The sequence below is a fragment of the Vibrio sp. R12-SG2-ISO1 genome (assembly GCF_059834045.1).
The window spans coordinates 173,015-228,944 of sequence record NZ_JCBDGO010000019.1; the positions used below are offsets into that span (position 1 = coordinate 173,015).

60 protein-coding genes and 1 riboswitch (2 of these 61 cut by a window edge) are annotated in these 55,930 nt (G+C 50.0%); of the genes, 27 read left to right on the top strand and 33 right to left on the bottom strand.

The window, feature by feature from the left end:
• Both araG and AC6R10_RS14040 read right to left on the bottom strand, forming a co-directional pair.
• Positions 1-472 carry the 5' end (the start) of an L-arabinose ABC transporter ATP-binding protein AraG gene (gene araG / locus AC6R10_RS14035; protein WP_500672612.1) on the bottom strand. The gene continues 1,043 nt to the left of window position 1, outside the view, so only the first 472 of its 1,515 coding nucleotides appear in the window; the start codon lies at positions 470-472; its stop codon lies off the left edge, out of view.
• 55 nt (positions 473-527) lie between these two features.
• Positions 528-1,529 carry an arabinose ABC transporter substrate-binding protein gene (locus AC6R10_RS14040; RefSeq protein ID WP_500672613.1) on the bottom strand — a complete coding sequence of 334 codons (1,002 nt, stop codon included), beginning with the start codon at positions 1,527-1,529 and terminating at the stop codon, positions 528-530.
• A 371-nt stretch (positions 1,530-1,900) separates the two neighbouring features.
• Here AC6R10_RS14040 and AC6R10_RS14045 point away from each other — a divergent pair, with 371 nt between their 5' ends.
• The 6 genes from AC6R10_RS14045 to AC6R10_RS14070 all read left to right on the top strand — a co-directional run bounded on the left by AC6R10_RS14045 (position 1,901) and on the right by AC6R10_RS14070 (position 7,707).
• Positions 1,901-3,601, top strand: a complete 1,701-nt coding sequence (locus AC6R10_RS14045; RefSeq protein ID WP_500672614.1) for a ribulokinase — start codon at positions 1,901-1,903, stop codon at positions 3,599-3,601.
• A complete protein-coding gene (locus tag AC6R10_RS14050; protein ID WP_500672615.1) occupies positions 3,594-4,334 on the top strand; it encodes an L-ribulose-5-phosphate 4-epimerase in 741 nt (246 codons plus the stop codon). The genes AC6R10_RS14045 and AC6R10_RS14050 overlap by 8 nt, the downstream gene beginning before the upstream one ends.
• Before the next feature lie 9 nt (positions 4,335-4,343).
• Positions 4,344-5,837 carry an L-arabinose isomerase gene (gene araA / locus AC6R10_RS14055; RefSeq protein ID WP_500672616.1) on the top strand — a complete coding sequence of 498 codons (1,494 nt, stop codon included), beginning with the start codon at positions 4,344-4,346 and terminating at the stop codon, positions 5,835-5,837.
• 45 nt (positions 5,838-5,882) lie between these two features.
• A complete protein-coding gene (locus tag AC6R10_RS14060) occupies positions 5,883-6,401 on the top strand; it encodes a hypothetical protein (RefSeq protein WP_500672617.1) in 519 nt (172 codons plus the stop codon).
• 52 nt (positions 6,402-6,453) lie between these two features.
• Entirely contained in the window at positions 6,454-7,293 is an 840-nt protein-coding gene (gene araC, locus AC6R10_RS14065) for an arabinose operon transcriptional regulator AraC (RefSeq protein ID WP_500672618.1), read from the top strand.
• Positions 7,294-7,377: 84 nt separating this feature from the next.
• Positions 7,378-7,707 (top strand): DMT family transporter, encoded by a 330-nt coding sequence (locus AC6R10_RS14070; protein WP_334553205.1) that lies wholly within the window; start codon positions 7,378-7,380, stop codon positions 7,705-7,707.
• Positions 7,708-7,827: 120 nt separating this feature from the next.
• On the opposite strand, the gene ribB is transcribed toward AC6R10_RS14070, so the two are convergent.
• Entirely contained in the window at positions 7,828-8,484 is a 657-nt protein-coding gene (gene ribB / locus AC6R10_RS14075) for a 3,4-dihydroxy-2-butanone-4-phosphate synthase (RefSeq protein WP_500672619.1), read from the bottom strand.
• 95 nt (positions 8,485-8,579) lie between these two features.
• Positions 8,580-8,720, bottom strand: a riboswitch (FMN riboswitch).
• 110 nt (positions 8,721-8,830) lie between these two features.
• Here ribB and AC6R10_RS14080 point away from each other — a divergent pair.
• Positions 8,831-9,187, top strand: a complete 357-nt coding sequence (locus AC6R10_RS14080; protein ID WP_500628183.1) for a VOC family protein — start codon at positions 8,831-8,833, stop codon at positions 9,185-9,187.
• A 49-nt stretch (positions 9,188-9,236) separates the two neighbouring features.
• Here the strand turns inward: AC6R10_RS14080 and AC6R10_RS14085 are convergent, their stop codons facing one another.
• Complete coding sequence (locus AC6R10_RS14085) at positions 9,237-10,406, bottom strand: OmpP1/FadL family transporter (RefSeq protein ID WP_500672690.1); 1,170 nt, start codon at positions 10,404-10,406, stop codon at positions 9,237-9,239.
• Between the two features lie 214 nt (positions 10,407-10,620).
• Here AC6R10_RS14085 and AC6R10_RS14090 point away from each other — a divergent pair, with 214 nt between their 5' ends.
• Positions 10,621-11,325, top strand: coding sequence for a DUF445 domain-containing protein (locus tag AC6R10_RS14090; RefSeq protein ID WP_500672691.1), 705 nt, complete (start codon positions 10,621-10,623; stop codon positions 11,323-11,325).
• Between the two features lie 105 nt (positions 11,326-11,430).
• Here the strand turns inward: AC6R10_RS14090 and AC6R10_RS14095 are convergent, their stop codons facing one another.
• Positions 11,431-12,345: a DMT family transporter gene (locus tag AC6R10_RS14095; RefSeq protein WP_500672620.1), complete on the bottom strand. Its 915-nt coding sequence runs from the start codon at positions 12,343-12,345 to the stop codon at positions 11,431-11,433.
• An 85-nt stretch (positions 12,346-12,430) separates the two neighbouring features.
• On the opposite strand from AC6R10_RS14095, the gene AC6R10_RS14100 reads away from it, so the two are divergent.
• From AC6R10_RS14100 to AC6R10_RS14110, 3 genes are all read left to right on the top strand, one after another.
• Positions 12,431-13,354 carry a LysR family transcriptional regulator gene (locus AC6R10_RS14100; protein WP_500672621.1) on the top strand — a complete coding sequence of 308 codons (924 nt, stop codon included), beginning with the start codon at positions 12,431-12,433 and terminating at the stop codon, positions 13,352-13,354.
• A 167-nt stretch (positions 13,355-13,521) separates the two neighbouring features.
• Positions 13,522-15,477 (top strand): alkyl/aryl-sulfatase, encoded by a 1,956-nt coding sequence (locus AC6R10_RS14105; RefSeq protein WP_500672622.1) that lies wholly within the window; start codon positions 13,522-13,524, stop codon positions 15,475-15,477.
• A gap of 9 nt (positions 15,478-15,486) precedes the next feature.
• Complete coding sequence (locus AC6R10_RS14110) at positions 15,487-15,942, top strand: hypothetical protein (protein ID WP_487903001.1); 456 nt, start codon at positions 15,487-15,489, stop codon at positions 15,940-15,942.
• Positions 15,943-16,133: 191 nt separating this feature from the next.
• Here AC6R10_RS14110 and AC6R10_RS14115 read toward each other — a convergent pair whose 3' ends face one another.
• Positions 16,134-16,982 carry a pirin family protein gene (locus tag AC6R10_RS14115; protein WP_500672623.1) on the bottom strand — a complete coding sequence of 283 codons (849 nt, stop codon included), beginning with the start codon at positions 16,980-16,982 and terminating at the stop codon, positions 16,134-16,136.
• Between the two features lie 169 nt (positions 16,983-17,151).
• Here AC6R10_RS14115 and AC6R10_RS14120 point away from each other — a divergent pair, with 169 nt between their 5' ends.
• Entirely contained in the window at positions 17,152-17,391 is a 240-nt protein-coding gene (locus AC6R10_RS14120) for a hypothetical protein (RefSeq protein WP_500625439.1), read from the top strand.
• A 38-nt stretch (positions 17,392-17,429) separates the two neighbouring features.
• Positions 17,430-17,843 carry an alternative ribosome rescue aminoacyl-tRNA hydrolase ArfB gene (gene arfB / locus AC6R10_RS14125; RefSeq protein WP_500625438.1) on the top strand — a complete coding sequence of 138 codons (414 nt, stop codon included), beginning with the start codon at positions 17,430-17,432 and terminating at the stop codon, positions 17,841-17,843.
• Positions 17,844-17,992: 149 nt separating this feature from the next.
• Here the strand turns inward: arfB and AC6R10_RS14130 are convergent, their stop codons facing one another.
• Entirely contained in the window at positions 17,993-18,229 is a 237-nt protein-coding gene (locus AC6R10_RS14130) for an HP1242/YdcH family protein (protein WP_334553188.1), read from the bottom strand.
• A 142-nt stretch (positions 18,230-18,371) separates the two neighbouring features.
• Positions 18,372-18,677, bottom strand: coding sequence for a DUF6482 family protein (locus AC6R10_RS14135; protein ID WP_487902996.1), 306 nt, complete (start codon positions 18,675-18,677; stop codon positions 18,372-18,374).
• A gap of 179 nt (positions 18,678-18,856) precedes the next feature.
• On the opposite strand from AC6R10_RS14135, the gene AC6R10_RS14140 reads away from it, so the two are divergent.
• Together AC6R10_RS14140 and AC6R10_RS14145 are read left to right on the top strand one after the other, a co-directional pair.
• Positions 18,857-19,336, top strand: coding sequence for a fasciclin domain-containing protein (locus AC6R10_RS14140; RefSeq protein ID WP_500672692.1), 480 nt, complete (start codon positions 18,857-18,859; stop codon positions 19,334-19,336).
• Between the two features lie 202 nt (positions 19,337-19,538).
• A complete protein-coding gene (locus tag AC6R10_RS14145) occupies positions 19,539-20,348 on the top strand; it encodes an SDR family NAD(P)-dependent oxidoreductase (RefSeq protein ID WP_500672624.1) in 810 nt (269 codons plus the stop codon).
• A 3-nt stretch (positions 20,349-20,351) separates the two neighbouring features.
• Here AC6R10_RS14145 and AC6R10_RS14150 read toward each other — a convergent pair whose 3' ends face one another.
• The 4 genes from AC6R10_RS14150 to AC6R10_RS14165 are packed head-to-tail and all read right to left on the bottom strand — an operon-like array spanning position 20,352 to position 23,144.
• Complete coding sequence (locus AC6R10_RS14150; protein WP_500672625.1) at positions 20,352-21,308, bottom strand: LysR family transcriptional regulator; 957 nt, start codon at positions 21,306-21,308, stop codon at positions 20,352-20,354.
• A gap of 48 nt (positions 21,309-21,356) precedes the next feature.
• Complete coding sequence (locus AC6R10_RS14155) at positions 21,357-21,830, bottom strand: YaiI/YqxD family protein (RefSeq protein ID WP_500625434.1); 474 nt, start codon at positions 21,828-21,830, stop codon at positions 21,357-21,359.
• 53 nt (positions 21,831-21,883) lie between these two features.
• Entirely contained in the window at positions 21,884-22,207 is a 324-nt protein-coding gene (locus tag AC6R10_RS14160; RefSeq protein ID WP_334553164.1) for a heavy metal-binding domain-containing protein, read from the bottom strand.
• Between the two features lie 55 nt (positions 22,208-22,262).
• Positions 22,263-23,144, bottom strand: coding sequence for a LysR family transcriptional regulator (locus AC6R10_RS14165; protein ID WP_500672626.1), 882 nt, complete (start codon positions 23,142-23,144; stop codon positions 22,263-22,265).
• 114 nt (positions 23,145-23,258) lie between these two features.
• Here AC6R10_RS14165 and AC6R10_RS14170 point away from each other — a divergent pair, with 114 nt between their 5' ends.
• Positions 23,259-24,260, top strand: a complete 1,002-nt coding sequence (locus tag AC6R10_RS14170) for a Solitary outer membrane autotransporter beta-barrel domain (RefSeq protein ID WP_500672627.1) — start codon at positions 23,259-23,261, stop codon at positions 24,258-24,260.
• A gap of 36 nt (positions 24,261-24,296) precedes the next feature.
• Here the strand turns inward: AC6R10_RS14170 and AC6R10_RS14175 are convergent, their stop codons facing one another.
• Positions 24,297-26,429 (bottom strand): alpha-galactosidase, encoded by a 2,133-nt coding sequence (locus AC6R10_RS14175; protein WP_500672628.1) that lies wholly within the window; start codon positions 26,427-26,429, stop codon positions 24,297-24,299.
• A 124-nt stretch (positions 26,430-26,553) separates the two neighbouring features.
• A complete protein-coding gene (yegS, locus tag AC6R10_RS14180; RefSeq protein ID WP_500672629.1) occupies positions 26,554-27,462 on the bottom strand; it encodes a lipid kinase YegS in 909 nt (302 codons plus the stop codon).
• A gap of 218 nt (positions 27,463-27,680) precedes the next feature.
• On the opposite strand from yegS, the gene AC6R10_RS14185 reads away from it, so the two are divergent.
• The gene (locus tag AC6R10_RS14185) at positions 27,681-28,856 is read left to right on the top strand and encodes an MFS transporter (RefSeq protein WP_500672630.1); all 1,176 of its coding nucleotides are present in this window, start codon (positions 27,681-27,683) and stop codon (positions 28,854-28,856) included.
• Between the two features lie 94 nt (positions 28,857-28,950).
• Here the strand turns inward: AC6R10_RS14185 and AC6R10_RS14190 are convergent, their stop codons facing one another.
• Together AC6R10_RS14190 and AC6R10_RS14195 are read right to left on the bottom strand one after the other, a co-directional pair.
• Entirely contained in the window at positions 28,951-29,229 is a 279-nt protein-coding gene (locus tag AC6R10_RS14190; RefSeq protein WP_334553157.1) for a hypothetical protein, read from the bottom strand.
• Between the two features lie 14 nt (positions 29,230-29,243).
• A complete protein-coding gene (locus tag AC6R10_RS14195) occupies positions 29,244-29,867 on the bottom strand; it encodes a LysE family translocator (protein ID WP_500672693.1) in 624 nt (207 codons plus the stop codon).
• Between the two features lie 433 nt (positions 29,868-30,300).
• Between AC6R10_RS14195 and AC6R10_RS14200 the strand changes: the two genes are divergently transcribed.
• A complete protein-coding gene (locus AC6R10_RS14200) occupies positions 30,301-31,605 on the top strand; it encodes a dicarboxylate/amino acid:cation symporter (protein WP_334553155.1) in 1,305 nt (434 codons plus the stop codon).
• Between the two features lie 225 nt (positions 31,606-31,830).
• Complete coding sequence (gene nhaD / locus AC6R10_RS14205; protein WP_500672631.1) at positions 31,831-33,261, top strand: sodium:proton antiporter NhaD; 1,431 nt, start codon at positions 31,831-31,833, stop codon at positions 33,259-33,261.
• Between the two features lie 43 nt (positions 33,262-33,304).
• Here the strand turns inward: nhaD and AC6R10_RS14210 are convergent, their stop codons facing one another.
• The 3 genes from AC6R10_RS14210 to AC6R10_RS14220 are packed head-to-tail and all read right to left on the bottom strand — an operon-like array spanning position 33,305 to position 35,599.
• The gene (locus tag AC6R10_RS14210; protein ID WP_500672632.1) at positions 33,305-33,700 is read right to left on the bottom strand and encodes a hypothetical protein; all 396 of its coding nucleotides are present in this window, start codon (positions 33,698-33,700) and stop codon (positions 33,305-33,307) included.
• A gap of 4 nt (positions 33,701-33,704) precedes the next feature.
• Positions 33,705-34,202, bottom strand: a complete 498-nt coding sequence (locus tag AC6R10_RS14215; RefSeq protein WP_500672633.1) for a methylated-DNA--[protein]-cysteine S-methyltransferase — start codon at positions 34,200-34,202, stop codon at positions 33,705-33,707.
• Positions 34,199-35,599 carry an AlkA N-terminal domain-containing protein gene (locus AC6R10_RS14220; RefSeq protein WP_500672634.1) on the bottom strand — a complete coding sequence of 467 codons (1,401 nt, stop codon included), beginning with the start codon at positions 35,597-35,599 and terminating at the stop codon, positions 34,199-34,201. The genes AC6R10_RS14215 and AC6R10_RS14220 overlap by 4 nt, the downstream gene beginning before the upstream one ends.
• A gap of 184 nt (positions 35,600-35,783) precedes the next feature.
• On the opposite strand from AC6R10_RS14220, the gene AC6R10_RS14225 reads away from it, so the two are divergent.
• Positions 35,784-35,987: a hypothetical protein gene (locus tag AC6R10_RS14225; RefSeq protein WP_334553147.1), complete on the top strand. Its 204-nt coding sequence runs from the start codon at positions 35,784-35,786 to the stop codon at positions 35,985-35,987.
• A gap of 182 nt (positions 35,988-36,169) precedes the next feature.
• Positions 36,170-36,751, top strand: a complete 582-nt coding sequence (locus tag AC6R10_RS14230) for an FMN-dependent NADH-azoreductase (RefSeq protein ID WP_500672635.1) — start codon at positions 36,170-36,172, stop codon at positions 36,749-36,751.
• Between the two features lie 147 nt (positions 36,752-36,898).
• On the opposite strand, the gene AC6R10_RS14235 is transcribed toward AC6R10_RS14230, so the two are convergent.
• Positions 36,899-37,792, bottom strand: coding sequence for a LysR family transcriptional regulator (locus AC6R10_RS14235; protein ID WP_334553144.1), 894 nt, complete (start codon positions 37,790-37,792; stop codon positions 36,899-36,901).
• Between the two features lie 207 nt (positions 37,793-37,999).
• Between AC6R10_RS14235 and AC6R10_RS14240 the strand changes: the two genes are divergently transcribed.
• Positions 38,000-38,359, top strand: coding sequence for a MaoP family protein (locus AC6R10_RS14240; protein WP_334553142.1), 360 nt, complete (start codon positions 38,000-38,002; stop codon positions 38,357-38,359).
• Positions 38,360-38,432: 73 nt separating this feature from the next.
• Here the strand turns inward: AC6R10_RS14240 and AC6R10_RS14245 are convergent, their stop codons facing one another.
• Positions 38,433-38,684 carry a DUF3081 domain-containing protein gene (locus tag AC6R10_RS14245; protein WP_487902985.1) on the bottom strand — a complete coding sequence of 84 codons (252 nt, stop codon included), beginning with the start codon at positions 38,682-38,684 and terminating at the stop codon, positions 38,433-38,435.
• Between the two features lie 107 nt (positions 38,685-38,791).
• Complete coding sequence (locus tag AC6R10_RS14250) at positions 38,792-39,487, bottom strand: pirin family protein (protein WP_500672636.1); 696 nt, start codon at positions 39,485-39,487, stop codon at positions 38,792-38,794.
• Between the two features lie 257 nt (positions 39,488-39,744).
• Here AC6R10_RS14250 and speA point away from each other — a divergent pair, with 257 nt between their 5' ends.
• Complete coding sequence (gene speA, locus AC6R10_RS14255) at positions 39,745-41,667, top strand: biosynthetic arginine decarboxylase (RefSeq protein ID WP_500672637.1); 1,923 nt, start codon at positions 39,745-39,747, stop codon at positions 41,665-41,667.
• The gene (gene speB / locus AC6R10_RS14260) at positions 41,668-42,594 is read left to right on the top strand and encodes an agmatinase (RefSeq protein WP_500672638.1); all 927 of its coding nucleotides are present in this window, start codon (positions 41,668-41,670) and stop codon (positions 42,592-42,594) included. It abuts the gene before it with no gap.
• Between the two features lie 68 nt (positions 42,595-42,662).
• Here the strand turns inward: speB and AC6R10_RS14265 are convergent, their stop codons facing one another.
• Genes AC6R10_RS14265 through AC6R10_RS14275 form a run of 3 tightly spaced genes read right to left on the bottom strand, consistent with a single transcriptional unit; the run spans position 42,663 to position 44,387 of the window.
• Positions 42,663-42,980, bottom strand: a complete 318-nt coding sequence (locus tag AC6R10_RS14265; protein WP_500672639.1) for a DUF4144 family protein — start codon at positions 42,978-42,980, stop codon at positions 42,663-42,665.
• 27 nt (positions 42,981-43,007) lie between these two features.
• The gene (locus AC6R10_RS14270) at positions 43,008-43,958 is read right to left on the bottom strand and encodes an endonuclease/exonuclease/phosphatase family protein (protein WP_500672640.1); all 951 of its coding nucleotides are present in this window, start codon (positions 43,956-43,958) and stop codon (positions 43,008-43,010) included.
• A gap of 60 nt (positions 43,959-44,018) precedes the next feature.
• The gene (locus AC6R10_RS14275) at positions 44,019-44,387 is read right to left on the bottom strand and encodes an MmcQ/YjbR family DNA-binding protein (RefSeq protein ID WP_500672641.1); all 369 of its coding nucleotides are present in this window, start codon (positions 44,385-44,387) and stop codon (positions 44,019-44,021) included.
• A 131-nt stretch (positions 44,388-44,518) separates the two neighbouring features.
• Here AC6R10_RS14275 and AC6R10_RS14280 point away from each other — a divergent pair, with 131 nt between their 5' ends.
• Positions 44,519-44,890 (top strand): hypothetical protein, encoded by a 372-nt coding sequence (locus tag AC6R10_RS14280; RefSeq protein WP_500672642.1) that lies wholly within the window; start codon positions 44,519-44,521, stop codon positions 44,888-44,890.
• Positions 44,891-44,904: 14 nt separating this feature from the next.
• Here AC6R10_RS14280 and AC6R10_RS14285 read toward each other — a convergent pair whose 3' ends face one another.
• From AC6R10_RS14285 to AC6R10_RS14295, 3 genes are all read right to left on the bottom strand, one after another.
• Positions 44,905-46,293, bottom strand: a complete 1,389-nt coding sequence (locus AC6R10_RS14285) for an SLC13 family permease (RefSeq protein ID WP_500672643.1) — start codon at positions 46,291-46,293, stop codon at positions 44,905-44,907.
• A gap of 149 nt (positions 46,294-46,442) precedes the next feature.
• A complete protein-coding gene (locus AC6R10_RS14290; protein ID WP_500672644.1) occupies positions 46,443-47,291 on the bottom strand; it encodes an alpha/beta fold hydrolase in 849 nt (282 codons plus the stop codon).
• A 96-nt stretch (positions 47,292-47,387) separates the two neighbouring features.
• Positions 47,388-47,984: a TetR/AcrR family transcriptional regulator gene (locus AC6R10_RS14295; protein ID WP_500630943.1), complete on the bottom strand. Its 597-nt coding sequence runs from the start codon at positions 47,982-47,984 to the stop codon at positions 47,388-47,390.
• A 224-nt stretch (positions 47,985-48,208) separates the two neighbouring features.
• On the opposite strand from AC6R10_RS14295, the gene AC6R10_RS14300 reads away from it, so the two are divergent.
• Positions 48,209-49,585, top strand: coding sequence for an HD-GYP domain-containing protein (locus AC6R10_RS14300; RefSeq protein WP_500672645.1), 1,377 nt, complete (start codon positions 48,209-48,211; stop codon positions 49,583-49,585).
• A 253-nt stretch (positions 49,586-49,838) separates the two neighbouring features.
• On the opposite strand, the gene AC6R10_RS14305 is transcribed toward AC6R10_RS14300, so the two are convergent.
• Complete coding sequence (locus AC6R10_RS14305) at positions 49,839-50,636, bottom strand: AraC family ligand binding domain-containing protein (protein ID WP_500672646.1); 798 nt, start codon at positions 50,634-50,636, stop codon at positions 49,839-49,841.
• Between the two features lie 125 nt (positions 50,637-50,761).
• Here AC6R10_RS14305 and AC6R10_RS14310 point away from each other — a divergent pair, with 125 nt between their 5' ends.
• Positions 50,762-52,159 carry an SLC13 family permease gene (locus tag AC6R10_RS14310; RefSeq protein WP_500672647.1) on the top strand — a complete coding sequence of 466 codons (1,398 nt, stop codon included), beginning with the start codon at positions 50,762-50,764 and terminating at the stop codon, positions 52,157-52,159.
• Positions 52,160-52,240: 81 nt separating this feature from the next.
• Here AC6R10_RS14310 and AC6R10_RS14315 read toward each other — a convergent pair whose 3' ends face one another.
• From AC6R10_RS14315 to AC6R10_RS14330, 4 genes are all read right to left on the bottom strand, one after another.
• Positions 52,241-52,447, bottom strand: coding sequence for a rhodanese-like domain-containing protein (locus AC6R10_RS14315; RefSeq protein ID WP_500672648.1), 207 nt, complete (start codon positions 52,445-52,447; stop codon positions 52,241-52,243).
• 175 nt (positions 52,448-52,622) lie between these two features.
• Positions 52,623-53,939: an NAD(P)/FAD-dependent oxidoreductase gene (locus AC6R10_RS14320; protein ID WP_500672649.1), complete on the bottom strand. Its 1,317-nt coding sequence runs from the start codon at positions 53,937-53,939 to the stop codon at positions 52,623-52,625.
• An 83-nt stretch (positions 53,940-54,022) separates the two neighbouring features.
• Positions 54,023-55,750: a SulP family inorganic anion transporter gene (locus AC6R10_RS14325; protein ID WP_500672650.1), complete on the bottom strand. Its 1,728-nt coding sequence runs from the start codon at positions 55,748-55,750 to the stop codon at positions 54,023-54,025.
• A 35-nt stretch (positions 55,751-55,785) separates the two neighbouring features.
• Positions 55,786-55,930, bottom strand: the 3' portion of a protein-coding gene (locus tag AC6R10_RS14330; protein WP_500630949.1) for a protein tyrosine phosphatase family protein. 266 nt of this gene lie beyond the right edge of the window; only the last 145 of its 411 coding nucleotides appear in the window; the start codon falls outside the window, past its right edge — the gene reads right to left on this strand; its stop codon occupies positions 55,786-55,788.

Here is a 55,930-nt window from a genome sequence, read left to right on the forward strand (position 1 = left end):
AGGCTTTGGCTATCTCAACCATTTGCCATTGACCAATCGAGAACTCTTTTAGTGGCCGCGAAGGATCAAAATCTTCACCAAGACGTTGCAGTTGTTCTTTGGCTCGTGCGTTGAGTGTCTCCACATCCACTTTGCCGCCTTTGGTCGGCAACTGACCAAGGTAAATATTCTCGGCAACGCTCAGCTCTGGCACCAAATTGAGCTCTTGATAAATAATCGCAATCCCTTGGTTCAGCGCATCGGTGGCGCTACTGAACGACAAAGTTTGACCATCCACCTTCAATTCACCTTCGGTGGCGTCATGAAGACCACTTAATATTTTTAATAACGTCGACTTACCCGCACCGTTTTCTCCCATCAGGGCATGCACGCTGCCTTTGTCCACGCGAAAGCTAATGTTGCTAAGGGCTTTAACTCCCGTGAAATGCTTGGAAATATTGCAAAACTCAAGGTAGTTGGGGGAATTCGCCATGATCATTCTCTCCGGTTATCACGCATTGCGGCGGCAAACGCCGCCGCGAATGAAATTACAGACCTTTTTTCTCAAGCTCTGCACGGAAGTTATCGCGAGTGATCAGAACCACATCGGTGACTTCAACAAATTTCTTCGGTTGAACATCTTCTTTCACCCATTTGTACAACGACTCAATACTCTTGAACCCATGCACATCAGGGCTTGGGAGCAGTGAACCGTGGAAGCCAGTCGCACTGGATTTCGCCAGTTCGTTCACCGCATCCACACCGTTAATACCAATACCGATCACTTGCTGCGCAGAGAAGCCTTGGCCTTCCGTCGCACGCACGCCGCCAAGAACGGTGTTGTCGTTCATGCCCACCACAATCCACTGTTTCACGTTCGGGTACTGCACCAACAGTGAGTTTGCTGCATCCAATGCTCCGGGGATGTCGTTACTTTTGGTTGGTACGCGATAGATTTGATTTTCAGGGAATCCGACTTCTTTCAGCGCTTTGATAGAACCATCGACGCGGCGGCGAGCGGTGTCGAGCTCATCAGCCGTAATCGCCATCACGCCAGTGACGGACGCATCCCAACCGCGATTAGTCATCTCTTTGTACAGTTCGCTACCTTGGCGGTAACCAATTTCACTTGCCGCCATCATCACTAGCGGAACTTCTGTCATCGGCTCGCCTTTGGCATTGAGGAATTGGTCATCGACGGTCACGACTTTGAGGTCATAACTTTTCGCTTTTGCCATGATGGCAGGGCCCAATTTTGGATCCGGCGTGCAGATGACAAAACCTTTGGCACCGCTTGCCGCCAAGGTATCAATGGCGTTGAGTGTTTTTTCTCCGTCGGGTACCGCCATCTTAATCACTTCAAATCCATACTCTTGGCCTGCTTTTTCTGCAAACGACCATTCGGTTTGGAACCAAGGTTCTTCGGGTTGTTTTACTAGGTAACCAAGCTTGACAGCATCATCGTTCGAGCCAAAAAACGCGCTCGCGGTTGAACTAAGCAGTGTAGCGCCAGATAAGGTCGCTATGGTAAGTAGGGTTTTTAGTTTCATTGTTATCCATCCACTGGTAGAGGTGAGTGTTCGCAATACATATTTGAGTATCCCGCCCACTTTGTTAGTGACCCGAATCACAGCACAAAAATGTAGCGTTTTTATCCATTCATTTAGCAATGAAGGCTATGATGAAGATCGCAACAATGCTTACCAGATGACAATCCGTACAATAACAGGGCTAAAAATTGCGTTTCTCTCGACAAATTGCGTGTATTTCATCCAACAATGAAAATTCCAGCGCAACACTCAAAACAACTGCAATGGCGTTTTTGTCCATGAATATAGCGACGTGATTCATGGGATAAAGGGGCAGCTCTCGCTATAACAACAAGTAGATTTCGTTTGCTGACCTACACGTTGGAGCTGTCATGGATAACACGAACAAACAACGGCACGTGATTGGATTGGATTTTGGTTCAGACTCCGTGCGCGCACTTATTGTCAATGCAGAGACCGGGCAAGAGGTGACCGCCTCTGTGGTCTATTACCCACGCTGGATGGCGGGAGAGTACTGCCTGCCTACCCAATCCCAGTTTCGCCACCACCCTAAAGATTATGTCGAGTCGATGACACTGGCTATTCAAGAAGCCTTGGCCAATGTGCCTCCGGCGTTGGCGCAAAGCGTCGTCGGTATCGGTGTCGACACCACAGGCTCAACACCCGCACCCATTGACAGTGACGGCACTGTACTGGCTCTTAAGCCCGAGTTTGAACACAACCCGAACGCCATGTTTGTACTGTGGAAAGATCACACCTCGGTTTCTAAAGCGGATCGCATCAATGAGCTTGCCCACTCTGGCCAGTTTGACGATTACACACGTTATATCGGCGGTGTGTACTCATCCGAATGGTTTTGGGCCAAAGCCGCTTGGGTCAGCGAACAAGATGACGCCGTAGCCAAAGCGGCGCACAGCTGGGTCGAGCTGTGTGACTGGATCCCGGCGCTTCTATCAGGCAATCAGCACCCCACTCAGATCCACCGTGGTGTCTGCGCAGCAGGCCACAAAGCGATGTGGCATGACAGTTGGGGCGGACTACCTAGCCAAGCGTTTCTCTCTGCGGTGTCGAGTACCCTTGATGGTATTCGTGAGCGCATGTTCACCCACGTCTATACCGCCGACCAGCCCGCAGGCGTTTTGACCAAAGAGTGGGCACGTAAATTGGGCTTACCCGAAGGCATTGCCATCGCTGTCGGCGAGTTTGATTGCCACATGGGCGCGGTGGGTGCGGGCGCAGGTGCGCACGATTTAGTCAAAGTCATCGGCACCTCCACTTGCGATATTTTAATGGTCGACAAAGCGGAGGTCGGCACTCGCACTATTCACGGTATCTGCGGCCAAGTTGAGGGCAGCGCCCTGCCTGATTTGCTCGCGCTCGAAGCCGGTCAGTCTGCGTTTGGTGATATGTACGCTTGGTTTAAGAACGTATTGATGTGGCCTCTAAGCGCTTATGCGCAGCAAAATCCCGACTTCTCACTCACCGCCGATGAGATTGCGGGGCAATTGCTGCCACTACTCTCAGACGCAGCTCAAGCACAAGGGATGGATAGCCAAGCCCCCGTCGCCCTCGATTGGCTCAATGGTCGCCGCACGCCTTATGCTAACCAGCGGCTTAAAGGAGCGATATGCGATCTCAATCTCGCCAGCAGTGCGCCAGCGATCTTCGCTTCTTTGGTCGAATCCACCGCGCACGGCGCAAAAGCGATCGTCGACTGTTTCGTTGACCAAGACGTGCACGTTGAGCGCGTGATTGCCATCGGTGGCATCGCGCAAAAATCGCCCTATGTGATGCAAATGTGCGCCGACGTCATTGGCCGCGAGATCATTGTGGTGGAATCGGATCAATGTTGCGCCCTTGGCGCCGCGATCTTCGCCGCCGTGGCGGCTGGGGTCTACCCCAATACCAGCGCCGCGCAGCAAGTGATGGCAAGCCCAGTTCGCCAAAGCTATCAACCCAACAAAGCCGTCGCAGCGCTGCACGCAGAGCGCTACGCCTGCTATCGCCAACTTGCTCAGTCGATGGAGCAAATGGCAGAGTTTCATCTCACCAAGGAGAACGCCCATGTCTGATCAGACCGTATGGAACGAGATCCAAGCCACAGCGCAGCGCCTCACTGTATTGCGTGAACAAGTGTGGCAGGCGAACTTGGACCTGCAACGCCATCAGTTGGTCACGTTTACTTGGGGTAATGTCTCGGGCATCGATCGTCAATCCGGCTTGGTGGTGATTAAACCCAGCGGCGTGGAATACCAAGACCTCAGCGCCGAGAATATGGTGGTGCTGGATCTAAAAGGGAATGTCGTTGAGGGCACACTTAAGCCCTCTTCAGATACCGCAACCCACCTTGAGCTGTATCGCACGTATCCAGAGATTGGCGGCATCGTGCATACTCACTCGCCACAAGCCACCGCGTGGGCTCAAGCCGGTAAAGCCATACCAGCACTAGGCACAACGCACGCCGATTACTTCTATGGCGACATTGCTTGCACACGCGCACTGAGTGATGAAGAGATCAGCCAAGATTACGAACTCAATACAGGTAAGGTCATCGTCGAAACCATCGCCGATGGCGACGTCATGGCCATCCCCGGTATCTTAGTCAAAGAGCACGCCCCATTTACCTGGGGACACGATCCTGCGGCCGCAGTACACAATGCCGTCGTGGTGGAAGTGGTCGCGGGAATGGCGCTGCAAACACTGCAAATTAACGCCCAGATTGATGCGATTAACCCCGCTCTACTCGATAAACACTATCTGCGTAAGCACGGTGCCAACGCTTACTACGGTCAAAACAAGAAATAAGGAAGTCAGATGAAAACATTCAACGATAAGCAAGTCTGGTTTGTCACCGGATCACAGCATCTTTACGGGCCCAAAGTGCTGCAAAGCGTGGCAGAGAACAGTGAAGAGATCGTCGCGGGTCTGAATGCGGCACAAGGCATCTCCGTTCCACTTGCGTACAAAGGCACAGTAAAAACACCCGATGAAATTCTCGCCGTTTGTCAGGCGGCCAATAATGATCCAAACTGCATCGGCTTGATGCTGTGGATGCATACCTTCTCGCCCGCCAAGATGTGGATCGCAGGTTTAACACAACTCAACAAGCCCTTCTTACATCTGCATACCCAATTCAATGCCGCGCTCCCTTGGGACGAGATTGACATGGATTTCATGAACCTCAACCAAAGTGCTCATGGCTGTCGTGAGTTTGGGTTTATTGGTACACGCCTTGAGATTGAGCGCAAAGTGGTGGTCGGTCATTGGCAAAACCCAACCGTCCATCAAGAGATTGATGATTGGTGCCGCGCGGCCATTGGCGTGCAAGCGGGTCAACAGCTTAAAGTGGCCCGCTTTGGTGACAACATGCGCCAAGTAGCGGTGACAGAAGGCAACAAAGTCTCCGCGCAGATTCAGTTTGGCTATGAAGTGCATGGCTACGGATTGGGCGAGCTAAGTGAAGCGGTCAATGACGTCAGTGACAGCGACGTCAATGCCTTGCTCGATGAATACGCCAGCACTTACCAGATGTCTCCGATGTTATTTGATGATGCCAACCTCAAACAGCTGATGGTTCAGGAAGCCAAACTAGAGCTGGGTATGGAGCGTTTTCTCAGCGCGGTGGGCGCTCACGCCTTTACCAATACGTTTGAGAACTTATCTGGCCTCACCAATCTGCCCGGTCTTGCCACCCAGCGTTTGATGTCGAAGGGTTATGGTTACGGCGGCGAAGGGGATTGGAAAACGGCAGCGATGACACACATCATGAAAATGATGGGTAAGGGGCGCCAAGGCGGTACCTCCTTTATGGAAGATTATACCTACAACTTCGGCGAAAAAGACCAAGTGCTCGGCGCGCATATGCTGGAAGTCTGCCCCTCTATCGCAGCCAGCCAGCCGCGACTTGAGATCCATCGTCACACCATCGGCTGTCGTTGTGACATCCCAAGGCTGATTTTCAGTGGACAACAAGGCCAAGCGCTGAATGTGTCTGTGATTGATCTCGGCGAGCGTTTTCGCATGATCGTCAATGTTGTCGACACCGTTGTCCCACCTAAATCGCTGCCACACCTGCCGGTCGCACATGCACTTTGGGAGCCTCAGCCTAGCCTGCAAGTGGCGGCGGCCGCTTGGATCCACGCCGGCGGTGCGCACCATACCGTCTACAGCCAAGCGGTCTCGCTTGAGATGCTGAGTGACTACGCAGAGATGCTGGGTGTGGAGATGGTGGTGATCGACAATCGCACCCAACTTCGAGAGTTCAAACAAACGCTACGTAGTAACAACACCTACTATCGCCATCGTTAAACCCAGCCGTGTGCTCCCGTCATGGGAGCACTTTGGAGACTGTCAGTGAACGAACCCCATGTGTGCGCTCAGGATTCGCTATTGCTCGAACAAGCGGGCTGGACACTCACGCTCGCGGCGGATGATCCGCAGCGTTTTACTCTGCGTGAACAAGGAGAGGTGCGCTTTAGTGGCGTACTGGAAGTGATGGCCAACGGGCAAGTGATCGACCTCTCCCAGACCAAGTGGCGATTTCGCGCTAAACCCAATCGACTCGAACAGTGGTGCCAAATAGAGCACTCGCAAACCTTATCACTCAATATGAACTACACCTTTGTGGGCGATGCCTTGGTGATCGAATATCTGGGCCGAAACTCCTTACCTACGCGCTTGGACGTTCGCCATTCCATCACCTACTTGGCCAAGCGTAATGCCGAGGAGCGCCGTCAGCCCGAGCCCTTCTCTCCCCATCACCAACGGCAGGGTTTGCCGAGTGAGTTCTTATCCAAAACCGCAAAAACCGACTATTTCCGCGAGGCCTTCGCCGCCAAGCAATGGATCATTCTGGAAAACTGTGAGGCGTAACGACGCAACTTGCCTTTGAGCCAAATACACTGAAAACAAAAAATGATGCCCTATGCAAAACGACGACCCGCTAAAACCCGATTACAACTTTGATGCCCACTTAGTGGCAGGCCTGACGCCAATTATCGAAGGGGATGAACTCGACTATGTGATCGACAGACCCAACGGCATGAAAGGCTATATCATCAACATCACCAGCCAAGGCGAAGGAACCATATTTAGCGGTGATGAGGCCTTTCATGTCAAAGAGGGCGATTTGTTGCTCTTTCCGCCTAGCGCCACACACTTGTATCAGCGCAAGCGTGACAACGCCTCTTGGTTTCATCGTTGGGTCTATTTTCGCCCGCGAGCGTTTTGGAACGATTGGCTCTATTGGCAAGAGCAGAGAAACGGCGTCTACGTCACTCAAGAGCTAGACAGCAGCACCACAGAACAGATCGAACGACTGTTCATCGACATCGAATACATCTCTAAATCCGACATGCCCTATCGCGACGATCTCGCGATCAATTTACTTGAGCAACTATTGATTCGATGCAAAACCATACAGCCCGATGTGGTCTCTAAGCCGCTTGATCCTCGGGTTATCGACGCCATGAACTACATGACGCAAAACCTCAACCAAAACTTCGCCCTCGAAGACATCGCTGATTGCACCTGTTTATCGGCCTCAAGGCTTGGCCACCTATTTAGAGAAGAGATGGGCATGACCATCACTCAATGGCGAGACGACCAACGCATCAGCCGAGCCAAGCAGCTGTTAGTCACCACCAACTACTCGGTCAATCACATCGGTCGCATCGTCGGCTATACCGATCCTCTCTATTTCTCGCGTGTCTTCAAACGTAAAGCGGGCGTGAGTCCCAAACTGTTCCGCGAACAAATTAGCTGAGCACGTCCTCAGACTTGCCGCCATCGATAGGAAATGGCACCATCCCTTGCGGTTTACAGGCGTTCGTAAAGTAGAGGAATGAGTATGGGTTATTGGTATCTAACCATTGCGATTGTGGCAGAAGTGATCGCGACGGGCGCGCTGAAAGCCTCAGACGGGTTTTCCAAGCTCACGCCCAGTCTCTTGGTCGTGGTGGGGTATGGCGTGGCGTTCTATTTTCTCGCCATGGTATTGAAGACCATTCCCGTTGGCATTGCGTATGCGATTTGGTCGGGGCTCGGCATTGTGTTGATCACCGCTGTCGGTGCGGTGGCATTCGGTCAAAAGCTCGATTGGGCGGCAGTGATTGGCATGTTATTGATCATCAGTGGCGTGATTGTGATGAACGTCTTTTCTCAATCGGTCAGTCATTAAAAGGGTGGTGATTGACTCAATCAGGCAAAAAAGTGTCAAACAAAAATAGAAAGGTGTGGTTTTGAAGCCACACCTTTTTGTTTATCTATTGGTATTCTAGCTGCGCTTATCGCTGGCGAATTATGCCAGTTTCAACTCATGCTGCTGGCGATAGAGCACCATATCTTCAATGGTCAGAACTGGCATCGAGTGCAGTTTCCCAAACGCGACAATCTCCGGCGTTTTACACATGGTGCCATCCGGGTTCATCACCTCACACAATACGCCAGCAGGTTGCAAACCCGCCATTTGCATTAAGTCGATGGTGCCTTCAGTATGGCCGCGACGGGTCATCACCCCACCTGTGCGCGCGCGCAGCGGAAATACGTGTCCTGGGCGCGCTAAATCGTCAGGCTTCGCATTAGGGTTAGCGGCGGTTTTGATGGTGGTGACGCGATCTTGCGCTGACACGCCCGTCGTCACGCCCACTTTGGCCTCAATAGAGACGGTAAACGCGGTTTGATTGGCACTATTGTTGTTTTCAACCATCGGAGGCAGGGCCAATTTGTCGGCTTGCTCTTCGGTCAAGCACAAGCAAACAATACCGCTGCATTCGCGGATCATCAGCGCCATCTGCGCATCCGTGAGGTGCTCAACCGAGTAAATGATATCCCCTTCGTTTTCACGATCTTCATCATCGAGTAACAACACACCTCGACCTTCACGTAAGGCCGTCAATGCGCGTTCAACGCGGGTAATTGGGTCGCCGAATTCGGCAAGTAGTGATGACTGATTCATGGTTAACTCCTAAATTTCACCAGAATCAGGGCATAGAAGAGTTCTAGCGTCAGCGCCAGATAAACGAAATCGCACCCACGACGGTGGCGGCTTGGTTTCATTCTCTCTCATCCGGACTGTAACCGTCGGCTCTGGCTTCTCACCAGATCTGCTGACCTCGACGTATCGAGCGCTCGCGGGCTCACCCATTCGGGCATACCGCCGGTGGGGAATTTCGCCCCGCCCTGAGAATAAAGTAATCGCTGCTTGTGCAGCGCGCTGATTGTAGCGCGGCAAAGGATAAATGCCAACGCTCCGCACGGGGTTTGCGCTAAGATAACGTCATACACCCTGCAAGGAGCACAGCATGCCTCAACATGAGAAACTCAATTACGTCGAATTGGCCGCCCACGATCTTGAAGCCACCAAAGCCTTTTTTAGCCAAGCGTTTGATTGGCGCTTCACCGATTACGGCCCCGACTACACGGCGTTTGCCGACCAAGGGCTCGACGGCGGGTTCTTCCGAGCCGACGCCAAGAGCCAGACCGCATCCGGCGGCGCACTGTTGGTGTTCTATAGCCAAGACATCGAAGCAACACTGGCCAAAGTTATCGCCAGTGGCGGCGATGTCATCAAACCCATTTTCGATTTCCCCGGGGGCTGTCGATTCCACTTTCTAGAGCCCAGCGGCAATGAGTTTGCGGTGTGGTCTGAGGGCCGATAAACAGCAAAGCCCTCACGAGGAGGGCTTTGTCATCAATCACACTGGCGGATTAGAACGTCACGTTTAGACCAATAAAGTGAATACGGCCGTCGAAGGTACCTTTGATGCCTACACGTTCAATGTCTACTTCACCTAAATCAGCGTATTCGTAGAACATGTCAAACGTGTACCCATTCCACTGGGTTGCTGCACCCACTGAGTAGCGCCATTGCTCGCCTACTGGCACGTCAACCCATTGTAGTGAGGCGTCGTTTTGCGGTGAACTTTCGTAAGAGATACCCGCTTTTAGACGCCAGTCCGCGTTGAGGCGGTAATCTGCGCCCAATGCTAGTTTCCAAACGTCGCTCCAATCGCGTTCAATTGAAGCATCAAATGGATTACCTCCAACCGTTAAATCCAGTGGTAGCTCCTTCCAATCGCTCCATCGATGCCATTGTGCACTGGCCAACAGGTTTAAGTCCGAATTGACGCCCCAACGAGCACTGAGATCATAAATAGCAGGGAGCGATACTTCCGTAGACGCACTAGTAATTCGGTCACCATTTAGAGCACCATTAACTCTAGCATCTAGCTTATGCTTTACTTTTGAGCGGTAGCTAAAGCCAAAATCCAGATCGTCATTGTGACGGTACATTGCGCCAAACGTCAGGCCCATCGCCCAATCCGTTTCTTCCTCGATAGACATAATTAGCGTGTCTTGCTCAAACGACACATAGTTGATTTGAGCGCCTGCACCCACAGACCACTGCTCATCAATTTGGTAAGAGAGCGTTGGGTTAATCTGAAGTAGCATCAATGTAGTGCTTTCTAGAAACGGAGCACCTGCCCATTGCTTACCGTAGTCAAGGCTTGAGCCACCTGCAGCGCCAAAGCCAATACCAAAGTGCATCTCATCTGTGATTTGACGAGCGTGGAAAACTGCCAGTGCAGGTTGCGTAGTCTGAGAAGAACCATCAAAAGCAGAATGACGATCAGAGTTGTAATTCAACTTAAGATCAAACCCCATCGCGTTCACTGTCGTCTTGCTCTCACCCATAAATGACATCGTCGCTGGGTTGGTCCACATTGCAGCAGCAGAACCGGTGTAAACACCGTCACCTGCACCTGTAGTACCTGCATTCGCCACCACGGCTTCTTGAAGTAGAATACCGCTGGCACTTGCCATCGCAGAGGAGAACGCCACTGCCGTCACAAATGGCCATTTCATTGAACGAGCAATTGAGTTGGGTTTGAACATAAAAAAGTCTCACTGAAAGTGTGCAATTTAAAAACTGCTACTAGTGTAGAGAGAGTTCCCCTTTTTTTCGGAATACCGATTATTCCAACCCTTGCTGTGACGCTTATCACGCACTGGTTGATTGAATCCGCCTTGGTGTATACTGCGCTTCACCCATTAACACCTTGACTGTTATCGCCTTATGAACAAGCAACCTATCAACAAAAGTCTACTCACCAATCTCATCGCCCTTGCACTGCTTGCTGGCGGGATTCAATCCGGTCATCAGATCGCGTTTTATGCGGGTCTGTTTGCCTTTTCAGGCGCCATTACCAACTGGTTAGCTGTCCACATGTTGTTTGAAAAGGTGCCGGGGCTGTATGGCTCGGGTGTAATACCTGCGCGTTTTGAAGAGTTTAAAGCCGCCATCAAGCAGCTGATGATGAGTCAATTTTTTACCGATGAAAATATCGACAAGTTCCTCAACAAAGAGATGGCCGGTGAGCACTCGCTCAATCTGCAACCTGTGATAGAAACCATCGACTTTAACCCCACATTCGATTCTTTGGTTGAGGTGATCGCCAATTCATCCTTCGGCGGCATGTTGGCGATGTTTGGTGGCAGTGACGCGCTGGCACCACTTAAGCAGCCTTTCGTTGAAAAAATGCAGCAATCGGTGATTGAGATAAGCCAAAGCGATAACGTCAAGCAAGCGATCAAAGCGCAGCTTGAAGCGCCTGCCATTATGGATGAGATAAAACAGAACATTGAACAAATCATCGATCAACGCTTGAATGAATTGACACCTGCGCTAGTCAAAGAGATGGTGCAAACCATGATCAAACAGCACCTAGGCTGGTTGGTGGTGTGGGGCGGTGTATTTGGCGGCTTGATTGGTGTGGTGTCGTCGTTTTTTGCCTAACTGACACGCCTTTCTACTCCCTATATTGAGCGCCAGCAACACTGGCGCTTTTTTGATCCTCAGTTATTTTGCGTGGAGGCTTGGGCTGGATTTGAAGCGCCAACGCTAGTGCTGCCCAGACTCCCTTCGCAGCGAAGTCAGCATCACACTGAGCAAAATTAACCCCGCGCCGAGACTTTGCGCGAAGGTAAACGTCTCTTGCAGCCACAACATGGCAAACAGAGCACCGAAAAGTGGCTCGCTGCCCATCAACAGCGCGACACGAGTGGGAGAGGTGCGGCGCACCGCGTAATTCTGTACATAAAAAGCAAAGAGCGTGCAAAACGCGACCAGATACAGCAGCATCACCCAAAAGCTGGACTCTGTGGGCAGGTGCCATTGAGATTGGGGCAACGTGCTCAAGACCAAGATAGCGGCAACGCCAGCAACAACCGCTGATTGAATGGCGGTGAGTGTGGTGGTCGTCACGGCGCGACCGAGACTGAATCGCTTGGTGGTGGTCACCATCAGTGCCCGTAGCAGCGCCGCAAGTAGAATCAGATAATCCCCCAACGTGAAATCGACACGCGCCCCATCGCTACCGGTCAGCAGCAGTACGCCAACCACGCTGGCGACACACAACAATACCAGAGACCAGGCGACCTTCCGGCGGTTCACCAACACTTCAGCCAGCGCAGTGAACAATACACAGAGACTGATTAAAAACGCCGCGTTCGACGCTGTGGTATGCGCAACGCCAAACACTTCACACAGGAAAATAGCACTTAAAATTGCTCCGGTTGGCAGCGCAACCACCCAATCTTTGTTGAGCCCTGCTTTGAAATCTCTCACCACCAATGGCAACAACACCAAGGCGGTGATGGAAAAACGTAACGTAATGAACATTAACGCCGAGGTGTAAAACAGCGCACTTTTAGTTAACCCGTAGCTGGTGCCCCAAAAGATCGCCACCAGCAGCAGTAATCCTTCGGTAATGGGTAGCCGCTGTGCGAGCGGCAGAGTTTGCGTTCCTTGCATCATTTTCTCCCAGAGTGGTTGACCCTCCCAGTATCCACAAGTAACTTAACTGAAACAATTGGTCGATTTTGCAAAGGATAATTGCACCATGGACACGAATAAACTTATCCCCTTACTGGCTGAAATGGCGGTGTTTGTTACTGTGGTGGAAGAAGGAAGCTTCGCCAATGCGGCGGTGAAATTGGGCGTGGCCCCCTCATCGGTCAGCCGCTCACTGCGGCGCCTTGAGACAGCGCTGAAAGAGCAGCTCTTGGAGCGCACCACGCGTCAGATGCGATTAACCGCCACTGGGCAAGAGGTGTTCCACCTTTGTCAAACCATGCTAGGGCAAGCCAAACTTGCGGTGAGCGCAGCACACGCCAACAAAGAGGCGATCGCAGGGCCGCTTCGCGTTGCCGTGCCGAAAGCGCTTGCCAAGCAAGTCCTTATGTCACCCATATTGACGTTTGCTAAGCAGTACCCCAACGTCAATCTGACCCTTAAAGTGGAAGACCGCTATCTCGATCCCATTCATGACGATGTCGATGTGGTCATCCACATCACACCGAATCCTGTGGAAGGTTTAGTCGCGGTAACGCTTGCCCCTTGCCAACTAGTACTGTGTGCCAGCCCAGTGTACCTAGCGAAGCATGGCACGCCCGCACACCCCAATGATCTGCGCCATCATCAATGTCTCTGTTTGGGTGAATCCCCCAAAGATCGCATCTGGCGGATGACTCAAGGAACACAAACGGTGGCTGCCCCTGTCAGCGGTCATCTTGCTGTGAATCACAGTGAGATCCGTCGCCAAGCCGTACTCGAAGGGCTGGGTATTTCGCTGTTCCCTGAATTTGTGGTCAGAAATGAGTGCCAACAAGGCGTTTTACAACCTATTTTGAGCGAGTGGCAATTAGCGGGCAGCTATCAAGGTCAAATCGTCGCCCAATATCCACAATCGCCCTTTATCCCTTCTCAGGTCAAAGCCTTCGTCGCGCACCTGAAATCGGCTCTCACACATTATTCGGCGAATTAATAGCTGGGCAAAGGTGAAATACCATTCCAAAAATTACGGGTATAGAGGTTCACAAATGTGAGATCTTCACAGAAATTTCACATTAAGGTGGCATTTGTAGTGTGAATTGTATCACTCTTCACGTATGCTTAACTTGCTCATAAAAGTGCATATACAAGGAGAGTGCTATGAAGCGAATGGGAGTATTAGCCATGGCGATACTAGTGGCCACCAATGCCACTGCGTCAGAGCCCAAACCCGCGACACAGGCAACGATTGATGCGAACAACCAACTCAAGCAAAGTCTGCCATTCAGTGACACCAAAGATTTCGATAACGCGCAAAAAGGGCTTATCGCGACTCAGGATGTCGTTACCATTAAAAACCAAAACGGCGATGTTGTTTGGGATTTAGAAGCCTACAAAAAGTACATCGGCCTTGATAAGCCATCACCCGATACCGTCAACCCAAGTTTGTGGCGTAATGCGCAATTAAACATGATCAACGGCCTGTTTAAGGTCACCGATGGTATTTACCAAGTTCGCGGCTACGATTTGTCGAACATCACCTTTATTCAAGGGGATACAGGCTGGATCGTATTCGACCCACTCATCTCTCAAGAAACCGCAAAAGCGGCACTCGACTTCATTAACAGTGAACTCGGCGAGCGTCCTGTTGTGGGTGTCTTCTACAGCCACAGCCACATTGACCACTTTGGTGGGGTGCGCGGTATCGTCGATGAGCAAGATGTCATCGACGGAAAAGTGACCATTATGGCCTCCCCTGGCTTTACCGAGCATGCCGTATCTGAAAACGTGATTGCAGGTAATGCGATGGGTCGACGCGCAGTGTACATGTATGGCGCCCTGCTTCCACGTAACGAAAAAGGCGGCGTCAACGGTGGCTTGGGTCAAACCACGTCAACCGGTCTTGCGACCATGATTGCCCCAACCGACACCATTGAGAAAACCGGTGACGAACGCGTGGTCGATGGCGTGAAAATGGTCTTCCAATACACGCCAGGCACAGAAGCACCGACTGAGATGAACGTCTGGTTCCCTCAGAAAAAAGCGTTGTGGATGGCGGAAAACACCACCAACACCATGCACAACATCCTCACACTCCGTGGCGCTCAAGTTCGTGATGCGCTGAAATGGTCAAGCTACTTGCAAGAGACCATTGAACTATGGGGTGATGATGTCGAAGTGAAATTCCAAAGTCACCACTGGCCAATGTGGGGCCAAGGCGACATCGTCAAATACTTTAAGAAACAGCGTGATATGTACAAGTACACGCATGACCAAACGGTCCGTTTGATGAACCAAGGTTATGTGGGTTCTGAGATTTCTGAAATTATCCAATTCCCAGAGGAAATCGACAAAACCTGGAGCAACCGCGGTTACTACGGCACCCTACGCCATAACAGCCGTGCGGTTTATCAACGTTACATGGGCTGGTACACCGGTAACCCATCGGATCTAAACAACCTGCCACCAACCAATGCTGCTGTGAAGTACGTTGAGTACATGGGCGGCGAACGCGAAGCGATCAAAAAAGCACAAGCCGACTTTAACGCGGGTAACTATCGCTGGGTCGCGGAAGTGATGAAACACGTGGTGTTTGCTAATCCACAGAGCAAAAACGGTAAAGCACTCCTTGCTGATGCCTATGAGCAGTTGGGTTACCAAGCGGAATCTGGCCCTTGGCGTTCTGTCTACTTGCAAGGCGCTTACGAGCTGCGTAACGGCACACCAAGTGCGGGCGGTACCAACACTGCATCGCCAGATATTATCAAGAACATGCCACCAGAAATGCTGTTTGATTATCTCGCGGTACGTTTGTTACCAGAAAAAGCGGCTGGGAAGAACTACGCCATCAACATTAACTTCACTGACCTAGATGAGAAGTACACCTTGTACGTTGAGAACTCTGTGCTCAATCACACTCATAAGCAAGCAGAGAAGCCGGATGTGGCATTGACGCTGACCAAAGCGACACTGGATGACGTCCAATTGGGTAACATCACTCTTGAGCAAGCCATTGCTGATGGTTCTATCACGCTCGACGGTGACGGCGATGTGTTCAAAGACTTTGTCGGTATGCTTGATACCTTCAACTTCTGGTTCAACATTGTGACACCTTAAGGAGGCGTTATGATGAAACAGGTCGCGACGTTGCTCACCTGCTCAGTCATCACGCTGGCAAGCCCAATCAGTTGGGCTTGCTCTTACGATGGGTTGTTCAGCAACCCATTTAGTGAGAGCTATCCTGGGGCACTGGATGTCTCCATCGCCACGCAAAAAGCGTTACGTGCACAGTCTATCCAATTGCCTGAAAAGCTTGATGGCGCCCAAGGCCTAAGACGCGCCAGTTGGTGGCTCAATCTGATGGTCGACATCTACCCAGAGTTACCGTCTGGTACGTATGTGTATCTGGTCGACAGACAGTTGTGGTCGCAGCGCAGTGAGCAAAGCATGGTCGTCCATGTCACGCCACCACCGCAGGGTGTTAACGTTGTTCAGTTAAGCGAAGCCGCTTTGCATAACTTGATTTCTAACCAGATCTCGCTTGAGCAAGCGCGTGAATTAGGCTTGCTGACCGAAAGCTAAGCAACGCCCTATCAATAATAAAAAGCCACACCCTAGGGTGTGGCACAAACAAAAAGTAAGGCAGTGGATTATTCACTTTTTGCACTGACCAGTCGCCAATCCGGCAACCGAAATTCTTCGATTCATTTCGACTCGATTTTGCCTAGCAGGCGCCATTTCTGCCCCTCTCAGCCATGAGCTTTACGACCTAATCAATAGGTCTCAAATACACCCTGATTGTAGTCGCGTACTGCTTGTTCAATCTCTGCCATGCTGTTCATCACAAAGGGGCCATAATGCACAACCGGTTCGTTGATGGGCTCACCGACGAACAACAAAACGCCAGAATCTTTGTTGGCGATCAAGGATGCCGACTCGCCAAGAGTCAACAGAGCCATTTCACCTTGGTTTACGCGCTGGCCACCCAATTGGATCTCTCCTTGATAGACAAACAGCATCATATTGTGATGTGCCGGTGTGCCAATGGTGACCTGCTGACCAGCTTGAGTCCGCCAGTCTGTCACGGACAAGGGCACACCCGTATCGGTCAGCGGCCCTTGCTGCACCTCATCGTCAATCTCAATCTCGCCCGCTAAGATACGAAACAGACCTGAATCCTTGCCGACGTACTCAGTAATGGTTTCTGGCTGAAAATCGAAGTACTTGGCAGGCTGCATTTTGTTCTTGGCGGGCTGGTTGATCCAGATTTGAAAACCATGCAGATCGCCCTCTTCCATAATTGGCATCTCACTGTGGATCACACCACGACCTGCGGCCATCCACTGAGCACCACCACTGCGTAGCTCGCCAACGTTGCCCATGTGATCACGGTGCTGGAAGTGCCCTTTCATCATATAAGTCAGCGTTTCAATCCCACGGTGCGGATGAGGTGGAAACCCACCGACATAATCGGCTTTTTGATCAGATTTCAGTTCATCCATCATCAAAAATGGAGAAAATGCCGTGTTGTTAAATCCAGCGACACGCTGAATTTTCACACCATCACCGTCAGAGGTGGCGTGGGCGGGGATCAGTTGGCGAATTTGTCGTTGGGTGGTCATCACAGGTCTCCTGTTGGGCGATGAAAACAGTGTATCGCCTCTTATCATTAAAGAAGACTCGGTCAGGTTGAGCTAGATATTCGAAATTTTTGAATAATGGGATCTCTCTCGCCACTGCTATCGCAATAAGTCGTTACTATCCAGCCAGTTAACATGGAGATCACCCTATATGAGTCTTCGATTCTGCCCGCAATGTCAGTGTGAAACCGAGCACACAGAGTGCATCAAGCAAAAGCCCTCGCCGTATGGAAAAAGCCGAAAAGAAACCGTAAAAGCCTTTTTCTCTGGCTTTTTTAGCGGTATGGTCGTGGGCCCGGCGTTGGCCTCGTTAGAATTGATTGATCGTTACGAGCAGTGCCAAACGTGCGGGCATCTGACACTTGATAACCACGGAGAAGAATTTAAGTAGCCACAACAGCTTCAGCGCTGTCGGTTCACTGTATTGTCATGTTAGTTATATCCAATACCGTCACCTTGAGTGACTGGGAAATCCAATTAACCGCCATTCGCGCTCAAGGCTCTGGCGGCCAGAACGTGAATAAGGTGTCATCGGCCATTCACTTGCAGTTTGACATCCAACGCTCTACCTTGCCCGATGTCTACAAACAGCGCCTGTTGGCGCTTTCGGACTCTCGCATTTCAAAAGAGGGCGTGATTACCATTAAGGCACAGCAGTATCGCACCCAAGAACAAAATCGTGAGGATGCCCTGACCCGCCTAGCCGACCTGATCCGCAGCGCGATGGTGGTACAAAAGAAACGCCGCCCAACCAAACCGACTCGCGCCTCCAAAGAGCGTCGTCTGAAAGCCAAAGGCATCAAGGCCAGTACCAAAGCACTACGCGGCAAGCCCTCGTTCTAGTGCACCGTAACATCGCTTATACAAACGGTGACTCGGAGAAAGACAGGCCTGCAGTTCAAAAAAGCTCCACGCATGACATGGAGCTTAGGTCTACCCAAGTCGGAGCAACACGCAATGCCGCTCGCTCACATCATCAGGTATGGGCGGCTTTATTTATGAAGTTGTTGGAATAAATCGTCTTTCATTTGCGCGCGACGCAATTTGAGAGTGTGCATTTCTTCGTCGCTGATAGGAGAGTCTCGAAGTTCGAGGGTACGTATTTGTTTGTCGATGGCGTTGTATTCTTTCATCTGGTCGTTAAAGTTTAGGTCGGTTTCTGCGAGCGATAAAATGTCATCCTTATGCTCTGGAAACTCTTTAAGTAGAGAATGGTCTTCACCTAGCATATTTGCACCTCGTCCTGTCGGTTGTGTTGTACATTTTTTAACCTTAGCACCTCTTGCCGATCAGAAATGGGACATTCATCGATTTGTCAGGATCCGATCCATTATCACTCGGTGATAAACTCGGGTTTAACTGCAAGACGCCTTAGTAGAGTTGATGATCTTTGAGTGGCACCTCGAGTGCATTGGTCGATCCTTTCTCAGGCCCCCCCACCATCTCATCATACGCACTCTCATGTCTGAGAACCTGCTGCGTCGCATTGAGTTTTCGACAGCGCTTTTGCATCTCCACTAATGAGTGTGTCACTAAGCGCTTGCCAGAATTGTCCATCACAGAGTATCGCTCGCCATCCACTTCGACACTGGCTTGATAAAGTGCCAGATCCAGTGAGTGAATAATCAGTTTATCGAGATAAAAAAATTGCTCCAACTTGCTCAAGGGCATCTCCATGTCCGCCTCTCTTACCGACTTTACTTTTATGCGATCAAACCAATCTTTACGTCGGTCACGAGAAAAAGTTCAGCCTAGAAAAATTTAAAAAATAATCCTGATCGGTGCCAAACTGCACACGTACCAACCTGCGAATCCAACACAACACAGGGACATTCGTTATGATTCGCAAAACACTAATGACGTTCGTTATCGCTATGAGCAGCCTTTTGATGATGTCGACTGCAAACGCTAACCACCACGGCATGAAAAAAGACATTGTCGATGTCGCCGTAGAGAACGGTAGCTTCACCACACTGGTCGCCGCTGTCCAAGCAGCAGGACTGGTAGAGACATTGAAAGGGGACGGTCCTTTCACGGTACTTGCGCCCACCGACGACGCGTTCGCCAAACTGCCTGAAGGTACAGTAGAGATGCTCCTCAAGCCTGAGAACAAAGACAAACTCGTATCTATTTTGACCTACCACGTCATTCCAGCGAAAGCGATGGCTGCCGATGTCGTCAAAATGGATAAAGCCACCACCGTCCAAGGCCAAGATGTGATGATTAAAGTGATGGGCGACAAAGTGATGGTCAATAACGCTAACGTTGTCATGACTGACGTCAAGGCAAGCAACGGCGTCATTCACGTGATTGATAAGGTCATTATGCCAAAATAGGTAACCAGCAGATTTTATTCAAAGCGGCGCTCTGCGCCGTTTTTTTGTGCCTTTTGAATCACGTAGGCCACAGCTATATTCATCACTGCTGGTTGCTCATTTTGGAACAAACTGTCCATAATGATTGGGCGCCTCGGCTAATGCATCTAACACCGCCTTTGTGCACAATAGCACTGTCATCACTTACCTTCGGAGCACAATCATGAACGAACAAAAAGTTATTCTAATCACAGGCGCGACCGATGGTATTGGTCTATTTACTGCAAGCCAACTTGTAAAGCAAGGGCATCGCGTATTGGTTCATGGCCGCAACCCTGACAAGCTCGCCAAAGTGGTTGAAACGCTTAATCAAGAACATAACACCACACTCACAGCCTTTATCGCCGATCTTTCTGTCCTCAGCGATGTGCAGCGATTGATTGAACAAGTGAGCGCCACACTGGGAGAGACACCACTTGACGTGTTGATCAACAACGCAGGTATCTTCAACGCGCCAGCGGACAAAACGCCCGATGGCCTAGATATTCGCTTTGCCGTCAATACGGTCGCACCTTATCTGCTGACCCAAGGATTGTTGCCACTCATTCCTGCCCATGGGCGCGTAGTGAATCTCTCTTCTGCAGCGCAAGCCAGTGTGAGCATTGAAGCCCTGCAAGGAAAAGGTCACTTGTCTGACAGAGAGGCTTACGCGCAAAGCAAGCTAGCGATTACCATGTGGTCTCGCGCACTGGGTGAAGCACATCGACACTCGGGGCCAATGATTGTCTCGGTTAACCCGAAATCACTGCTCGGTAGCAAAATGGTCAAAGAGGCGTTTGGTATTGCAGGTGGCGATCTCTCCCTTGGCGCCGACATTCTCGTTAGCGCCAGCCTAGATGACGCCTTCAGAGGCGCAGGCGGATGCTACTACGACAACGATATTGAAGCCTTTGCGCAGCCTCATCCAGATGCACTAGATGATAGAAAGGTGCAGGCGGTGATCGAGGCGATAGAAGGGATAGTCGAGCGTTAACGGTCACCCCTTACCAAGATACATCCCCTCAAAGCCTTCAATATGCTGCTCCCAAATCGGTGGCAGGCCGATGAAGGCTTTGACGGCTTGAATGAACTCGCGCACTAATACCGTTTGTTTGCGATGGGGATAGAGGGCATACAGCGCAGTGCCTTGGTTACATAGTCGGTAGTCGGTCAGTAATGGGGTGAGGTTCATGGTTTCGATAGACTGGGTTAAGTTACTGGATGAGATCATCACATAACCGAGCCCCGCTTGCACGGCGTCGAGTAGAGTGCGGACATCGTTAACCTTGTATCGACCTTGCATTTTGTAGCTGTGTAGGTCGGAGGCGTCGGACATTACCCCTAAGCGCACTGTGTCAATGGTCACTGAGCCGTTGCTGTAGACCACAGAAGGCAGGCGCACCAACTCTTGTGGTGAGCGAGGCTCGCCATGCTGGGCAATGAAGTCATGGGAGGCGAGGATCACCGGGCGAATCTCTGCGATTTTACTGGCGATCAAGCTTGAGTCTTGCAAGATTCCGAGACGAAATGCGACATCAAAATGCTCAGAGATAATGTCTGAGCGTTTGTCGTCCATCAGCAGCGTCACTTCCACCTCTGGGTAACGGCGCATGAACGCGTTGATCACCGGTTGCAAATATTGCTGACCAATGTGCAAAGGCGCCGTAATACGAATGCGTCCTTTGGGCTCAGCATGGTAGGTGTCGGCAATCAGTTTGACGTCTTCTACCGTTTTACGCAGACTATGCGCTTGCTCTAGGATCTCCTCCCCCGCCGGCGTCAACGAAAAGGAACGCGTGGAGCGATTGAGTAACTGCACACCGAGCTCACTCTCAAGCTTTTTAATTTGCTTGGAGAGCGAGGAGTTATCCATATTATGAAGCGCCGCCGCTTTGGTAAATGAGCCTTGCTGCACCACATCGATAAACAGCGCCAATTGATTGACCAGAGACATCCCCCCTCCTCTTGATGTTGAGTAAACTGATTGTTGGGTAAGCAAAGCCTACTCGGGTTTTGTAGGCTTGACCGAACGTTGCCAATGGACCAGCCATTTGTCGAGATGGTTAGCAAATTGCTGCCTATCTGCCTGACTGAGTGGCGGTGGCCCGCCCATCTGGACGCCGCTGCTGCGCATGGTGTCCATAAAATCGCGCATGTTCAAGCGCGCTTTAATGTTTTCTTTGCTGTACATTTCACCGCGCGAGTTGAGCGCCTGTGCGCCTTTAGTGATCACTTCGTCGGCCAAAGGGATGTCACTGGTGATGACCAAATCGCCCGCTTGGCAACGTTTAACAATCTCATTGTCTGCCACATCAAACCCTTGCTGAACTTGCAACATGTTCACCTTTGGTGACGCTGGCGTGCGTATAAACTGGTTCGCGACGAGCGTCACTTCGACGCCAGTGCGCTGCGACGCGCGGTAAAGCACATCGCGGATCACCACAGGACACGCATCCGCATCTACCCATATTTTCATCAAATTGATTGCCTCATTAATTTACGTTATCGCGAATAAAAAGTTATCGCGATTTATTGGCGAAATTTAACGGCGGTACCGCTAACACTGACCATCATCATACTGCCGCCGCTGCCGATCACTTCGTAATCGATGTCGATACCGACAATACCATCGGCGCCCAGAGACTGCGCGTGTTGCTCCATCTCGGCAAAAGCGATTTCTCGAGCGCGGCCCATTTCTCGTTCGTAAGCACCAGAGCGACCACCCACGACGTCTCGAATAGCACCAAACATATCTTTGAAGATGTTGGCACCTAATATTGCCTCTCCGACCACAACGCCAAGATAGGCGTCAACAGGTTTGCCCTCGACCACTGAGGTAGTAGTTTTGATCATACGGTTCTCCTTGCCTTGCTTAAGTGCCCTTCGCTGACATCAATGGCGCTGCCGCCTAAAGTGTCAAACGGGGTTTGATAAATTCAATGAACGCCGAAATGCGCTTGGCGACATGCGAAGATTTGTAATACACCGCGTTGACCTGCTCGCGCGCGGTATTTTCCACTCGCCATTCCTCCAACAAAGACACCAAGGTGCCATTCGCCAAATCTTGATTGACCATAAAACCGGAGAGACACGCAATGCCATTCCCCGCGAGTGCCAATTGACGCACCGTCTCTCCGTTCGCACTGCGAAGCATCGGCGCGATGGATTCTAGTCCTTTCAGTGGCCAATGGTTGAGCACTTTCGGCGCCGTAAAACCAATGATCTGGTGAGAGGATAAGTGTGAGACGCGAGTGGGCGTGCCAAAACGCGCGAGATAATCTGGCGACGCGACAATATAGAGTCGACTTTTACCGAGCGGACTGGCGTGTAAAGTGGAGTCTTTAAGGTGGCCGATACGAATCGCAACGTCCGTGCGTTTTTCAAGTAAGTCGACGTAACCTTCATTGGACGTCAGTTCGAGTTCGATATCGGGATACGCGACTTTAAACGATTGAATCAACGGCACAAGTTGGTGAAACACAAACGGGCTGGCCGCATCAACTCGTAGTGGCCCTTTGGGCAACTCACCGCGAGACATCAAATCCGCTTCGGCTTGACCAATCAGCTGTAACCCTTGGCGAACCGAATCGACGAACAGTTTGCCTTCTACCGTAAGCTCAACACGGCGCGTCGTGCGATTAAGGATGGACACACCAAGTTGCTGCTCGATTTTGCTCACCGCACGAGAGACACGCGCCACTTGGATGTTGAGCGCGTCCGCCGCCGCTGAAAAACCGCCGCTATCGACGACACTGAGCAATATTTGTAAATCATCGGAGCGTGTCAGCATGTCAGACCTAAAGTGGTGACTACGAATGCCCAGAGTATAGCGAAGTCCGCGCTGGCTTTACACTGTAAACCCACCCACTATGATTAATGCAAGCGTAGAGAAACTGGAGACCCAATGCGCAACCTTTCATCTCTCAATGTGACGGTTTACCGTCTGAGCGTTATCTCTGCCGCTAGTATTCTGCTGCTGAGCAAACACGTGTTTGCGGATGAGTTAAACGACGATATTAAATCCATTTTGCAAAATCGCTTTGCCGCAGCGGTGTTTCTTTCCGATACCGACGCCATTGAATTTGGCATTGCCAGCTTCGACCCCAATCAAGTACTCAATACGGACAATGAGGATTTAGGCAGTCAACAAGCGCTGAACGAGCGACGCAGCAAATCCGTCTACGTCCTGCCCTATCTGCGCGAGTTTAGACGCGACGAGTCACCACACCGCCATCAGTTGCTGGCAAAAGGATTTCTCATCGACACTGAAAACCGCTTCAGTTTGGATGAGGAGAACCTCCCCAAAGATAGGCTCGATGAACTCACGGTGGGGGCGGCTCTCGGTTATGGCTATCAATACAACGTCAACGAGGTGTTTTCAGTCACTCCTAGTCTTATCGGGCATGTGATTTACTACCAAAATGATTACATCGCCAATAGTGATATTTCTCGTTTAGTGGAGATATTTCTCGATGGGCGTGTCTTTAATGTCTCGGCTTGGTCTGCCATCGCCGAACCCGCGATAGATTTTGATTATCACCATCCTCGGCCTTGGGGGAAATGGCACTTCAACTCAAAGTGGAGTTATTTTTATGGCACCACTTGGGGCAGTGCGAATAACGGGGATATCGGCAATCCACAAGGTTGGTATGTGACCAATCAAATTACCGTATATTGGGACTTGTTTGATAAGACGCAGTCATTGTTCACGGGCTTCAAGCGGGTGGACCTGTCGCCAGAATTGCAAAGCGAGTTAGGTACGGATCACTACTACGAAAGCTCAATAGGTTGGCTGTTTCAAGATCCCGTCCGCTGGGAGTGGCTCGATAACGTTGGGGTTGGGCTCACCTTTAACTATGGATCAAGCATCAACGGCGGTAGCTTAATGTTTTACTACAACAAGTAAAACGGCCCAGCTACAAGGCCGTTTCCCAAAGAGCGACTAAGGATTGACCCGCGTGAGCGCAATCAAAATCGCACTTTCGGGATCCAGTATCGGCATGGCTAAGCCCACTTGATGTAGCCATGCGCCAGACAGGGTACAACCTTGTGCTGTCCAAGGGGGCTGACGGCACACCATGGTGTCAAAGTTGAGGGGCTTATCAAGCAAGCTGACATGGTATTGAGCACTGTCGACCAGCCCTGCAAATCTTAATTGGCCGCTCAGTGCATAAGTAGGCATAGCCAGTTGCGCCACTACGGCCACCGCTTGCGATTGATCGTCTGCGACAACGCAGTAGGCTTGGTGCGCACTATCTTCGGTGGGTAAACGCCAGTTAACGCCATGGTGAAGCAGCGGACGAAGCTGCTTATGCAGCGCCACATAACGGGCAAATCCCGCTTTCTCTTGCTCAGATTCAGAAACGGGATCAAGCTCTATCCCCATGTGACCAAACAGCGCGGTGAGGCCGCGAAATTCGATACTGTGCCTGCGGCGGGTACTGTGACAGTGGCCAGAACCAATATGGCTGCCCATCACTTCTGGCGGGAACAGCAAGCTCATGCCGCGTTGAATGGTTTGTCGCTCGAGCGCGTCGTTGTTGTCAGACGTCCAAAATCTATGGGTGCGCTTGAGCACTTCAAAATCAATCCGCCCTCCGCCTGCAGCGCATGATTCGCTCTCTACCTGCGGATGGGCAGCGCGCACTTTATCGACCAGTTGGTAGTAGCGCTCGACCTGCTTGTGCCCAGCGGCACGGTCGTGATGAGCCGGTTGGACCACTTCTCGGTTCATGTCCCATTTGATGTAGGCAATCGCATAGTTGGAGAGAAAATGATCCAAACGCTCAAATAGGTAATCAAACGCCTCAGGGTTTTGTAAATCAATCACATATTGATGACGGCCGGTGGGCTGATGATAGCCCTCCACCGCCAGTAACCACTCGGGGTGGCGACGATAGAGATCCGAGTCTTTGTTGATCATTTCAGGTTCAAACCAAAGACCAAACTCCATGCCTAGTTCGTTGACGTGGTTGACGATGTCCGTCAGCCCTTCGGGGTATTTACGCTCATCCAACACCCAATCGCCTAATGCGGCTTTGTCGTTGTTGCGCCCTTTGAACCAACCATCGTCAATGATGAAACGCTCAACGCCCATACGTGCCGCTTCAGTCGCCATCTGTTTGATGTATTGGGGATCATGATCGAAATAGATCCCCTCCCACGTATTGAGATGGATAGGCCGAGGCTGTTGTGTGACTGAACGGGCGACAATCTGCTCTCTCACATGGCGATGGAACTGCTGACTCATGCGGCTCAGCCCTTGCTCACTATAGGTAGCATAGAGCCAAGGGGTGGATATCGACTCTCCTTCAGCCAGTGCGATTTCGCCCGGTAAATAGAGCGCTTCGGCCTGCATTACGCGCCGCCCATCCGCTTTGACGTCCACTCGCAGGCGGTGATTGCCACTCCATGCCAGATGAAAGCCCCATACGTCCCCCGAAAGCTCACCAAAGCCTGGTGTGCCCGCGATTAGCGCCGGGTAGTGCTCATGCGAGGTGCGCCCGCGTCGATTCTCTTGTTGGTAACCACCGTGATGGAGCGTAAGGCGCTCGGTTTGAAATTCATTAACCCAGCGACCATGAAAGGTGAGCAGTTCTTCAGCGCGCCTATCGAGTGGCAAGGTATGAGCAAAGCGTGTCACCCAATAGGGGCCCTGCGCTAAATTAGTGACCGTTTGGCGAGTTTTGAGCACGTCATCCTCACCAAGATGCACGTCAATGGTTAAACGCAGCTCAGCCTGTGCGTCTTGGTAGATGAGAGTCAGTGAATGTAAGTCATGTTCGCAGTGGGTAAGAGAGAAAACCGGCGCCCACGCTAGGCCATTACGGTGTCCTTCAAGGCCAGGCGAGCCAAACGATCCGCGCCCCAGTTCGGGATGCAAAGAGACCGGCACATCCTTATCAAGACGGCCAAACGGCACCGGGCGTTGCAGCGCCAAAGAGGCGTTAGGCAACCCATGCTCTGGACTTGGCAGACGTTTACCCCAGTGCAAGACTTCGGCGACCTCACCGATCTCCACCAGCAGTTGCGTGCGCGACCCGACTAATTCTATGCGTTGCGTTGGATCCATCATGACATCCTTTGTACGAATTGAGCCGAATATCATAACGCAACCACGCTGTGATTCTGTGAGCAGAGGCAAAAAGATGGAAACGTTTACATTCGCATCCATCTCCACCTATTTGGTCTAGGCGTTATTACGCTTTTTGGTGGCGGCTTAATACCGGCGTGCTCTCTGGTAGTACAAGGGCGAGGGCTTGCGGTAACACTTCCATCACCACTTCGGGGCAAGAGAGTGGCTCACCATCGAGGTTGATCGGCATAACTTGGCTGGAGAGCCATTCAATGCGCTTGACCTGTTTACGATGAATAAATTGCGTCTCGCCATCGCCTTGCTGCTGAAGCTCACTGAGCACGACAGGGATGTCGGCCGCGCTAAAGGCTTCAATCGATACTGCTTCGAGCAACCCATCATCAATATAGGCATTGGGTGCCAGCTCTTGGCCGCCACCGGCTAGGCGACCGTTGCACACCGCCCCCACCACGACACCGGCTTCGCGCGTATTGTCATCAAAACGAATTGTGCCTTCAAAAGGCTGAAAATTGATCGCCTGCAACAACCCCGACAGCGTATATGCGCCGCCGCCCAAGAAGTTTTTCAGCGCCACCGGCGTATTGGCCGTCACCTGCGCGCCAAAACCCGCGGTCGCAATATTAATGAAGTGACGCTCGTTGGCTTTGGCGGCATCCACTCGGTAACTCTCTCCACTAAGCGCCAGCTTGAGGGCTTGATACGGGGAATCGGTCGGAATATGACAGGCAGTGGCAAAATCATTGGCCGTGCCAAGTGGTAACACCGCCACCTCCAACGCCAGTTGATGTTTGAGAATCGCGTCAACCACTTCATTCACCGTCCCATCACCGCCTCCTGCAATCACCCGGGTGACCTGCTGCTCAGCGGCTTCGCACACGAGGCGCTCAATATCTCCTGCTTCCCATGTTGGCCGTACTTCGAGCGTATGGCCTTCTTTGCGCAGGGCCATCACCGCATCGCGAATATCTTGTTGCGCCGCTTTTTTTCCATTGAGTAGTAGTCGAGTGGTCATGTCAGTGTCCTGTAGTTGTCTTGGCAGAGGTGACGCTAAGCCCGTAGGCTTATGGCTCGATTATAGAGAATAACATCGCCGACGAAAAAGCCTCACCGGTCAGTTCACCGTTAATTACCCATAATTTTGACAAAAGTCATTTGCAAAAGACGCTGTTTTTCACAAAAGAATTCAGCTCGATAATGGCCGCCACTGAACACATCATTGAGAATGAAAGTATGCCTATTGCTCTTTTTGCTCTAACCCTCAGTGCGTTTGCCATCGGCACCACTGAATTTGTCATCGTTGGGTTGATCCCAACTATGGCCGCTGACTTATCGGTCTCGCTGCCCTCAGCCGGTCTGCTGGTCAGCTTATACGCCCTTGGAGTTGCCGTCGGCGCCCCTGTGCTGACCGCGCTGACGGGAAACTGGCCCCGTAAGACGGTACTATTGACCGTCATGGCCCTGTTTGTCGCGGGTAACCTGCTGGCTTGGCAAGCGCCAGGTTACAACACCCTGGTGGCAGCTCGGATCCTAACGGGTCTTGCTCACGGCGTGTTTTTCTCGATTGGCTCGACCATCGCCACAGGTTTGGTGTCCAAAGAGAAAGCCGCCAGCGCCATCGCGATCATGTTTACTGGCCTCACGGTCGCCTTGGTGACGGGAGTGCCTCTTGGCACCTACATCGGTCAGACGTTTGGCTGGCAAGCGACCTTCTTGATCGTCGCCACCTTGGGTCTCATCGCTTGGGTAGGAAGTGCGCTTTTGGTGCCCAGTAATCTGAAACAGCCTCCGGCGACCAAACTCTCCGCACAACTGAGCGTACTGACTCAGCCTCGCTTACTGCTGGTCTATGCGATCACGGCACTGGGTTATGGCGGCACCTTTACCGCGTTCACCTACCTTGCGCCCATTTTGCAGGAAGTGTCCGGCTTTGAAGCCAGCTCTGTCGGCCTCATCATGTTGGTGTATGGCGTGTCTGTCGCGTTTGGCAACATTTGGGGTGGAAAGATGGCCGATACCATGGGACCCATCAAAGCGCTAACGATCATTTTCACTGGCCTTGGCGCCGTACTTTTGGTGTTCAACTTTGCCGCTTACGAACCGATTGCCGCGGTGGTGACGATTCTTATCTGGGGTGCGTTTGCGTTTGGTAACGTCCCGGGGCTACAAGTGTACGTGGTGAACTTAGCCGAGCGTTATACGCCTGATGCCGTAGACGTCGCCTCCGGACTCAACATCGCGGCCTTTAATGTCGGTATCGCTCTGGGCTCTTGGGGTGGGGGTTTAGTCGTTGAACAAACTGGGCTGATGAACACACCTTGGGTCGGCGCTATTGTGGTCGCTCTGGCACTCCTGCTGACTCGCTTTAGCGGCGCGCTAGACCGCCGAACTCAATGGGCAAAAATCTAACGCCCTCTCGATAACCAAGAGGCTCCACTCTCTTGGCGAGCCATAATGACCAACCAAAAACCAATCAGGCCAGCGTTACGCTGGCCTGATTGGTTTACTTTACTCGCATCACTCGATGTTTAACGTTCGATAGTTCTATCTCAAGCACCTGAGAGCGCTTCATCTCACTCACTCTCGCTAACTGCTCGCTAGGGTAGCCTTTACGTTTCATCCATTGCATTGGCTCGTTAAAGCTGTCTTCATTGACGATAAACGCCTCACCTTTGTTGCGCCCTGAGAACACATTCACCACCCAGACACGGGACTGGAACTCCAGCACCTCACGCAATTCGGATTTGGTCGACGTCCACCACTGACCGATTGATCCCAACATATGGCTCCTTTGTCCTAGCTCACCCATAACCAAACACCGACACCCATCATTAAGGTGCCCGCTATTCGGTTCATCAATCGGACATTATGCGATTGACCTAGCATGCGTTTCAAGCCTTTCCCGCCTGTGGCGTAAAGCGTCATGCAAACAAACTCAAACAGCAGAATGATCGATACCAGCACCACCAATTGCGGTGTCAGTGCGACCGATTGATCGATAAAGGGTGGCAGCAGAGAAATCATAAACGCCCAGCCTTTCGGGTTGGCAATCGCGGTCACAAAACCTTGTACCACCAAATCCCAATCACTGTGTGGGGCTGATTCGACCGTCTCATCAAGATTTAGAGCGAGTTTGCCTCTCGAACGCCACATCTGAATCCCTAAATAGAACAGATAACCGCCCCCGAGCACCTTGAGCACAGTAAATAGCCAAGGGTAATTGAGCATCACCGCCGCAATACCAAGCACCGCCGCCACCGCCACCAAACCCACGCCGATCAACTCACCCACCATCATCCACAAGGTACGACGATAACCAATGCTCATCCCCAGCGTCAGCGCCAATGTCATGCACATGCCGGGCGTAATAGAGACAAAAAAGAAAGTGGGAATAAACATCCCTAATAAAGCGGTATTGATCATGAAAAAAAGCCTGATGATGTCATTCTATAATGGCCGAGAGTAACAAGATTTTTCTTGCGAGGCTCGACAAAAATGCACCTAGGATCGCTGTTCACTGCGATTGCGCCATTATAGGCAATAAAGTGAATAAAATATGCTTATCTATGCATTTTCCAAATCAATCAAGCGGACACATCATCTCTATTCCCATGCGGTGAGAAGAAGCCAAGTATTAATGGTCGGGATTTTAACTGTTAAAAACAATAATAATACGTCAATTAATTTACACCAAGCCGTTAACTTGGTGTTAAATTCCAACAAATAGCAGTGACCCAGGTCACATCTCCTTATCGTCAGCGCTTTTTCGCTTTCTGATTTTTCATCCTGCCTGCTAACCTCCCTGCCCGCCTTAAAGTGAATTTTAGGCGCATAACTATAAGGAGTGTTCACTATGAATACCAAGAAACCCATGTCGCTAACCGGCCGAGTGATTTTCGGTATGGTTGCAGGTATCTTGACAGGATTTGCAATTCGCACCCTCTTTGCCGACAACGGATTTGTCGACACATACATCGTCAATGGACTGTTTGAAGTTGGTGGCCAAATATTTGTCGCCAGCTTGAAAATGCTTGTTGTTCCTCTCGTTTTTGTTTCACTGGTGTGTGGCACAAGCTCACTGAAAGATCTTTCTACACTGGGCCGCATGGGCGGCAAAACCTTAGGGTTTTACATTGTCACCACGGCGGTCGCCATCACGCTTGCGCTGACCATGGGTAACCTGTTCCAGCCAGGGGCAGGCGCTGACCTTACGGCAGCAAGCTCATTCCAGTCCGCCGAGGCACCGTCACTGGGTCAGGTGATCATTAACATGTTCCCGACCAACCCAATCAGCGCAATGGCAGAAGGTAAAACTCTGCAAGTGATCGTGTTTGCCGTATTATTTGGCGTTGCCATCAGCGCGGCGGGCAAGCCAGGTGAGCGCATTGCAGCGTTCTTCTCTGATCTCAATGAAGTGATCATGAAACTGGTGGCGATTTTGATGAACTTGGCGCCGTTTGGCGTGTTCTTCTTGATGGCGAAACTGTTTACTGGTCTGGGTCTTAGCGCCATCATCAACTTGGCGGAGTACTTCCTTGTCCTGGCTGGCACCTTGATTTTGCACGGTTTAGTCACTTACAGCGTGATGCTGAAAGGCTTCACCGGTCTGAGTCCAATCACCTTCTTGAAGAAGATGGAAGACGCGGTCATGTTTGCGTTTTCGACCGCATCGTCAAATGCCACCATTCCGGTAACGATGGAAACGGTGAAAAACCGCATGGGCGTGGAAAACCGCGTCTCCTCGTTCACGGTGCCACTAGGCGCGACAGTGAACATGGATGGTACGGCCATCATGCAAGGTGTCGCAACAGCCTTTATCGCGCAAGCCTTTAACATCGACCTCACCATGGGTGACTACTTGATGGTGATCATGACCGCAACACTGGCGTCTATCGGCACAGCAGGCGTACCAGGTGTTGGTCTCGTGATGCTGGCGATGGTACTTAACCAAGTCGGTCTGCCGTTGGAAGGTATCGCCCTTATCATGGGTGTCGACCGCTTGCTGGATATGATCCGTACCGCCGTCAACATTACCGGTGATAGCGCAGTGACGGTCATCGTCGCGAAATCGGAAGGTGCACTGGATGAGACACGCTTTAACGACCCTCAAGCGGGCGTAAAAGAGGAAGAGGTTCACCTCAAGCAGGTTGAAGCCTAACCGCTCATCTCGCGGACCTTCCGCAATGAAAGTACGCCAAAAGCCTCAAACCTCGGTTTGAGGCTTTTGCTTTCTCATCTACCCATTTAGTCAAACGTCGACAATAACTCATTCAAATTCAGGCATATCCAATCTATCTCACACATCCCAATCTGATAACTCTTTAAAATAGGGACTCAACATTCTCGCTATCTTTCTATAACAACTCTTTCAAGGAGTGAAAGTATGAAATTGCATTGGTCAGCCCTATTTGCCCTTTTGTTGCTCCCTTTTCCGACCCTTGCTTCCACCGCCCATGACACACTGCCTCTTACCCAATCGACCATAGGTTACGCCGCGCTGCTGATCTTTGCGATGGCCTATACCTTGGTGATGCTCGAAGAGTACTTGCAGCTGAGAAAGTCCAAACCTGTCTTGTTGGCTGCGGGTATCATCTGGGCCATGATTGGCTACGTCTATTCTCAGCACGATCAGATAGAGGTCGCCAAAGCAGCGCTGGAACATAACCTGCTCGAATACGCTGAGCTGTTACTGTTCTTATTGGTCGCCATGACCTACATCAGCGCGATGGAAGAGCGTCGACTGTTTGATGCGCTGCAAGCATGGATGGTGGGCAAAGGCTTTAATTTCCGCGCGCTGTTTTGGCTGACCGGGATACTCGCCTTCTTTATTTCACCGATAGCCGATAACTTAACCACCGCACTGCTGATGTGCGCCGTTGTACTGAAAGTGGCGGGCAATAACCCTAAATTCATCAATTTAGCCTGTATTAATATCGTTATTGCCGCCAACGCCGGCGGCGCTTTTAGCCCATTTGGTGACATTACCACCCTGATGGTGTGGCAGGCGGGCCATGTCTCCTTTGCTGAGTTTATGCCGCTGTTTGTCCCTTCACTGATCAACTACATCATTCCGGCGTTCATCATGTCGCTGTTTGTACCCAATAGTAAGCCGAACGTGGTGCATGAACACATTGAGCTCAAACGCGGCGCGCGCCGTATTGTCGGGCTGTTTATCCTGACGATCGCGACGGCAGTGGCCTTCCATGCAGTGCTGCACTTCCCACCGGTGATGGGCATGATGATGGGGCTCGCCTATTTGCAGTTTTTTGGCTTTTTCCTTCGAAAAACCCTCAAGACCTCGTTACACAAAAAAGCCGCGCGCGCGATTGCGAACCGTGATGATTACGCACTCAAGCGCCTCGGGTCTGTCGTCCCGTTTGATGTGTTTCGCCGCGTCTCTCACGCGGAGTGGGACACCCTGCTGTTCTTCTACGGCGTCGTGATGTGTGTGGGAGGGTTAAGTCTGCTCGGCTACTTAGGCGTGATTTCTGAGGTGATGTACACCCAGTGGGATCCCATGTGGGCCAACGTCATGGTGGGGATTCTCTCAGCCATCGTCGATAACATTCCTGTGATGTTCGCTGTACTCACCATGGAGCCGAGTATGTCGATGGGTAACTGGCTACTGGTCACACTGACCGCCGGTGTCGGCGGTAGCTTACTCTCAATAGGGTCTGCGGCGGGGGTAGCCTTGATGGGGGCGGCGCACGGTAAGTACACCTTCTTTGGTCACCTCAAATGGATGCCCGCTATTGCGCTTGGTTATATCGCGAGTATCGTCTGCCACATGGCACTCAATGGGGGCATGTTCTAACGTTTTAACGTTCTAAACGCTCTAGCGCGCGTAACAGACAAAATTAAGGCTTCACTGGCAAAGGCTGCGCACCGCGCTTTTGCCAGATGCTCGCCAACTGATATTTAGCACACACGCTGCACGTCAGCACTTCATTTTTGCCGTGGATACGCATCACGATGTCTTCTCGCTGCTCTTTTGAGTTGTTGCGCATTTGGATGAACAACTGATTGCCCTCGACATTAAAACTCTTTTCTAAGTTCGGTTGCCCCGCTTTAATAAAGGTCACCATCGCATTATTAAAGCGCAGCACGTCGTCGTTGTACTGGTTTTCGTAGTCGCCGACAAACTCATAGGTTTGCTTGTTGAGGTAACGTTCAGCGTCATCTTCTGAACAGCCGACAAGAACCAGTGACGCCAGCAGTACCCTCACCCTCCAATTGCATTGTCGACCAACCATAACTTTACCTCGTACTTTCCAATTTCAAGAGAGACGCCTTACGCTCCACGCCCCCCGCATAACCCGTTAATTTACCGCTTTTACCTATTACGCGATGACAAGGCACAATGATCGAAATGGGATTTTTCCCGTTCGCCGCCCCCACCGCACGCACCGCTTTAGGGTTGCCTATGGCATCGGCGAGTTGCTGATAGCTCCACGTTTCACCAAAAGGTATCGTCGTTAGCGCTTGCCAAACTTGACGTTGAAATGGCGTGCCCTGCGCGACGAGAGGCAGGTCAAAACTCTCACGCTGATTGGCAAAGTACTGCTCTAACTGTTTGATTGCTTTAGTCAGTATAGGATCAGAATCGCTGCGCTGGCCTAAATTTTCTGGCTGAGTGGTCTGTGTTTCAAACCACGCTCCAGTCAGCCCCTCACGAGTGGCTTGTAAAACCATCTCACCGAGAGGACTGGTCATGGTGGTGTAGACGTATTGAGTTTGCTCGTTGTGCGTGGTCATGTATGGCTCCAACAATGAAAAGTGGCGTAGCTCCCCCAAGGGGCGACGCGTGTCGAGGTGAGAGAAGGAAAGCGCGCCAACGCTTTTTTCACCACCAGATCCGTATCAAGAAAGCAGTTCGCTTGCGACGCGCCGCGCAGTTTGGCGTAGTTGACTGTCCAAGGGCCGATGCCTTTCAAGGTCAGCCACTCATCGGGCTCTGCCTGAGGTTGTTCTAGCATAAACTGGGCAAACCGCGAGAGGGTCTCTTTGCGACTTTGCGGCATTTTCAAAAATGCCAAATCGGCACTCGCCACCTCGGCCGGCGTCGGAAAGTGAGTGACGCCGCCTGGTTGCAGGGTCGAGGCCAACAAATTGAGCTGTCCGATCGCCGCTTTGATGGACACTTGCTGACCCAAAATCGCCCTCACGCCGGCCTCCCAACAATCCCAGACACCGGGAATTCGCAGCCCAGAATACCTAACCAATGACGACTCTATCGCCGTCAAATGTGCTTCCACCGCGGTGATGTCGGTGTCCAAATCAAACATGCGTCTTAGCTGAGTCACTAAAGGTCGAAGCAAGCGTGTGTCCTCAAGCTCAAACTCTACCCTCATCACGCCCGGTTTATGGGGATAAATGCAAATATGAGCGTGATGATGACCGACAGTGACAACGCGCGAATAATGGCGGTCACTGACCTGCTCTAATCCCTCTATTGCGCGCAAACGATAAAAATCCAGCATTTGCGACCAATCCAGTGGGCCTTTGTACGCAAGATCAATCACAGAGTGCGATTGGGCATCACTGCCTTGCCGACGCACTTGGCTCGGCGTTAGTTTCAGCACCTGTTTAAACGCATCGTTGAAGCGCCGCACGCTTTGAAATCCACTGGCAAACGCAATCGCCCCAATCGGCATCGAGCTCGAGTGGAGCAGTTGTTTGGCAAACAGCAGCTGAGTCGATTGCAGGTATTGTTTCGGTGACATCCCTAAGTATTTTTCGAACAGCTTGCGCAAATAGCGATCGCTGATCCCCAGACGCTCGGACAAATGAGGCAATCCCTTACTGTCTACCTCTCCTTGCTCAATCAGAGTGATGGCACGTTGAAATGTGGTTTCCACCCCTTTCCATGCCCACGAACTCGGCGCACTGTCCGGTCGACAGCGTAGGCATGGCCGAAAGCCCGCCTGCAATGCTTGGGCGCGATCAAGAAAGTAGGTGACGTTTTCCTCTTTCGGTAAGTTGGCTGGGCATATCGGACGGCAGAAAATACCCGTTGTTTTGACGCCAATGTAGAACTGGCCGTCAAAGCGGGCATCTCGGCTTAACCTCGCTTGCTGGCATTCGTGCACACTCAATGGGCCGAGCATCGCCATAGGCGATGACACGCCCTGTCCTTTTTTACCTGTGGTCATTATTCACATTGCTCTCTTGGCGCTAAGTCATGGAGAAAGTCTAACGGTTTGCACACGCAATACTAGCCATTTTCGGAACTCAACCTTGTCAACTTTTGGATGAAAACTTTGGGATGAAGGTCTTGGCGAAAGTGCGAACCTCATCTAAATTAAAAGATGAACAATAAAAATAAGGTAGTTGGCTATGAATTTACACACTTGCACGATTGTCCTAAAGGACAACATCACCATGATCTGCGACAGCGTCGAACAATCGCTCGGTTACATCGACTCGCATGGCGCAGCCAATATTGACCACATTCTGATTGATGCCTCCGACGGAGCGCATGTGCAGTCGTTCCATCATTTGAGCGTTGAAGAGTCCATCGAGAGCCTGATGAATCTCTGAATGGCCTCTTAGTTGTTGAGAGAGTGACTCATTCAAAAAAATTGAATGAGTCACTCAGTTTTCTCCGCTTATCCTTTCTCCGACATAGCGATAGACTGGTTATCAACTAGCCGAGCTAGACACACTTAACCGTTCTGCGATTCGTGTTTAGAGTTTAAGAACCTCATTGAAAGGATAAAATTATGGCACAGACACTCGTTCTAAAATCCAGCATCTTGGGTGAGCACTCTCAGTCAAACCAAATCATTGACAAGGTGCTAGAGGGAAAATCAGGCATCATCGAGCGTGATTTGGCCGCCAACCCAATCCCTGTTCTTGACCTTAACGTCGCTACTGCGCTTCGTAGCCCAGCAGATGATTTATCTGACGAGCTCAAAGCGGTACTCGCACTTTCGAACCAGTTGATCGATGAAATCAAAGCGGCCGATCAAATCGTGATTGGCGCGCCAATGTACAACTTCTTGATCCCGACTCAACTGAAGAACTACTTCGACTTGATTGCTCGTGCGGGCGTCACGTTCAGCTACACGGAAAACGGTCCTGTTGGCCTACTTGAAAACAAAAAAGTCGTGGTGGTCACAACACGCGGTGGTCTACACAAAGATTCACCTCGTAACTCGATTGAAAGTTACCTCACCACGATTCTTGGCTTTATCGGCCTTACCGACGTTGAGTTTGTTTACGCAGAAGCGCTCAACATGGGTGATGAGCCGGCTGCAGAAGCTCGTGAGCAAGCACTTACTCAATTGGCTGAGCTCGTGTAACCCGACGTTCTCGATTGCTAGACACAAAAAAACCTCGACGCTTCACTTAATCGGATCGTCGAGGTTTTTCTTTTCTATCGAGCTCGTTTCTTAACAAACCGTTTTAATCCATCCCGATTCAAGCTATTCCGTTTCAAGCACTTAGGCCTACTCGTCTACCGGCCAATCCGCCATCTGCTGAAAGCTGAACGCCGTGACAGGATCGATGGTTTTCACCAACTTCTCTACCTGACTGATGGCATCGATCGACGTGCTCGCCTTGCGATAACTCAAGTAGATCGGACGATACCACTCTGCCACGCCATCCACTTTGACCAATTGCCCGCTGGCTAAGAAGGGCTCGACAAGAGAGGTGGGTAAGTAAGCACTTCCTCCCTTTTCAAGGATGAAGTCTAAAGCGATGCGCGCAGTTGAAGTACGTAGATAAGGCGCTGGGATCTTAGGGTGGCGCTCAGCATGTTCAGAGGCAAACTTAGTGCCCCAATCGACATACACGTACTTGTCTTCCAGCACTTGATCCACGCTGCCCTCTGAGGTCGAAACCAAGACCAACACCACATCCGCGACTTTTTTACAATTGAGCTCATCGGCTTTGATTTGGTCAAAAGCGAACGCCATATCTAAGGTGCGTTCTTGCAAACTGCGATTGAGTGCTTCTCTGCCCATGATTTCAGCCATAAAGCCATAACCACTGAAGGCATCCGTGATGAGGCTTAAGCCATTTTGCAGATACGCATCCCACACGTTTGGCGTCCCGCCTATGGTCAGTTGCAGTGCTTTGCCATTTTCTAGGGAGAGTTCTAATTTCGCCTGCTGCAAGGTGCTGACCATCACTTCCGCGTAGCCAATCAAACGCTCACCGGCGGAAGTCAGTTTGATGTTGTTGCGATCACGGATGAAGAGTTGCGTATCAAAATAGCTTTCCAATTGCTTGATACGTGCGCTAACCGCAGCTTGAGTGATGTACAGGTTTTCCGCCGCACGACCAAAATGGCGTACATTGGCCAATTCTAAAAAGGTTCTGAAGACTTTAACGTCCATTAATATTCCTCAAAGTGCAAGCGTTCAAGCCTACCAAATCTTGCCATTAAGCAAACCATTGAATGGGCAAAATGTTACCTTAAAACCATAAAAATGTTTAATAGTGACAATAAAAAAGTTTTGTTTTCCTTTTGCTAACTTTGCGCCTAATTTTCGATCTGTACCGCTTAGGTCATTTATCAATTGTAGGTTACAGAGGCTACCACAATGTCTGACACTGAATTTCGTCACGGCAAAAAACGTTTTTACGACAACACTAAGTTTCCACGCGGCTTTGCTAAGTCTGGTGATTTTACGCTCGCTGAAGAAGAAATCCTAACCCTCTATGGTGACACCATGTTGGGCTTGGAGAACGGCGATCTCTCACCTGAAAACGCAGAAGAAAAGCATTTCGTAAAAGTTATCGAAAACCCTGGAAAAGCGAAAACCAAGCTGGAACGTGTGTGGTTAAAATACGTTCAACTCGCTCGTGGTCGTAAACGCTTTCACACCCTAAATGGTCGTTCAAAACCAGATGGCAATGTGGAAGATTACGCCGATGATGTGAGCTTGGTGGAAGAAGATTAATCTCGACCCGCAAGCACAGAATAACAAAGCCCAGATTGGCAACAATCTGGGCTTTAACTTTTCTGCGGCTCGGCTATTTGGCCAAAGAGGCGACCTTTTTCAAGAAGCTGTCTCTTAGATGCTCTTGGTCATACTCTAAATGATAGGTGTTGTGGAAACCGATTTTGAGTTCAACGCCGTTACCGCGTAGAAAGACGTTGTAGCCATCATAGTCGGAAAACGCTTCGACCCCTTCATACATCTTGCCAAACTCGGTCGGCGTGCCGCGCGCCATTACCATCTCGTAAGCCTGCAATACTTTGGTCGGATCCAGTTCGTTTTTCATCGCTGACCCTCCTGTTATGTTCTCATTTCAAGTATGGCTCTGTGTGTACAATTTAGCCACTGGAGAAAGACAGTGACATCACGCTTTCTCTATTTACTCTTGAGGCGCTAGGGAAGATCAAACAGCAACGCTTTGACGTTGTCAGCGCCGCGATTGACGAGCGTGATTCGAGAGGTGGACTCTACCTTTGCACCATCTCCTCCTTGCAAGGTAATACCCTCAACCTCTAACGTGCCGTCGATTTGGTGCACATACACCTTGCGATCGGCGCCAAGCGCGTAATCCAGCGATTCGCCCGGTAATAAAATCAACTGATGTAGTTGGGCATCTTGTTTAATGTGCAAGGTACCCGCATCGCCTGTGGGCGTCGCGATGGTCGTTAACCCAGGCGCTTGACCAAAGTCTTTTTGCTGATAACCAGGCGTTTGACCGAAAGTGTTCGGCTCAATCCAAATTTGCAAGAAGCGCAATGCATCGGTTTTCGACGCATTGTATTCACTGTGATAGATGCCTTTTCCCGCCGACATCAATTGGAACTCACCCGCAGGCAGTGACTTAATATTACCTTCACTGTCTTTATGTTCGATGCTGCCCTCAAGAACGTAGCTGATGATTTCCATATCTCGGTGGCCGTGGGTATCAAACCCTGCGCCGGGTGCCACTTCATCGTCGTTGATGACGCGCAGCGCGGAAAAACCCATCTGCTGCGGATCGTAATAGTGGCCAAATGAAAACGTGTGTTTGCTGTCGAGCCAACCAAAATTGGCGCGGCCGCGATCGTGTGCGTGTCTCACTGTGATCATGACATTACTCCTCTTTCTTTCCCTTAGATTAGGGGATGCTTTCGCTCACAAACAGCGCATAAATTTGGCTTAATAGTTCGAAATTTTTGATGAAGCAGGCGTAAAGCAATTCTTGCCCTATCGACAAATTGTTTTTGTTGGACACTAGGGGGTGTTTGTACGTTAATGCGCTCGTCGCGATAACCCGGTCATCAAATTAAGCCCGCGACTCGTATGATTTCTAACTACACTGAAATCATGTTTTATTCTTTATCTTTGTGAGACTTGATGTGGAAAATTCTTCCAAACTTGACCGCGTTCGCGCTGACTACAATGTTCAACACTGGAGCCAAGGCTTTTACGGTATCGATAACCAAGGTGAGGTGTATGTGTCACCTGCGCTTGGTCAAGATCACCAAGTGCCACTGAGCAAAATTGTCGCTCAACTCGAACAAAAACAGCTTAATTTGCCGGTACTGGTCCGCTTCCCTCAGATCCTGCATCAACGTGTGCACGGCATCTGTGATGCATTCAACCAAGCGATTGACGAGTACCAATACCCGAATAACTACTTGCTGGTTTACCCGATCAAAGTGAACCAACAAAAAGAAGTGGTCGATGAGATCCTTGCCAGCCAAGCGCAACTAGAGACCAAACAACTTGGCCTAGAAGCGGGCAGTAAGCCAGAACTTTTGGCGGTACTGGCACTGGCGCAAAAAGCGAGTTCAGTGATCGTCTGCAACGGCTATAAAGATAGAGAGTACATTCGCCTAGCGCTGATCGGTGAAAAACTGGGTCACAAAGTCTTCATCGTGCTTGAGAAAATGTCCGAGCTGGACTTAGTGCTTAAAGAAGCGAAAAGTCTTGGCGTTAAACCGCGCATGGGCATTCGTATTCGCCTGGCCTCTCAAGGTGCGGGGAAATGGCAATCAAGTGGCGGTGACAAATCGAAGTTTGGTCTAGCGGCATCACAAGTGCTTGGCGTGATTGATAGGCTAACGAAAGAGAACCAATTGGACTCTTTGCAACTGGTGCATTTCCACTTGGGCTCGCAGATGGCGAACATCCGCGATATTCGTAATGGTGTAAACGAATCGGCGCGCTTCTACTGTGAACTGCGCGGCATGGGTGCCAACATTCAATATTTCGATATTGGTGGCGGACTCGCGGTGGACTACGACGGCACACGTAGTCAATCCACTAGCTCAATGAACTATGGCTTGATTGAATATGCGCGCAACATCGTCAACACGGTTGGAGATGTGTGCACGCAGTACGAACAACCCATGCCGACGATCATTTCCGAATCGGGTCGCTCACTTACCGCCCACCACGCGGTACTGATCACCAACGTGATCGGCACAGAAGCCTACCAGCCGGAAGTGGTCAATGAGCCAGAACTTGATGACCCACTGCTGCTACAAAACATGTGGCGCAACTGGGAAAGTTTGCAAGATGGCAGTGATGCGCGTGCATTAATTGAGATTTACAACGATACGCAAAGCGACCTTGCCGAAGTGCATTCGCTATTTGCTGCGGGGGTGTTGAACCTGCACCAGCGCGCTTGGGCAGAGCAAATGTCATTGCGTATTTACTACGAGCTCAGCCGATTGATGAGCACCAAAAACCGCTTCCATCGCCCTATTTTGGACGAACTGAGTGAGCGTTTGGCGGATAAGTTCTTCATCAACTTTTCGCTGTTTCAATCGCTACCTGACGCTTGGGGTATTGATCAGGTGTTCCCAGTCCTACCTCTGTCAGGGCTTGAGAATGTCGAAGACCGCCGCGCAGTGATGCTCGACATCACTTGTGACTCAGACGGTACCGTCGATCAGTACGTCGATGGTCAAGGCATTGAGACGACTCTCCCTGTCCCAGCATGGAGCAAAGATAAGCCGTACTTTATGGGCTTTTTCTTGGTCGGTGCCTACCAAGAGATCTTGGGTGACATGCACAACTTATTCGGTGACACGCACAGTGCGGTCGTGACCGTAGATGACAGTGGCGAACCTATCATCGAGCGTATCGATGAGGGCGACACTGTAGAAGATATGATGCGCTACGTGCATATTGATGTCGATAACATCCGTGAGCACTACCGTGAACTGGTCACGCAGCGTGTCAGTGAACAAGAACAGCAAAGCGTATTGCAAGAACTTGAGCAAGGCTTAAGTGGCTATACCTATTTAGAGGATTTCTAAGTGAACGATTTGTTTAGCAAAATCGATTATTCGCTCTACTCCAACGCGATGACCTTTTGTCGTCGCCCTTATATGCGCGATCCTATCGGCAGTGATGCCGATTTGGTTATCCTCGGCGTACCTTTAGATATGGCTACGTCAGGGCGACCTGGCGCGCGTATGGGCCCTGACGCCATTCGTCGTGCCTCGGTCAACTTGGCATGGGAAAGCAAAAAGTTCCCATGGGATTTCAACGTGTTCAAACGTGCTAACGTGATTGACGCGGGTGATTTGGTGTTCGACTGCGGCGACGCTGAAGACTTCACCTACCGCCTTGAAGCGGCGACCAGTGAAATTTTGCGTGATGGTAAAACCATGTTGGCACTGGGCGGTGACCATTTTGTCACCTTACCCATCTTGCGAGCCTACGCGAAGCATCACGGTGAAATGGCGCTCGTCCACTTTGACGCGCACACCGACACCTACGCGAACGGCAGCTCATACGATCATGGCACTATGTTCTATCATGCGCCAAAAGAAGGGTTGATTTCGCCTAAACACTCAGTACAAATTGGTATTCGTACGGAATACAAAAAGCAAGATCATGGCTTTAACGTCATCAATGCGATGGAAGCCAATGAACTGAGCGCGAGTGAGATTGTTTCACAAGTGCGAGACATCGTCGGCGACAAACCGGTGTATGTGACTTTTGACATCGACTGTTTAGACCCTGCTTTTGCACCCGGTACAGGCACCCCGGTATGTGGCGGTCTGAACTCTGATAAAGTGCTGAAAATCATCCGCGGTTTTGCGGGTATGAACATCGTTGGTATGGACGTCGTAGAAGTGTCTCCTCCCTACGACCACGCAGACCTCACCTCACTCGCGGGCGCCACCATCGCACTAGAGTTGATGTACGCTTGGGCAGCCAATCGCATCGAAGAATAACAACATCACTGACCAACAGGGAGTCCACGACTCCCTGTTTTGTTTTCTGGGCTGTCATTTGAGGGGACTTACACCACGCTCAGCGATTCGATGGCTTGCTGTATTGAAGTAAAGTGGATTTTCGTCAAGCACACTTCCACCTTGGCAAACTCATGTTCTTGTACCCATTGGGTCACTTGTTCGAGCGTAATAAGCTCGCTGTGAGGCTGGTAGTGATAGCCTTGTTCGTCTGTTGAGATGAGAAAACACCGACCACGGCTATCAATCAGCCAATCGTCTTCACTCCAGATCAGCGACGTGAGTTCACTTTCCAACACATCTTGAGAGGGCACATAGAGTAGCTCGTAATCACCATCTAACTTGAACATGCATGGCCATTCTATCATGGTTGAGTTTCCTATTGTGTTGTCAAACTATAAAACAAACGAGACCGTCACCGAGACAAACGCGTGATCGCTCGCTTGGCTATCTTGCGCGAAGGATGGGTTGATCAGATGTTGATCCAACACCTGATAGCCAACAACATCCGCAAGTGAGTATGGCGACTGAGCTTGAAACTCTTGCGATAGAAGCAGGTAGTCCAACACATTGCCCGTTGCGAAATGATAATGTGTGGCCGCTCGGTCTTTTGCTTTGTCATTGGCTTGGTAGAGGTTCCAGCTGTCTTCAAGGGTGAGTGTCGCACTGTCGCTGCTGGCATTGAGCGTGAGTTGCCCAGTCAGTACACTGTCCAAACTTTGATTCATATCGCCCATCAGCACAGTCGGCACTGGATGTGACCGGTAGGCGTTTTCCATCGCAATTCGAAGCATCACGGCTTCCCAGCCACGTTGTTGATGAGACAACCAGCGCCCGAGAAGTGGATGCTCACTCCCACCAGTTGCGCTCTCTGTCGCGCGTTGAGATTTTAGGTGACACACATAAACGGCAACTTCGCCTATATTAGGCACCGATACCTCAGCCGCAATCGGCTGACGACTAAAATGAGGAAAGGGAACGCCATAGCACTCCATTAAAGCGCTAGGGGGCGTCACCGCCTGACAACGTGTGATTGGGTAGCGAGACGCCACTGCCACAACAGGCTGGGAGTAGATGTATTCCTGCTCAATATGCGGCGTATCGACGACCGCAAAATAGCCATAGCCGAGATCCGCCATCATCTGTCTCGCGGCCTCAATCGAGAACACCTCTTGCAGCCCGACAATATCCGCATCAAGAAGCGTTAATTTCTCCTTCGTCCAGCGACATTTTTCCGCCCACGCTTGCGTCTCATAGATATTCTCAAAATCATAAAACGCGTTGGGCGGCGCGACAAAATTGAACAGGTTTGCGGTGGCAAACGTCAGTGTCTGATGGGTGTGCAAGCGAAGTCTCTAACGATAAAATCATAGGATGAGTGTACCAAATTTCTGCGCGACGCTGCGTTACTTCTCGATCTCAATACCTAACTCTTTACGAACACGCTGACTCAGTCCTTTGCTCACCAATTGGTAGGAGGCGTTCAAATAGTACTGGAGCGCTTCATCGCGCTCCGGCGAGGCATCGATTTGCTGAATCCATTTCATGCCGCGGCTGGCAAAGTACGGCGCCGGAATATAGCCGTCACTTTCACTGAGGAAGACAAAGTTTCTCTCTGATGTCTTAAACGTGTAAGCAGGCGTACCACTTGGCGTGCGCGTACCGATGGCAAACACCTTGCCGCCCACTTTCCACACCTCGCTGTTGCCCCATTGCACCACGTGTGTGGTTGCCGGTAAGGCGCGGCAAAATTGATTGAATTGTTCGTGATTCATCGCCATTCCTTTTTGATTTAGGTCGAGTGCATAGAGCACAAGATAAATTGATCCATTACAGGTGACAACAGAGGGGATTGATGTAGTATCGCCATTATTAACTATATGATTAAAATGGAATTAGCACCTCGATGCGATTGGAACACGTACTAGAGATCATCGAATTTACCGACTCAGACCACCTAGAAAATGCGATGGCGCATTACCAAACACACGCTTGGGTGGCGGACACGTTACTGCCGTATCTGCACCCCATTTATGACATGGCGCCCGAGGCGCTGTGCCAGCATCTTTCTGACCTTGGATTTAAAGGCACATTGAGCATTGTGCCGCATCAAGATGGTAGCGCCCAGCGCAGCTACTTGCTGTTTGACGCCAGTCGCATCGATGCGCACACCGCCGTGCAATTATCTGGCGCACTATCGTCATCGAAACCACAATCCACATCCTGCCATTCTACCCAACCCAAGGTGAATAGCGTGCAAGAAGAAGAGGCGCTCTAGGCGCCTCAATTGCGTTATGCCCAAAACGTGAGGGCAATGCCCGTCAGCACTAAGATACAAGCAAGATTAAGCACAATACCGACTTTCATCATCTCACTTTGTTCCACGTGACCTGAACCAAACACGATGGCATTGGGCGGCGTGGCGACCGGCAACATAAAGGCGCAAGAGGCAGCAACCGCAATCAGCACAGACAGAATTACTGGCGATAAGCCAAACGCTTCGGCGACGGTGGCAAAAACCGGAATCAACAAGGCTGCGCTCGCCGTGTTGCTGGCAAACTCGGTAAGAAACACCACAAAAATCGCAATCACCGCCACAATGAACACTATGCCAAGGTGAGCAATCGCCTCGCTGAGGACATTGGCCAAAAAGACGCTGGTACCCGTCGTTTTGAGTACATTACTCAGGCAGATCCCGCCGCCAAACAGCAGTAACACGCCCCAATCTGCGGTTTTTTCGATGTCCTTCCAGTGCACGACGCGCGCAAAGTTCACCGCGACAATTGCACCGAGTGCCACCAACGTATCGAACTTAGCAAAACCGCCCAGCATGGCATTAATCGGCTTACTGAAAATCCACAGGCAAACCGTGGCAGCAAAAATACCTAACGTGACGATTTTACCTTTGTCCCACTGTACTGGCTGATAGTTAAGCTCAAATTTCCCTTGCAAGTTGGGTTTGAGCATCAGATACAGCACAGCCATCGCAACAGGCAAAAGCACCAACGTCGTCGGCACACCAAAGCGCATCCAATCGGTAAAAGTTAGCCCCACTTCCGCTGCGGCGATGGCGTTCGGTGGGCTACCGACGATGGTGGCAATACCGCCAATACTGGCGCTGTAGGCAATACCCAAAAGCACAAACACATAGGTTGGGTGCTCTTTGTCTGCATCGACTTTACTCAGTACGCCGAGCACCAATGGCAGCATCATCGCCGTTGTTGCGGTGTTGCTGATCCACATCGACAACCCAGCGGTCACCCCAAACAGCATAAACACCGCCACGCTCATTTTGCCTTTCGCCAAGATCAAAACTTTATCGGCAATCACCTTATCCAAGCCTTGCCTGTGCATCGCCGCCGCAAGGGCGAAACCGCCAAGGAACAGGAAGATAATGGAATTAGCAAAGTTGTTGAGCGCGGTTTGGGTGTCAAACACATCAAAGAACACCGCCATCACAGGGACAAGAATGGCCGTCACCGTCACGTGCAACGCCTCGGTGAGCCATAAAATGGCGATAAACAACAGCATGCTGATACCCAGTACAACGGGGGGATCAAACGGGAGGGTAAAATAGAGCAGCAAAAACAGCGCTATATCCGCTAAGACGATGGCGCTGTTGCGGTTAAATAACCACTCTCGGGTATTGGTGGGCAAAGGGACACTATCATTTTTATGCATTATTATATTTCCTTCTAAGGGCCGAACTGGCCCCTAGATGATCCCACAATGTTGCAAGCGGAAATAATTTCCTTTGCGAATTTGTTAACCCCATCAATATCATGGACATTAATGGCTTAACTATCAGTAATAGGCGGACAAACGCTTCACTAAGCCGTTAATTTATCGAAACTTTCCATCACTTGTGGGCACTTCATCACGCGACCATGCCCCTGACCCTGTGTCGCCACCAAGCTGACGTTAGCCATCTCACTGGCCGCTTTTTCTGACACGGAGAAGTGGGTGAATTTATCTTGCTGATCATGAACGATGATGGTCGGCGCTTGACGCAACTTGAGTTTGTTGTAGGGATCGATGGATTGGATCGGATAGCGATACTGCTCTTCCACTTTCGACACCACCGCATCAAACAAACGCATCGAATAACCGGAGCGAGCAATGCTGCCGAACAGATTGTCGAGGTAGTCCAGCACCGGCGCAATCAGCAACATCGGCTTATCCACCAGTTTTTGGTGATGGCACTCAATCGCAGACGCAGTTCCCATACTGTGCCCAACCAGACCCGCCACATCATCAACACTGTCGAGCACCGCTTCTAAGCCTTGGACAAAGGCAGGAATATGGCCATAGACACCTTCGCTTTGACCATGAGCCGGGTGATCATACGCCAGAGCGGTGTAACCTCGCTTAGCAATATGCGCCATCAAAGGGTAGAACTGGCTTGCGCTGCCCGACCAACCGTGGGTCAACACCCACACCGGCCCCGACCCCAAACGATAGGTTTTCAACACCCCCTCACCACTTTGCACTTCGCCTTCAATCAACCCTTGCGGCGCGGCGTTTTTCGGTTTGGTGCGCACCGGCGTCAGCAATAGTTTGCGCGCCGTTTTTTCCGCATGCTTAGGCGCTAAGGTGTGATGAAGCCTTGTGCCCCAGTTCACCATGCTTTTCTTTAAGCTGAATTTCGTTGATGTGTTGAAATAGATCTTATCACTCATGGTCGTATCCTTATCTGTTCGTAAAAACGAACGACCGTACTATTTTAAGTTAAAAAAACCGCGTCAATCGATGACGCGTGTTGTTTATTCTGTGGGTTAAGCGCTCACTCTCCAGCGCTGCAATAGCGCCTCTACCCCAGACCAGAACAGCGCATAACTCGCCTGCTCACCGTGGATGGAGTAAAACAGATGGGCACTTAAATAAAGCCCGTACAACTCGAACGTGGCTTGTTTCGGATCGAGCTGGCGGTCGAACTCACCACTCTCGATCCCTTTCGCTACCTGAATGCGCAAATACTCAATCCAAGTGGCGATGGTTTTCTTCAATACTTGCTGCGTCGGCGTAGGTTGTGGGCACGCCTCTTTCCACGCATCAAGGAACATACAACTGCCTTGAAACGAGTGGTTCCACCCCAACCAATTGTCGAGCAGGCTGCGCAGTTTGCGCTCGATGTTGTCATCACCTTGCGCCCTCGCTGGCGCGATCACTCGCTCGGTAAACACGAGGTTGGCGTACTCCAGAACCGCAATTTGCAAGTTGTCTTTCGAGTTAAAATGAGCAAACAACCCACTCTTAGACATACCACACTGCTTCGCCAACTCTCCGATCGTCAGGCTCTCCAACCCATTTTCACTGGCCAGTTCAAATGCCTTGCTCAGAATATTCTCGCGGGTGATTTTGCCTTTACTCATCGGTGACTCACTGTGTGGACTGAACGCCTTTTTAGCACGTTCGTACTTTTTTTCCAAGTGTGGAGTATTAGCGAAGCATCGAAAACGAGGAGGAACGCTCTATCCTGGATCGTTCGCCAAGCTTTTATTGTTTGTCATTAGGCGATAACGAACGATTGCACTACAATTTCTGTTTACATGTGAATAAGTAGAGCATGATGTTGTTACAGGGTTCAAACCTCAATATGCCTTTGGCGGAACTGATTTCTTCACTCACCGTCGCACTCGATATGACAGAGGGCCAGCCCCCTGAACACAGCATGCGTTGCTGCTGGATAGGCATGCATATTGGTGAGCGAATGAACCTTTCCTCATCAGAGCTGCATGACCTGTATTTTACGTTATTACTCAAGGATGCGGGTTGTAGCAGTAATGCCGCGCGTATTTGCGAACTTTACGCCACCGATGATCTTACGTTTAAACAACGTTATAAAACGGTCGGCACCAGCCTGACGAGCGCGATTAACTTCGTACTTAAAAATGCAGGCTCGGGAGAGCATTGGCGCAAGCGTATTTCGACCACCATTGACATCTTAAAAAATGGTACTGATTACGCACAAGAGCTGATCCAAACACGTTGCACAAAAGGCGCAGAAGTCGCGCGTGAACTCTTGTTCAGTGAAAACGTGGCGCAAGGTATCAAACATTTGGATGAACACTGGGACGGGTCAGGCCGTCCTGAAGGGCTGCAGCATGATCACATCCCACTCTTTTCAAGAATTGCACTTCTCGCTCAAGTAATGGATGTGTTCCAACGTGAACATAATTTGAGCATTGCCTTTTCTGAACTGGAACGTCGCTCCGGAAACTGGCTGGACCCTAGCTTAGTAACCATCGCTAAGCAGTTGGAAGAGAACGCGGATTTTATTGAGGCACTCAACGCCCCATCCATCGTCTCTTTTGTCCTCTCCATGTCACCCGCACTAGCGATGATTCCCTTAGACGATGATTATTTCGACCGAATCGTGACCGCGTTTGGCAAGATCATCGACGCCAAGAGTCCTTTTACCTCCGGACACAGCGCCAGAGTGGCTGTTTTTAGTACCCTCATTGCCGAAGAGCTCAATATTGACCAAGAGGATCGACTATGGCTGAAACGCGCCGCTCTCTTGCATGATCTCGGAAAACTTGGGGTCAGCAACACCATCTTGGATAAACCAGGAAAACTGGATCACGACGAATGGGCACAAGTGCAAAACCACGCGGTGCTGACGAGAGAGATCCTTGAAAAGATATCGCCGCTCAGACACTTTGCCAAAATGGCGGCGGCCCATCACGAGAAGTTAGATGGAACAGGCTATCCCGACAAGTTGGTTGCTGAAGAAATATCGATGATGACACGGATTATTACCACGGCTGATATTTTTGACGCCATTACCGCTGAACGCCCTTATCGAGGCGCCATTCCGATTCCAAAAACATTAGAAATCATGGAAGAAAACGTCGGCACAGCCATCGATCCATTGTGCTTTAATGCGCTCAAAGCCGCATTAAAAAAACTCCCAGAGAAATACATAAAAGACATCGGGATGAGTGAACTCCCCTCTTCGCCAACGCTTTAGATTGATGGGAAAAGAGTATCTTCATCCCTTCGCTCACTGTGGCTGTGCCGTCTGTGTGCTTCACTGTGTGCTTCAGTTTGATAGCTTGGTTTTGGACAAAACCTTGCTAGAGTTTTTGTTTAAATTAGCAAATCACAAATTACTACAGATAATGGAAAAATAATTGTATAGATTTTATATTGCAGTTGACGAATAAACGAGGTCCTATTCCTATAGTCGTTGAAAATCAACTCAGGATTTCGTAATAAAATAATTACCTCTGAGCATATTCCTGCGGTGTACAACCAAACAATTTTTTAAAAGAAGAGAGAAAGCTGCTCACACTGCTATAACCCAACTCATGCGCAACTAAGGTTGTGTTATACCCCTGAGAAATCTTGTCCAGTGAACTCATCAAACGAAAGCGGCTACGCCATTGACGGAATGTGAGTCCCGTTTCTGCCTTAAACAACCTTTCGATAGTACGAACACTTGCCCCTACTTGATTTGCCAGCTGTTCAAGTAACAGAGATTGGTCAGGCTGATTAACAATAAGACTGATCAACCGTTGCAGGCGAGGGTCATGTCCTGATGGAATATAGAGCTCCAATGCTTCCAATGATTCAAGTTCATCAAGGGCGACCAAGCCCAAATTATGTGCTCGTTCTTTTGCGAGGGAACCTGCGCTTTCAGTAAGCTTGAGTATCACTTCTCGCAGTAACGAGCTCATTTTTAACATGACGACTTTATCAGAGTTCTGACGTACACAAAACGAAGGATCAACGTATAAATTCCGAGTCTGAGTGGCAGTTTCATTACTCACCTGATGGTAATGACCGCCAGGAATCCACACAGCATGCGTAGATGGAACGACCCAGACAGCTTTTTCACTGGTTACACGCAAAATTCCCTTAGAGCCCCAAAGAAGCTGCCCTCTGGGATGAGCATGCGGTTCGATAGCAGACTCAGCAACCATACTGCGACTATGGGCAAGCACGGGTTGAGTTGGGTCTAAGACAAAGGCAACGTCGCTGGGCGATAACATTGTCGTGTTAGGAATATGTTTTGACATCCTGTCTCGTTAAAACGAATAAAAAAAAAAGGTATTTTAGGAATAACTAAAGAATATATCTAGAGCCTGTTGATCTTTTAAGTCAACGGAACCTAATAGTTATAAAAGTTCAGGAGAAAACACATATGGTCAGCCGGCTCAATGTAAAGTCAGTCGCTGTAATTATCGCTTTGATATTTGCACTTGTGATTAGTATCTTTCCACTTCCAGGTCAGTCCGAGATGTTTTCTCGGAGTGCCGCAGTTGTCTTAGTAACACTCGTTTTTTGGAGCTCAGGATTCGTTCCGCCCTTTCTGGCTAGTTTGATTTTCTTTGCTTTAGTCACGATATTGGGCCTAATTTCACCATCGATAGTATTCGCGGGTTTTGGTTCTACCGCTGTATGGCTCATCATTTCAGGGTTTATCATTGGTGCAGCAATTTCCAAATCCGGGTTGGGCCAAAAACTTGCGACAATGATTTCACCTTACTTAACAGTTAGTTACCCGCAACTTATCGCCGGTTTGGTATTTAGTGCCATGCTACTGGGGTTTATCATGCCCTCTTCCGTAGGCAGAGCAGTGGTGTTAATTCCCATTGGTATGGCATTAGCTGACACCATTGGACTGAAAAAAGGCAGTAACGGCCGAATTGGCATTGCTACTGCCCTTGCAATTTCGTGCAATATGCCAAGTTTTGCAGTGTTACCTGCCAATATTCCCAACATGATTTTAGCTGGCTCCAGTGAAAACCTCTTTAATGTTACCTTTGGCTACACTGAATACTTGCTACTTCATTTTCCCATATTGGGTATCGTTAAATCTTTGGTCGTCATTTGGTTAGTACTGCGTATTTTCCCTGACGAAATTTCGGCCCCATCAGCCGCTGAAGACACCAGTAGCGAAAGTTTTGTTTCTGACCAAAAGATGCAGAAAAAAGTGGGTATTTTGCTCGCTATCACGTTGCTATTCTGGATAACAGATACCATTCACGGCATTAATCCGGCCTGGGTAGGTTTAGTGACCGCAATTATACTTCTATTACCTAAATGGGGAATTGTAGAACCCAAAGCGTTTAATAGCTCAGTTGATTTTGCCACAGTGATTTTTGTCGCAGGTGCTTTAGGGCTGGGAGCTCTTGTTAATGAATCCGGAATTGGCTCAGCATTAGGGCAGTTATTTGGACATATACTTCCAGCAGACCAAAACAGCTCATTCCTGAGTTTCATGGCACTGTCTATCATTTCAACTCTCACAGGATTAATCGCAACAATCCCTGGTGTTCCAACAGTATTAACACCGATGGCCGGAGATTTCGCTCAAATAACCGGGTTCTCTCTACCCGCTGTTATAATGACTCAGGTAATTGGTTTTTCGACCGTAATTTTCCCATATCAAGTAGGACCACTAGTCGTTGCAATGCACTTATCAAAAGAGCCTCTGTCTAAGCTATTAAAAATTACTCTTCCGTTAACGGCCATTACGGTTGTTGTGCTGATGCCTTTCGATTTCCTATGGTGGCAACTACTAGGCTGGATTGGTTAATAACCTGCCACTAATACTTTATACAATCAATATGCTAAATAATAAGAGCCTGACCACATTGAATTGGTCAGGCTCTTATTACTAAATCACTTGTGATTGCGTTTTCAGCTTACTACTACTTTGAGCTATTTTTCCCCGAGTATATGGCCAAGCCATTACGCCGCCTTCCATTACTTTTACATTTTTCCAGCCATAAGAACTACGTACCAATTGAGCTTCATAACCTCTTAACGAGGTTTTGCAATAGCAGATAATCTCCGTTTCTTTATCTTGTGGCAATTCGTCCAAGCGCTACCTTAGCACAAGGAATTAACGTTTCACCAATACCAAGCCGCATCTGCTCATATTCATCCTGGCCACGCACATCAAGAATGAATGGTTTTTCATTATGCTTACACAAACTCATTAACCACAATACTGCCGGTTGCACCGTGGGAAAGCCCCACCTATCATTTGAAAATGACTAAATCGGTGTATATCCTTTAAGCATCACATCATAAACTGGTCTCAGAAGCGTTTCTTCAAAACGCCAGGCGATCGCACTTTCATCCAATGGATCAACAATCTCAAAAGGTAAGGCGGTTACTGGCTGCAAAGCATAGTTAAATTCCCACAACATTGCATGGCCGACATCCAAAATCATTGGGCAAGAAGTATAACCATCCCAATTAGCGGTTAACGACTGCCCCTTTATTAAACTGCATAAATTTTCCGCCACAACAGGAAGCTGGGATTTAACTGATGCCGCTGTTTTACCAATTGGTGTACCAACACAATCGCCAATGCCAAAAACATTAGGATAACGGTTATGCTGCATAGTAAAATTATCAACATCCAAATATCCTAGGAAATTTTTATTGTCTGCTAACGCAGAATCACGAATAACCTTAGGCGGTGTCATCGGCGGTACGATATGAATAAAATCCCAGTTAATGCGTTGGCTTGAGCCATCTGGCTGAGTAAAGATTGCCGATTTATTACTGCTATCAATAGAGGTAAGTACTTGCTCATAATTTGGTGTTATGTTCCGCTTTTGCCAAACCTCTTTCAACTTGTCATTGAACGCCTTAACAGAAAAAAGTATGTTTTCTGACGTATAGTAGTTGAAATTAAATTCGTCTCTTCGCCCACTTTGAGCAGCAAAATATTCAACTAAGTTTGTGGCTTTCATTGGTGCACCGGCGCACTTCATCGCACCAACTGGACGGGTGAACACTGCCTGACCATTTCCTGGGTTTTCAACAAACTGTTGCGCCTGCTTATAGCTCGCTAGACCAGCTTCTGGACTGTGATAGATACTCGCTATTCCACCTTTTCCTATTAATCCAGTATCCATTCCTTCAATAAGATCATAGCGTAGCTCAATACCAGTTGAAACGATTAGATAGTCATAGCCAACTTTTTCACCGCTTTCAGTTATCACTATGTTCATATCTGGTTGAAACTCAACCACTGTACCGCGTTTCCAGTTTATCTGGCGATCTACATAACGGTTTAAGGGCGCAACGACATCACTTTTACTATCATAAGATCCAGCAAGAAGTAATGTTTGTCCTGGCTGATACCAATGGAAGTCGCGTGGCTCAATAACCGTAATCTGCGCGCCATTGAGCTTGCGTAGCAGCATGTTTGCAATGCCAATTCCTCCGGCTCCACCACCAACAATAACAATTTTAGCTTTGCTATCGATTTTACTTGCTTCATTATACCCGACACCAACAGCGCCTAAAGCGCCCAAAGTGAGCCCGGACTTTAATAATGTTCTACGTGTTATAGGCATAAATAGGTCCTTTAGAAATGCACAAATTAAACAAAGAAACAATCGCTTATCTCAGTCCTACACCTTCATTGAGTAGCAATAAATCAACGATTGCAAATCGAACTATCCAAATCAGCCATCGCTTCATAATGGCTGATATATACCTTGCCTTTTAAGTGTTCAAAAAAATCTGACTTTAGAATGTCATCCATGACTGGGCCTTTAACTTCTGATAGGTGCAGTTGAATCTCCGATTCTTTCAAACGGTCGTGAATCAAGGTGAGGCTTTCCAGCGCACTGGCATCGACCATGTTTACCCCGGATAACATCAATACCAGGTGTTGGGTTTGTGGGTACTGTTCCAGATATTCTGGTATCTGATCTTCCAGATAACGAGCATTGGCGAAATATAAGCTTTCGTCAATTCGCAGGCTGAGTACCGTTTTACTTTGGATTACATTAAAGCGCAGGATATTGCGGAAATGTTGAGTCCCCTCAATTAAGCCGACCACTGCAATATGTGGGCGGCTGGTACGCCAGAGAAATAGCGCCAGAGATGTCGCCAGTCCAGCCAGTACGCCAATCTCAACATTAAACGCCAGTACACCGATAATGGTAAGAAACATGGCGATGGCGTCACTTTTGGCACTTTTCCAGGTATGGATAATAGCTTTCACATCAATCAGTGCCGATACCGCAACGATAATGGTTGCCGCTAGCACCGCATGTGGCAAGTAGGTAAACAGAGGGGTGAAATAGAGCACGGTAATACCGATGCCGATGGCAGTAAATGTGCCCGCTAATGGTGTTTCGGCGCCAGCATCATAATTGACTACTGAGCGCGACAGACCACCGGTAACCGGAAATCCACCGTTAATAGCCGAGGCAATGTTGGCACCACTTAAGGCAATCAGTTCCTGATTAGGCTCAATTCTCTGGCGGCGTTTCGCCGCTAATGTTTGCCCAACGGAAGCTGACTCGACGAAACCGATAATACTCAGCAGAATCGCTGCCGGAAGCAAGTCAGCGATTAGTGTAAGATCGAGTGATGGAAGTGAAAAGCTGGGCAAACCGCTTGGGATCTGACCGACTACGCTGACGCCTTTTTTGTCCAAATCAAACAGGGCTACCAGTACAATACTCAGTATCATCACCATCACTGGAGCCAGTTTAGTTACATGACTTGCCAGTTCTGACGAAAGCCCTAGCTTAATTAAACTGGCTTTGAGGTTCTTACGTGCGTAGATCAGGGCAATCAAACAGGAGGTACCAATCAGCAAGGTATAAAAATTGGTTTGAGGTAACGCAAGAATCAAATTAGTCAGGCGTTCAATTACATTTTCTCCGTGCAGCGGCACGCCAAGAATATGTTTAAACTGTCCGATAGAGATAAGGATACCGGAGGCGGTCATAAAGCCGGAAAGCACTGGATGGCTTAAAAACGTCGTCAGAAATCCCAGTCTTAGTACCGACATCAGAAATAGCACGATACCGGAAAGAAATGCCAGGGTTGCTGCAGCAGTGATATAATCTTGACTACCCACTTCAAACAGAGGAGCAACGGCTTCTGCGGTCATTAGTGAGATGACTGCGACCGGACCAACAGCTAGTGTTTTACTACTACCAAACAGAGTATAAGCGATCAGCGGCAGAATACTGGCGTACAGACCAACAACGGGCGGCAGGCCAGCGACCATCGCGTATGCAAGACTTTGTGGAATTAACATCAAAGTCACGATAATAGCCGCTAAGCCATCTTTAGTAGCATCATGACGCGAATAGTCAGGCAACCAAGACGATATCGGCAACCATTTCAACCAGGAATTTTTCATGCCTTGGTTATCCTAAGCAATGTATGTGAATTCGTTCAATCGGGTTGCTTAACCCAACTCAGGTCAAAACCCACTTCGGCGGCTTGGGCAATACGGTGATCAAATGAGCCTAATTCGTCGCTGCTCATCGACCAAAGTGCACTGCAACGTGTACCTGTACGACAGAAAGCAAAAATAGGC

Bases quoted from the DNA above. Each gene is read 5' to 3' on its own strand.
- AC6R10_RS14040 (WP_500672613.1), bottom strand. From the start codon at position 1,529: ATGAAACTAAAAACCCTACTTACCATAGCGACCTTATCTGGCGCTACA.
- AC6R10_RS14045 (WP_500672614.1), top strand. From the start codon at position 1,901: ATGGATAACACGAACAAACAACGGCACGTGATTGGATTGGATTTTGGT.
- AC6R10_RS14050 (WP_500672615.1), top strand. From the start codon at position 3,594: ATGTCTGATCAGACCGTATGGAACGAGATCCAAGCCACAGCGCAGCGC.
- araA (WP_500672616.1), top strand. From the start codon at position 4,344: ATGAAAACATTCAACGATAAGCAAGTCTGGTTTGTCACCGGATCACAG.
- araC (WP_500672618.1), top strand. From the start codon at position 6,454: ATGCAAAACGACGACCCGCTAAAACCCGATTACAACTTTGATGCCCAC.
- AC6R10_RS14070 (WP_334553205.1), top strand. From the start codon at position 7,378: ATGGGTTATTGGTATCTAACCATTGCGATTGTGGCAGAAGTGATCGCG.
- ribB (WP_500672619.1), bottom strand. From the start codon at position 8,484: ATGAATCAGTCATCACTACTTGCCGAATTCGGCGACCCAATTACCCGC.
- AC6R10_RS14080 (WP_500628183.1), top strand. From the start codon at position 8,831: ATGCCTCAACATGAGAAACTCAATTACGTCGAATTGGCCGCCCACGAT.
- AC6R10_RS14095 (WP_500672620.1), bottom strand. From the start codon at position 12,345: ATGATGCAAGGAACGCAAACTCTGCCGCTCGCACAGCGGCTACCCATT.
- AC6R10_RS14100 (WP_500672621.1), top strand. From the start codon at position 12,431: ATGGACACGAATAAACTTATCCCCTTACTGGCTGAAATGGCGGTGTTT.
- AC6R10_RS14105 (WP_500672622.1), top strand. From the start codon at position 13,522: ATGAAGCGAATGGGAGTATTAGCCATGGCGATACTAGTGGCCACCAAT.
- AC6R10_RS14110 (WP_487903001.1), top strand. From the start codon at position 15,487: ATGATGAAACAGGTCGCGACGTTGCTCACCTGCTCAGTCATCACGCTG.
- AC6R10_RS14115 (WP_500672623.1), bottom strand. From the start codon at position 16,982: ATGACCACCCAACGACAAATTCGCCAACTGATCCCCGCCCACGCCACC.
- AC6R10_RS14120 (WP_500625439.1), top strand. From the start codon at position 17,152: ATGAGTCTTCGATTCTGCCCGCAATGTCAGTGTGAAACCGAGCACACA.
- arfB (WP_500625438.1), top strand. From the start codon at position 17,430: ATGTTAGTTATATCCAATACCGTCACCTTGAGTGACTGGGAAATCCAA.
- AC6R10_RS14130 (WP_334553188.1), bottom strand. From the start codon at position 18,229: ATGCTAGGTGAAGACCATTCTCTACTTAAAGAGTTTCCAGAGCATAAG.
- AC6R10_RS14135 (WP_487902996.1), bottom strand. From the start codon at position 18,677: ATGGAGATGCCCTTGAGCAAGTTGGAGCAATTTTTTTATCTCGATAAA.
- AC6R10_RS14140 (WP_500672692.1), top strand. From the start codon at position 18,857: ATGACGTTCGTTATCGCTATGAGCAGCCTTTTGATGATGTCGACTGCA.
- AC6R10_RS14145 (WP_500672624.1), top strand. From the start codon at position 19,539: ATGAACGAACAAAAAGTTATTCTAATCACAGGCGCGACCGATGGTATT.
- AC6R10_RS14150 (WP_500672625.1), bottom strand. From the start codon at position 21,308: ATGTCTCTGGTCAATCAATTGGCGCTGTTTATCGATGTGGTGCAGCAA.
- AC6R10_RS14155 (WP_500625434.1), bottom strand. From the start codon at position 21,830: ATGAAAATATGGGTAGATGCGGATGCGTGTCCTGTGGTGATCCGCGAT.
- AC6R10_RS14160 (WP_334553164.1), bottom strand. From the start codon at position 22,207: ATGATCAAAACTACTACCTCAGTGGTCGAGGGCAAACCTGTTGACGCC.
- AC6R10_RS14165 (WP_500672626.1), bottom strand. From the start codon at position 23,144: ATGCTGACACGCTCCGATGATTTACAAATATTGCTCAGTGTCGTCGAT.
- AC6R10_RS14170 (WP_500672627.1), top strand. From the start codon at position 23,259: ATGCGCAACCTTTCATCTCTCAATGTGACGGTTTACCGTCTGAGCGTT.
- AC6R10_RS14175 (WP_500672628.1), bottom strand. From the start codon at position 26,429: ATGATGGATCCAACGCAACGCATAGAATTAGTCGGGTCGCGCACGCAA.
- yegS (WP_500672629.1), bottom strand. From the start codon at position 27,462: ATGACCACTCGACTACTACTCAATGGAAAAAAAGCGGCGCAACAAGAT.
- AC6R10_RS14185 (WP_500672630.1), top strand. From the start codon at position 27,681: ATGCCTATTGCTCTTTTTGCTCTAACCCTCAGTGCGTTTGCCATCGGC.
- AC6R10_RS14190 (WP_334553157.1), bottom strand. From the start codon at position 29,229: ATGTTGGGATCAATCGGTCAGTGGTGGACGTCGACCAAATCCGAATTG.
- AC6R10_RS14200 (WP_334553155.1), top strand. From the start codon at position 30,301: ATGAATACCAAGAAACCCATGTCGCTAACCGGCCGAGTGATTTTCGGT.
- nhaD (WP_500672631.1), top strand. From the start codon at position 31,831: ATGAAATTGCATTGGTCAGCCCTATTTGCCCTTTTGTTGCTCCCTTTT.
- AC6R10_RS14210 (WP_500672632.1), bottom strand. From the start codon at position 33,700: ATGGTTGGTCGACAATGCAATTGGAGGGTGAGGGTACTGCTGGCGTCA.
- AC6R10_RS14215 (WP_500672633.1), bottom strand. From the start codon at position 34,202: ATGACCACGCACAACGAGCAAACTCAATACGTCTACACCACCATGACC.
- AC6R10_RS14220 (WP_500672634.1), bottom strand. From the start codon at position 35,599: ATGACCACAGGTAAAAAAGGACAGGGCGTGTCATCGCCTATGGCGATG.
- AC6R10_RS14225 (WP_334553147.1), top strand. From the start codon at position 35,784: ATGAATTTACACACTTGCACGATTGTCCTAAAGGACAACATCACCATG.
- AC6R10_RS14230 (WP_500672635.1), top strand. From the start codon at position 36,170: ATGGCACAGACACTCGTTCTAAAATCCAGCATCTTGGGTGAGCACTCT.
- AC6R10_RS14235 (WP_334553144.1), bottom strand. From the start codon at position 37,792: ATGGACGTTAAAGTCTTCAGAACCTTTTTAGAATTGGCCAATGTACGC.
- AC6R10_RS14240 (WP_334553142.1), top strand. From the start codon at position 38,000: ATGTCTGACACTGAATTTCGTCACGGCAAAAAACGTTTTTACGACAAC.
- AC6R10_RS14245 (WP_487902985.1), bottom strand. From the start codon at position 38,684: ATGAAAAACGAACTGGATCCGACCAAAGTATTGCAGGCTTACGAGATG.
- AC6R10_RS14250 (WP_500672636.1), bottom strand. From the start codon at position 39,487: ATGATCACAGTGAGACACGCACACGATCGCGGCCGCGCCAATTTTGGT.
- AC6R10_RS14265 (WP_500672639.1), bottom strand. From the start codon at position 42,980: ATGATAGAATGGCCATGCATGTTCAAGTTAGATGGTGATTACGAGCTA.
- AC6R10_RS14275 (WP_500672641.1), bottom strand. From the start codon at position 44,387: ATGAATCACGAACAATTCAATCAATTTTGCCGCGCCTTACCGGCAACC.
- AC6R10_RS14280 (WP_500672642.1), top strand. From the start codon at position 44,519: ATGCGATTGGAACACGTACTAGAGATCATCGAATTTACCGACTCAGAC.
- AC6R10_RS14285 (WP_500672643.1), bottom strand. From the start codon at position 46,293: ATGCATAAAAATGATAGTGTCCCTTTGCCCACCAATACCCGAGAGTGG.
- AC6R10_RS14290 (WP_500672644.1), bottom strand. From the start codon at position 47,291: ATGAGTGATAAGATCTATTTCAACACATCAACGAAATTCAGCTTAAAG.
- AC6R10_RS14295 (WP_500630943.1), bottom strand. From the start codon at position 47,984: ATGAGTAAAGGCAAAATCACCCGCGAGAATATTCTGAGCAAGGCATTT.
- AC6R10_RS14300 (WP_500672645.1), top strand. From the start codon at position 48,209: ATGCCTTTGGCGGAACTGATTTCTTCACTCACCGTCGCACTCGATATG.
- AC6R10_RS14305 (WP_500672646.1), bottom strand. From the start codon at position 50,636: ATGTCAAAACATATTCCTAACACGACAATGTTATCGCCCAGCGACGTT.
- AC6R10_RS14310 (WP_500672647.1), top strand. From the start codon at position 50,762: ATGGTCAGCCGGCTCAATGTAAAGTCAGTCGCTGTAATTATCGCTTTG.
- AC6R10_RS14320 (WP_500672649.1), bottom strand. From the start codon at position 53,939: ATGCCTATAACACGTAGAACATTATTAAAGTCCGGGCTCACTTTGGGC.
- AC6R10_RS14325 (WP_500672650.1), bottom strand. From the start codon at position 55,750: ATGAAAAATTCCTGGTTGAAATGGTTGCCGATATCGTCTTGGTTGCCT.